The following is a 56731-nucleotide window of genomic DNA, read 5'->3' as shown; positions in this document are numbered from 1 at the left end:
GGCGAGCAGCCGTTCGATCTCCGCGACCACGGCGGCCCGGCCCGGGTGCACCAGGTCGATCAGCAGATCACCCCGCCGGTCCAGCGCACCCCACCGACCCGACTCGTCGCCCACCAGGAACGCCACCGGGTGCACCACCAGCGACGGGTACGCCGGCGACACCAGCACCCGCCCAGTCCGGTCCACCACACCCCGGCGACCGGCCAGCTCCACCACGGCCAGCCCGTCCTCGGTGAAGCCGTCCACGTGCCGGCCGTCGGCCAGCGCCGTGGTGAGACCGTGGTACCGGGTCGGCACCACCACCTGGCCGGTCCGGTCCACCGCGCCCCAGCCGCCGTTCTGCCGCACCGCCGCCAGGCCGCCCCGGAACGGCCGGACGTCCTCGTAGCCCGGCGGGATCTTCACGATGTTGGTCCGGTCCACCGCCATCCACCGGCCCTTGCCGTCCATCGACACCCAGGCCAGCCCCTCCGAGAACGAGCCCACCGCCCGGTAGCCGTTGTTCGCCTCGATCAGCGCCGCGCCGGCCGTGTCGATCAGCGCCCAGCGGGACGCCTCCGGGCGGCGTACCCACGCCAGGCCCTCGCGGAACGGCTGCACCTCGGCGTACCGGTGGCCGATCACCAGCTCACCCTCGGCGTCCGCGTACCCCCAGAGCTCCTGCTCCTCGTCGAAGGTGGGCACCGGGTGCCGCTCGCTGCCCAGCAGCGTCTCCCGGCTGCGCGGCTTCGGCCCGAAGCCGCCGGTCGCGGCCCGCTCGGCGACCGCGTCCAGCGCCAGCGTGGTCCGCGCGTTCAGCTCACCGTCGTCACCCTGGCGCAGGTCCAGCGCCCGCTCGAAGTGCAGGCACGCCTCGGTCAGCCGGCCCTGGTCGTAGCAGGAGCGACCGGCGTGCTCGTGCAGCACCGCGCGTAGCCGGTCCGGCAGCTCGGGCGAGTTGGCCTCCGCGAAGAGCCGGTCCGCCTCCGCGTGCTCGCCCCGCCAGCGCAACGCCTCGGCCAGCCGGGCGCGGGCCAGCGCGGTCCGCCGCAACTCACCGGTGGCCTCCGCGTACGTGAGGGCGAGTCGCGCGTCGGCCACGGCGTCGTCCAGCTCGCCGAGGATCCGGGACGCCACCGACCGCAGGCTGAGCAGCCGGGCGCGGCTGCGGTTGTCCAGCGCGCTGCCGAGCTTGGTGGTGAGGCCGTCCCGGATCTCCCGCAGCGCCGCCGGGTCGGGGGCCTCCTCGCGGAGGGTCTCCGGGTGCAGCCGCCAGCGGACGGCGGACAGCGCCTGCTCCGGGTCGGCCGGGCGGGCCTCCCGCCGTTCGATGTCGGCGGCCGCCTCCTCGTCGGGCGCCTCCTGGTCGGGCTCTTCCTCGGCGGGCCCTTCCTCGGCGGTCGAGCCGGCGGTCGGGGCGAGTGGAGCATCCTCGGCCGGGACGGGATCGGGGGACGCCCCGGCGGGGGTGGCCTGCGCCGGTACCTGCGCCTCCGGCGCGCCCGGGACGGGACCTGGCCGGTCGGTGGTGGGGCTCGGCTCCTGCGGTGTCGCGGCGGCCTCCCGCGGCGCGCCTGCCGGTGCGGCGGCGTCCTCCTCCGCCGGTTCCGCCTGTGCCGGCACCTCGGCCTGCTCCGGTGCGCGCGGCGCGGGTGTCCCCTGTGCCGGCACCTCGGTCTGCTCCGGTGCGCGCGGCGCGGGTGCCGCCTGTGCCGGCGCCCCGGTCTGCTCCGGAGTCCGCGGTGACGGAGCCGGGGTGACGCTGGAGGGCGTGGCCTCCTGGATGGTCTCCGCCGGCATGGCGGCCTCGATCGGCGGACGCGGTGCGGGGGCCGCCGGCGTGCCTTCGCTGGCCGTCCGTGCCGGTGTTTCGGCGCCGGTGGGCTGCCCGGACGGTACTGCCGGGGCGGACGGGCCGGCGGAGGGCGCGGCGTCGTGTGGCGTGGGCGTTGCCGAGACGGGTGCGGCGGTGGGTGGCGTGGGCGTTGCCGGGGCCGTGTCGGGGTTCGCCGCAGGCGTTGCCGAGACGGGCCTGGCCGGGGCCGGTGTGGGTCCGGCGGCGAGCCGTGCGTCGGCGCCGGACTGCTCGGCAACCGGTGGCGTCCACGGCGCCGGAGCGGGTCGGTCCGGGGCGGTGGCTGTGGACGGTGCTGCGGTGGTGGTGGACCCGGGCGCGCCGGGCCGAGGCCCGGCGGACGCCGGTTCCGGCTGCGCCGGGACGTCGGTCACCGGCTCGGGCGGGCCGGAGACGGGCTGGGCGTCGGATGTACGGCCGGCGGTGCCCGAGCCGGCCGGGGCGGGGGCGGGTTCCGTCGACCGCTCGACCGCCGGATCCGAATCGGCCCGGACGTCGAGAGCGGGGGCCGACCGCTCGCTAGGGGGTACGGCTGCCTCCGGTCGGAGCGCCACCCGAGCCTCGGGCGCGGCGCTGGCTGGCTGCCGACCCGCCGGATCGGCGGCGCGGCTGTGGTCGACGGGGGGACCGGCCGGTGGCGCGCTGACCGGCCCTACGACCGGCGGATCGACCGGACCGGCCGCGGGGGACGACGCCGGCGCATCCGTGTGGGCGGGATCGGACGCCCCCGCCGGAGCGGCCGGCGACCCCGGCTCGCTCCCCCGGAACCAGGCCTCCGCGTCGCCGTCCGCCGGTTCGGCCGGCCGCGTCGCCGCGCGATCGGCGACCTCGCTGAATTCAGCGTTCCCGTCGGCGGCGACCGGCGTGGACGCCGGGTCACCCGCGTGCGGCGAACCCGGGCCGGTCGGCATCGTCTCGGCGCGCTCGTCCGTCGGCCAGCCGGCCCGAGCGGGCGTGGTCGGACCGGCGGTGCTGCCCGGCCGGGTGCCCTCAGCGGGCAGGGTCGGGCTGACGGCCGTGCCCTCGGCGGGCACGGTCGGGCTGACGGGGTGCTCCGGCCGGCCGACTCCCGGCCCGGGGTAGGCGGGTGGGGCGGGCCGGGCCGCGGTGGCCGCTGCCGGCGCGCCGAGAGGCCGAGCCTGCGGTGGGGTGGCGGTCCCGGCGCCGTCCGCGGCCGGCTGCTTCGTGGGATAGCTGGGTGGGGCCGACACCGGCCGGTCGAACCGATCGCCCGGTCGCTCGCCCGGGCCGGTGGGCCGGCCCGAGCCGGGCGCGCCGGAGGTGGGCGCACCTGAGGTGGGCGCGCCGGACGTGGAAGCCCCTGAGGTGGGCGCGCCGGACGGCGAAGCCCCTGAGGCCGGTGCCCCGGAAACGGGTGGGCCCGACACGGGCGGCCCGGACACCGGCCGTCCAGACCCGGGCGCCCCGAAGGCCGGCGGCGCGGAGACGGGTACTCCCGGCGCGGGCATGCCGGAGACCGGTGCGCCGGCAACCGGTGTGCCCGAGACCGGCGTGGCCGGAAGGGGTGCGTCCGAGACCGGCGTGGCCGGCAGGGGTGTCTGAGAGACCGGCATGGCCGGCAGCGGCGCGTCCGAGATCGGCGTGGCGGGCAGCGGTGCGCCGGAGATCGGCGTGGCGGGTAGCGGCGCGTCCGAGATCGGCGTGGCGGGCAGCGGTGCGCCCGAGATCGGCGTGGCCGGCAGCGGTGCGCCCGAAATGGGCTCCGCCCGGCGTGGATCCGGTCGGGTCGCCGGCTCCACCGGCGGGCGCCGGACGTCGTCCGGCCGGGTCGGTGGGGCCGGCATGGCCGGCTGGCGCCGCTCGTCCGGCCGCGCCGGTGGCAGGGGCCGCTCGCGGGCATCGTCGGGGCGCGGCGGAGGCGGCGCCATCGGCCGGTCCGTCCGCTCCCCGGGGCGGGCCGGGGCGGCCGGCATGGCCGCCTCGCGTGGCTGGTCCGGTCGGGCACCGGGCTGGGGCTGCGGCCTGATCTCGTCGGGGCGCACCGGCCGGTCCCGCAGGTCCTCGGGACGGGCACGCGCGGCCGGCTCGACCGGCGGTCGCCAACCGTCGCCTGGGCGGGCCGGCCCGGGCTCGCCCGGCCGCCCCTGCCACCCGTCCGGCCGCGGCCGGAACTCCGGCCGGGGTCCGACCGAGTCAGGTCGGGGTCCGACCGAGTCAGGTCGGGGTCCGACCGAGTCAGGTCGGGGTCCGACCGAGTCAGGCCGGGGTCCGACCGAGTCAGGTCGAGGTCCGGCCGAGTCAGGTCGAGGTCCGGCCGAGTCCGGTCGAGGCCCGACCGCATCTGGCCGAGGACCGGTGGATTCCGCTCGCGGCCCGACCGACTCGGGCCGGGGCCCGACGGACTCGGGGCGGCGCGGACCCGTGAATTCCGGCCGGGGACGGACCGGCTCGGGCCGGCCGTCCACCGGTTCCGGGCGACGACGGGCCGGCTCCGGCCGGGGGCCGACGCCGTCGGGCAGCGGGCTGCCCGACTCGGGGCGGCGACCGTCGTAGCGGGCCGCCTCGTCCAGCGGGCGGCCGGGGCGGCTGTCCGGGCCGGGCCGGTCGACCGTCGGGCGGTGCCGCTCGTCGGGCCGGTACGCGGCCGGCTCGGTGCGCGGTCGCCGCTCGACGACCGGCCACTCCCCGTGGTGCGGGCGGGCGCGGTCGCCCGGAGGGCGCTGACCCTCCCGGCGCTCCTCCGGCCGGAATGCGGCGGGACGCGACTCGCCGTACCGGCCCGGCTCGGCGCGGTACGGGTCCGCCGGCCGGCGCCCGGCCTCGGGCGTCTCCCGGTACGTCTCAGCCCGCGCGGCCGCCTCCCGGCGCGGCGGTCCGTCATGACCCCGGTCCGGCTCCCGCCGCGGCGGTCCGTCGTAGCCCCGACCCGGCTCGCCACGCGACGGCCCGTCGAGGCGAGGACCGCCCGGCTGGCGGAAGTCCGGGCTCCGGTCCGGGCGGGCCGCACCGGCGTCGCGGCGGCCGGCGAATCCCTCGTCCCCCCGACCGCGCATGTCCTGGTCGCGCCGCTCCGGACGCCCGGGGTCGGCCTCCCGCCGGCCCGCCCGCCCGTCGAGCGCCGGATCCCGCCGCCCGTCGAGCGCCGGATCCCAGCGGCCGTCGAAGGCCGGATTCCGCCGGCCGTCCAAGGCCGCCTCACGGCGGTCGTCGTACCCCGCCTCACGGCGGTCGTCATACCCCGCCTCACGGCGGTCGTCATACCCCGCCTCACGGCGGTCGTCGAATCCCGGCTCGCGTCGGCCCTCGAACGCCCGGTCCCGCCGGCCGTCGAACGCCGGTTCGCGCCGGTCCACCGGGCCGGCCGCCGGTGCGCGACGCTGCTCCGGTCGGCCCGATCGCGGCGGCGCGTGGTGCGGGTGCTCCTCCGGCTCCGGCATCCAACCGGGCTCCGCGGCGGGGGAGACCGGCCGGTGCGGCGCCGTCCCGCGCGCCGACTCGGGCCGCACCCACCGCTGGTCGAACCGGTCGCCCGGCACGCCGAGCCGGGGACCGTCCTCCGGCCGCCGCCCGTCCCCGCCCGGCCGCCCGCCGCGCCGACCGTCGAGGTCGTCCGGTCCGGCCGGGCTGACGGGGTACGTGCCGCGTCGCCGGTCGAGGTCGTCCGGTCCGGCCGGGCTGACGGGGTACGTGCCGCGGCAGCGGTCGAGGTCGTCGGGTCCGGCGGGGCTGACGGGGTACGTGCCGCGTCGCCGGTCGAGGTCGTCGGGTCCGGCGGGGCTGACGGGGTACGTGCCGCGTCGGCGGTCGAGGTCGTCCGGTCCGGCGGGGCTGACCGGGTACACGCCGCGTCGGCGGTCGTCGTCGGGTCCCGCCGGGCTGACCGGGTACGCGTCCTCGCCCCCGGGTGCCGGGCTGACCGGGTGCACCTCGGCCCGGCCGACCGCCGAGGCCCGGCCACGCGGCGCGGGCGGGGTCAGGTATTCCAGCCCGATGTCGCCCGGGTAGCGCTGCCCGGGGAACTGCGGACGCCACTCGTGGGTGGGTTCGGCCGCCCAGGAGGGCTCGGCCAGCTCGCGCCAGCGGTCCCAGCCGCTCATCGGGGGACCCTGTCGCCGCCCGCGCGGCGCGGCCCCGGGGCCGGCTCGCGTCGCTCGCTCACGGCGATGTCACCTCGTTGGAAATTGTCGCGCTGGGCGCCCTTCGTGCCGGTAGAGTCGCCCGGTCCAGCACGTCGTGGCTGCGGAAGGAGGGTAGCGGCGTGGGCTCTGTCACCGCCACTGTGGCACCGCCCACGGATCCAAACGTTACCCGATGGTTTCGGACATTCGGCGCGATAGCCGCCGCCGGTTTCCGGCGTCACGCCACCTACCGGCAGGCTGCCGTGGCGGGGGTCGTGACCAACACGGTCTTCGGCTTCCTGCGCTGCTACATCTTCCTCGCGGTGGCCGGCGCGGCCGGCACGGTGGCCGGCTACGACCGCGCCCGGCTCGGCACCTTCGTCTGGGCCGGGCAGGGCCTGCTCGCGGTGATCGCGATCTGGGGCTGGACCGAGCTGGCCGACCGGATCCGGACCGGGGAGATCGCCGCCGACCTGCTCCGCCCGGTGCACCCGGTGACCAGCTACCTCGCCACCGACCTGGGCCGGGCCGGGTACGCCACGCTGGCCCGGCTGCTGCCGCCGGTGGTGATCGGCCCGTTCTTCTTCGAGGTCTACCTGCCCCGGCACTGGGCGACCCTGCCGCTGTTCGGGCTCTCCGTGCTGCTCGCCGTGGTGGCCTGCTTCGCCTGCCGCTACCTGGTCAACGCCACCGCGTACTGGTTGCAGGACGTCCGCGGGCCGCTGATCCTCTGGACGCTGGGCTCCGGCGTGCTCGCCGGCCTCTACTTCCCGCTCGGCTTCCTCCCGGGCTGGCTGGAGGCCACGCTCCGGTACGCCACCCCGTTCCCCAGCCTGTTGCAGATCCCGCTGGACGTGCTGGTCGAGCGGGAGCCGATGCCGACCGAGCTCGGCCTGGTCGGGCTCCAGCTCGGCTGGGCGGTGCTGCTGCTGGCGCTCTGCCGGCTGGCGCAGCGCCGGGCCGAGCACCGGCTGGTGGTCCAGGGTGGCTGAGCCGGGGAGGCTGCGGGCGTACCGGGCGCTGCTCGGGGCGCAGGCCCGGTCGCAGGCGGCGTACCGGACCTCGTTCGTGGTGGACCTGGTCGGCAACATGGGCGCCACCGTGTTCGACGTGATGACCGTGCTGGTGCTCTTCGGGGTCACCCGGGAGCTGGGCGGGTTCACGCTCCGGGAGACGCTGGTGGTCGTCGGCCTGTCGTCGTGCGCGTTCGCCACCGCCGACCTGCTGGTCGGCAACATCGAGCGGCTGCCCCGGTACGTCCGCACCGGGCTCTTCGACGCGGTGCTGGTCCGGCCGCTGGCCGCGCTGCCCCAGCTGCTGCTCATGGACCTGCCGCTGCGCAAGGTCTCCCGGGCGGTCTTCGGGCTGGCCGTGCTGGTGTTCGCGCTCGCCTCGGCCGGCATCGAGTGGACGCCGGGCCGGGTGGCGCTGGCCCTGGTCGCCCCGCCGGCCTCGGTGGTCTTCTTCGCCGCGGTCTTGGTCACCACCGCCACGGTGTCGTTCTACTGGATCGACTCGGGGGAGCTGGCCAACTCGGTCACCTACGGCGGGCGCGACTTCACCTCGTACCCGGTCACCGTCTACGGCGGCTGGTTCCGCGCGCTCTTCGCGTACGGGCTGGGTTTCGCCTTCGTCAGCTACCACCCGGCGCTGGCGCTGCTGGGCCGGGCCGACCCGTTGGGCCTGCCACCCTGGGTGGGCTGGGCCTCGCCCGGCGTCGCGCTTGTCGCCGCGGCGGTCGCCGCCGTGGCGTGGCGCGTCGGGATCCGTCACTACCGGAGTACGGGGTCATGAACGTCATCGAGATGGACGGGCTGCGCAAGGAGTTCACCGTCCGGGTGAAGGCCGGGCGGCTGCGCCGGGAGAAGCGGACGGTCGCCGCGGTCGACGGGGTGGACCTGCGGGTGGAGCGGGGCGAGATGCTCGGCTACATCGGCCCGAACGGCGCCGGCAAGTCCACGACGCTGAAGATGCTCACCGGGGTGCTGACGCCCTCGGCGGGGCGGGCCCAGGTCTGCGGGCTGCGGCCGGTGGCCGACCGGACCCGGCTGGCGCTGCGCATCGGTGTGGTCTTCGGGCAGCGTTCGCAGCTCTGGTGGGATCTGCCGCTGCGGGACTCGTTCGCGCTGCTGCGGCACGTCTACCGGGTGGCGCCCGGCGAGCACGCGGCCCGGCTGGCCCGCTGCCGGAGCCTGCTCGACCTGGACGAGTTCCTGGACACCCCGGTCCGGCAGCTCTCCCTGGGCCAGCGGATGCGCGGCGAGTTGACCGCCGCCCTGCTGCACGGCCCCGAGGTGCTCTTCCTGGACGAGCCGACCATCGGGCTGGACGTGGTGAGCAAGCAGGCGGTCCGCGGCTTCCTGGCGGAGCTGGGCCGGGCCGGCGACACCACGCTGGTGCTCACCACCCACGACCTGGCCGACATCGAGCGGCTCTGCCGGCGCCTGGTGGTGATCGACCACGGGCGGGTGGTGCACGACGGGTCGATCGCCGCCCTGCACAGCCGGTACGGCTCCCGCCGGATGGTGGTCGCCGAGCTGGACGCCGCGCTGCCCGCGCCGCCGGTGCTGCCGGGTGCGCCGGTGCAGCGGGTGGAGGCGGACGGGCGCCGGCTGGTCTTCGCGTTGGAGTCGGCCAGCGTCGCCGAGGTGGTGGCCGGGCTGGCCGGCCTCGCCACGCTGCGGGACATCTCGATCGTGGAGCCGGACATCGAGGAGGTCGTGGCGCGGCTCTACCGCGCGCCGGCCGAGGTGGGCTGAGCGCCCGCGCTCACGGGTGTTCCATGACGAGCACGGCGAAGGTGCCGGGGGTCAGTGCCTCGTACCGGTGCGGGGTGTCGCCGGGGAAGGTGGCGTAGTCGCCCGGACCCAGCTCGACCAGGTCGGTCTCGGGGCCGACGCGCATCCGCCCGGCGGCGACCACGACGTGCTCGACGCTGCGCGGGGTGTGCGCCTCGGCGAGCCGTACCGCCCCGGGTTCCAGCTCCATCACGTAGACGTCCCGCCGGGTGTGCGGCGCGCCGGCGGCGAGCAGGGTGGCCGAGAAGTCGGCGTGTTCGGAGCGGATCCGGGGCCCCTCGCCGGCCCGCACCACCCGGACGGCGGCGGTGGGCGGTTCGACAAGGCGGCTGAACGGCACGCCCAGCGCCACGCCGAGGGCCCAGAGCGTCTCCACGCTGGGATTGCCGGCCCCGGACTCCAGCTGCGACAGGGTGGACTTGGCGATGCCGGCGCGGCGGGCCAGCTCGGTCAGCGACAGGCCCGCCCGGTCGCGCTCGCGGCGCAGGGCGGCCGCGATCGTGGCGAGCGGGGGAGCGGGGTCGATCGCCATGTGTTCGCTCCAACGGTCGGTTTGTTCGGTTTGACGAACGCGGGTCCTTGCGTTCAGGATAATGGACCATGCGTACGGCATATCGAACGGGCGATGCCCGGGTGCTCCGCGACGTCGCCGCCATCGGCGCGGCGATGCTCGCCGTGGGCGCTTCCTTCGGTGCCGTGGCCGTGGCCGCCGGCCTGCCCGCCTGGGCCACCCTCGCCATGTCGGTGCTGGTCTACGCCGGCGGCGCCCAGTTCATGGCCGTGGGCCTGATCGCGGCCGGCAGCCCACTCGCGGCGGTCCTCGCCGGCCTGCTCCTCAACGCCCGGCACCTGCCGTTCGGCCTGGCCCTCGGCGTCGCCCTGGGCTCCCGGCGCCGGCAGCGGTTGCTCGGCAGCCACCTGATGACCGACGAGGCGACCGCGTTCGCGCTGGCCCGGCCGGCCGGGCCGGGGCGGCGGCGGGCGTTCTGGCTCGCCGGGGTGCTGCTCTTCCTGGCCTGGAACGCCGGCACCGGCCTCGGCGTGCTGGCCGGCGGCGCGGTCGGCGATCCGGCCGCCCTGGGGCTCGACGCCGCCTTCCCGGCCGGGCTGGCCGCCCTGCTGCTGCCCAGCCTGCGCGACCGGGAGACCCGCCGGGTGGCGCTCACCGGCGCCGGGCTGGCCGTGCTGGCCACCCCGCTGCTGCCGGCCGGGCTGCCGGTGCTCCTCGCACTCGCCGCGCTGGTCCTGCCCCTGCTGGGCCGCCGCCGGTCGACCGGCGGGCCGGGCGACCCGGGTGCCGCACCGGACGACCCCGGCGGCGGATCGGCGGACGGCGACGGGGCCGGACGGGTCGTGCGGGCCGGGGAGGTCCCGTGCTGATCGCCGTGATCCTCGCCCTGGCTGCCGGCACCTACGGCTTCCGCGTCGCCGGCGTGCTGCTGCGCGACCGGCTGGACCTGCCCGAATGGTCCCGCCAGCTGCTGCCGGTGGGCGCCGCCGCGCTGCTGGCCGCGCTCGCCGCCACCGCGGCGCTGACCGAGGCCGGCGGCTTCGCCGGCTACGCCCGACCCGCGGGCGTGCTGGTCGGCCTGCTGCTCGCCTGGCGCCGGGCGCCCTTCGTGCTGATCGTGGTCGCGGCGGCGGGCACCACCGCGCTGCTGCGCCTGCTCGGAGTGGCCTGACGACGACATCGACCCCTCCCCGCCGAGGTGGGAAGGGGCCGACTCCGGGCGGGCCCGGTCAGATCTTGTCGCCGACGTTCACCCGGGGCGCCGGGGCGCGCATCTTGCGGAACGTGATCGACCGCATGATCGCGTAGAAGTAGAGCGAGCCGAGCCGCTCGGTGCTCTTGGGGTAGCGCTCGCGGACCAGCTTCTTGATCTTCCGCGCGATCAGCACCGAGTCGACCACCACACCGAGCGCCAGCGCGCCCCACAGCACGTTCGACAGCAGCCGGACGATCGGCGGCATGGCCTGGTTGGAGCCGAGCAGCACGATCAGCGCGCCGCCGAAGAACCAGGTGCCCACCGTACGCCGGGAGTCGACCACGTTGCGGGCCAGCAGCCGCTCCGGGCCCCGGTCGCGCGGGCCGCCCTCGCGCCGGAACTCGGCCGCGGACTCGGCGCGCGCCGCGCGGCGCTGCTCCCGGGCCTCCTCCTTGGTCAGCGGCTTCGCGGGCCCGGCGGGGCGCCGGCCGGCGGCCGGGCGCTTCGGGGTCTCGCGCCCCTTGGCGGGCGTGTAGCCCCGCGACTGGGCGGCGGCGGACGCCTCGTCGGTCGTCACCGGGGTGACGGACTCCTCGACGAGGTCGGTGGGCTTGCGGCGAAACAGCGACGGCACGCCGGCAAGGGTAGCCAACCAGCCGCGCCCGGTGCACATCGCGGGTGCACCGGGCCGACGGCTCCAGGTCGCGGCGTGGCGTCAGACGCGCCGAGCTGGAGTTGTCGTAGCGGTAAATCGGGTGTGACCTCAGGGACGCTCGACGTGCGCGCCCAGGTCCGCCAGCTTGGCCTCGAAGTCCTCGTAGCCCCGGTTGATCAGGTCGACGCCGTAGACCCGGGAGGTGCCCTCGGCGGCCAGGGCCGCGATCAGGTGGCTGAAACCGGCCCGCAGGTCGGGGATCACCAGGTCGGCCGCGTGCAGCTTGCTCGGGCCGGCGATCACGGCGGAGTGCTTGAAGTTGCGGCGGCCGAAGCGGCACGGGGTGCCGCCCAGGCAGTCCCGGTAGACCTGGATGTTGGCGCCCATCGAGTTCAGCGCCTCGGTGTAGCCGAGCCGCTGCTCGTAGACCGTCTCGTGGACGATCGACAGGCCACGGGCCTGGGTCAGCGCCACGACGAGGGGCTGCTGCCAGTCGGTCATGAACCCGGGGTGCACGTCGGTCTCCAGCGCCACCGCGTTCAACTCGCCGCCCGGGTGCCAGAACCGGATGCCGCCCTCCTGGCCCGGCCCGCCGCCGCGCGGCGGGCGGAGGTCGGTCACCTCGTACTCGCCGCCGACCGAGCGGAAGATGTTCAGGAAGGTCATCATGTCGGCCTGCTGGGCGCCGAGCACCTCGACGTGCCCCCGGGTGGCCAGCGCGGCCGCCGCCCAGCTCGCCGCCTCGATCCGGTCCGGGATCGGCCGGTGCGTGTAGCCGCTGAGCCGCTTCACACCCTGGATCTCGATCACCCGGTCGGTGTGCACCTTGATGATCGCGCCCATCTTCTGCAGCACGCAGATCAGGTCGATGATCTCGGGCTCCACCGCCGCGTTGCGCAGCTCGGTGACGCCCTCGGCCATCACCGCGGTGAGCAGCACCTGCTCGGTGGCGCCCACGCTCGGGTAGGGCAGGGCGAACTTGGTGCCGTGCAGCCCGTTCGGCGCCGACAGGTGCAGCCCCTCCGGGGTCTTCTCCACGGTCGCGCCGAACTCGCGCAGCGCCTGGAGGTGGAAGTCGATCGGGCGCGGGCCGATGTGGCAGCCGCCCAGGTCGGGGATGAAGGCGTGACCGAGCCGGTGCAGCAGCGGGCCGCAGAACAGGATCGGGATCCGGCTGGAACCGGCGTGCACGTTGATCTGGTCGGTGCTGGCGCTCTCGACGTTGGACGGGTCGAAGACCAGCTCACCGTCCTCCTGGCCGTCGCTGACCTTGACGCCGTGCAGGCCGAGAAGCCCGCGGACGACCTCCACGTCGCGGATCCGGGGCACGTCGAACAGCCGGCTGGGGGTGTCGCCCAGCAGGGCGGCGACCATCGCCTTGGACACGAGGTTCTTCGCGCCGCGCACGCGGATCCGCCCTTCGAGCGGAGTGCCTCCGTGTACGACCAGGACGTCGTCGGTCAACGCAACCTCCAGCGCGTTGGTGCTGCCGTGTAGATGAGTCAGGTGCACGATCTGCATCGCTACCCGAAAGGCGGCCCGGTCAAAACGGTCCGCGTGCATCGTCGCCCCGGCAGCATAGCCCTCCGTGACGAGAATGGAATCGGTCACATCACCAGCGAGGGCACGAACCGGGGATTCCGGTGCGTTTCCGTACCAGTGATGTGACCGAGGGTGATCAGGAACCCGGAAGGGCGAGCATCTGGTCCAGCGCGGCCCGGGCGTGTCCGGCGGTGTCCGGGTCGACGGTGATCTGGTTGACCACCCGGCCGGCGACCAGCTCCTCCAGTGCCCAGACCAGGTGCGGCAGGTCGATCCGGTTCATCGTCGAGCAGTAGCAGACCGCCTTGTCGAGGAACATGATCTGCTTGTCCGGGTGGGCCAGCGCCAGCCGGCGGACCAGGTTCAGCTCGGTGCCGACCGCCCACGCCGAGCCGGCCGGGGCCGCCTCGATGGTCTTGATGATGTATTCGGTCGAGCCCACCTGGTCGGCGGCGTTGACGACCTCGTGCCGGCACTCCGGGTGGACCAGCACGTTGACCCCCGGCACCCGCTCGCGCACGTCGTTGACGCTGTCGAGGGTGAAGCGGCCGTGCACCGAGCAGTGCCCCCGCCACAGGATTATCTTGGCGTCGCGCAGCTGCTCCGGGGTGAGCCCGCCGTTCGGCTTGTGCGGGTCGTAGAGCACGCAGTCGTCCAGCGAGAAGCCCATCTCCAGGACGGCGGTGTTGCGGCCCAGGTGCTGGTCGGGGAGGAAGAGGACCTTCTGCCCCTGCGCGAACGCCCAGTCCAGCGCGCGCTTCGCGTTGGACGAGGTGCAGACCACGCCGCCGTTCCGGCCGACGAAGCCCTTGATGTCCGCCGAGGAGTTCATGTAGGTCACCGGGACGGTGTCCGCCGCGACGCCCAGCTCGGTCAGCACGTCCCAGGCGGTCTCGACCTGCGACAGCACCGCCATGTCGGCCATCGAGCAGCCGGCGGCGAGGTCGGGCAGGATCACCTTCTGGCGGTCCGAGGTGAGGATGTCGGCGCTCTCCGCCATGAAGTGGACACCGCAGAAGACGATGTACTCCGCGTCGGGGCGGGCCGCCGCCTCCCGCGCCAGCTTGAACGAGTCGCCGGTCACGTCGGCGAACTGGATCACCTCGTCGCGCTGGTAGTGGTGGCCCAGCACGAAGACCTTCGTGCCGAGCGCGGCCTTCGCCGCGGCCGCCCGGGCCACCAGGTCCGGGTCGCTCGGCGCGGGCAGGTCACCCGGACACTCCACGCCACGCTCGGTGGCGGGGTCGCTGCCGCGGCCGAGGAGCAGCAGCGCAGTGGCGGTGTTGGAGGGCTCAACCCAGGTCGAAGTCACGCCCCCATGGTCCCACAGCGGGGCGGCCGTGCGGCCGCCACGGATGTGGCCTGCCACACTGCTGGGCATGCGCGTGCTGCTCTGCCCGGACAAGTTCGCCGGCACGCTGCCGGCCCCGGAGGTGGCCGCCGCGGTGGCCGAGGGCTGGCGGGAGGTCGCCCCGACCGACGAGCTGCTGATCCGGCCGCTGGCAGACGGCGGCCCGGGGTTCGTGGCCGTGCTCGGCGAGGCGCTCGGCGGCCGGCGGCTGCCGGTGCCCACCGTCGACCCGCTCGGCCGGCCCGCCACCGGTGAGATCCTGCTCACCGACGACGGCGTGGCCTACCTGGAGAGCGCGCAGGCGTGCGGGCTGCACCTGCTCTCCGCCGCCGAGCGGGACCCCAAGGCGACCACCTCCTACGGGCTCGGCCTGCTGGTCGCGGCCGCCGTGGAGGCCGGGGCGGCGACCGTGGTGATCGGCCTGGGCGGTTCGGCCACCAACGACGGCGGCGCCGGCATGCTCACCCCGCTCGGCATTACCCCGCTGGACGGGGCCGGCCGGGCCCTGCCGTACGGCGGGGCGGCCCTCGCCGCGGTGGCCGCGCTCGACGGCGCGCCCCGGCTCCGCGGCGCGGCGCTGGTCGCCGCCACCGACGTCGACAACCCGCTGCTCGGGCTGCACGGCGCCAGCAACGTGTACGGCCCGCAGAAGGGCGCCACCCGCGAGGACGTGCTGCTGCTCGACGCCGCGCTGGAGCGCTGGGCGGCGGTGCTGGAGAAGGACCTGCCGGTCTGCCCGTCCGGGCTCGGCGCGCTGCCGGGCGGCGGCGCGGCCGGCGGCCTCGGCGCGGCGGTCCTCGCGCTCGGCGGCCGGTGCGAGTCCGGCATCGGCCTGGTCACCCGGGCCATCGGCCTGGACGCCGCGCTGGACGCCGCCGACCTGGTGATCACCGGCGAGGGCTCCTTCGACCACCAGTCGCTGCGCGGCAAGGTGGTCGCCGGGGTGGCCGGGGCGGCCCGCGACCGGGGGGTGCCCTGCGTGGTGCTGGCCGGCCGGGTGAGCACCGGGCGGCGGGAGGCCGCCGCGGCCGGCGTCACCGAGGCGCACAGCCTGGTCGAGCACTTCGGCGGGGAGGAGCGCGGGGGAGTGGAGGCGGCGATGGGCCGCCCGGCGGAGGGCCTGCGCGCGCTCGGGGCCCGCCTGGCCCGCCAGTGGAGCCGCTGAGTCCGCCCTGGCCTGCGGCGCGGCTCACGCGGCGCGGCTCGTGCCACCGGAGGTGCCGCCCGCCCGGGCGGCGTACGATCGGATCTGGACCACACCGGGAATCATTGGCGGACGCGCGGCGTTGGCCAGTGCGTCCGGACCCCATACCGCGCAGGGAGACTTCCACGTGACCACGCCAGCGCAGACCGAGTCGACCGAGGCCAAGGCCCCCAGCACCGTCGTCCTCACCGACGTCGCGGCGCAGAAGGTCAAGGCCCTGATCGAGCAGGAAGGCCGTGACGACCTGCGGCTCCGGGTCGCCGTGCAGCCGGGCGGCTGCTCCGGCCTGCGGTACCAGCTGTTCTTCGACGAGCGGTCGCTCGACGGTGACGTCGTCACCGACTTCGGCGGTGTCGAGGTCGTCGTCGACCGGATGAGCGCCCCCTACCTGGCCGGCGCCACCATCGACTTCGCCGACCGGATCGACGCCCAGGGCTTCACCATCGACAACCCGAACGCCGGCAGCTCCTGCGCCTGCGGCGACTCGTTCAGCTGAGTCGACGGGGCCGACGACGCCTGCCTGACGGCGGGACCATCCCTCCTGGGGTGGTCCCGCCGTTTTGTCGTGCCGTCCGGGTGTCCGGACGGTGACGTCGGGGCGTGCGGGGGACGACCGGTTGTCGACCGACCCCGTCCGGCCGGGCGGGGCGACCGGTAGGCTGACCCGCGCCGTGCTCCCGACCACGAGGGTTGACATGAAGATCGCCGTGACCGGCTCGATCGCGACCGACCACCTGATGAGCTTCCCCGGTCGCTTCGCCGACCAGCTCATCGCCGACCAGCTGGACAAGGTCTCGCTGTCCTTCCTCGTCGACGAGCTGGTGCTCCGGCGCGGCGGCACCGCCGCCAACATCGCCTTCGGCATGGCCCAGCTCGGGCTGCGCCCGGTGCTGCTCGGCGCGGTCGGCGCGGACTTCGCCGACTACCGGTCCTGGCTGGAGCGGCACGGCGTCGACTGCGACTCGGTGCACGTCAGCGAGATCGCGCACACGGCCCGCTTCGTCTGCACCACCGACACCGACATGTGCCAGATCGCGTCGTTCTACGCGGGCGCGATGAGCGAGGCCCGCAACATCGAGCTGGCCCCGGTGGCGCAGCGGCTCGGCGGCCTCGACCTGGTGCTGGTCAGCGCCAACGACCCGGCCGCGATGATCCGGCACTCGGCGGAGTGCCGGGAGCGCGGCTACTCCTTCGTGGCCGACCCGTCGCAGCAGCTCGCCCGGATGGACGGCGCTGACGTCCTCGGCCTGGTCGACGGCGCCGACTACCTCATGACCAACGAGTACGAGAAGTCGCTGCTGCAGAGCAAGGCCGGGCTGACCGACGCCCAGCTGCTGGACCGGGTGAAGGTGCGGGTCACCACGCTGGGCAAGCAGGGCGTGGAGATCGCCGGGCGCGATCTCGGCACCATCCACGTGCCGATCGCCCGGGAGATCCAGGCGGTCGACCCGACCGGCGTCGGCGACGGCTTCCGGGCCGGCTTCTTCGCCGCGCTCAACTGGGGGGTCAGCCTGGAGCGCGCCGCCCAGGTCGGCTGCCTGCTCGCCACGCTGGTGCTGGAGAACTTCGGCGGCCAGGAGTACGAGGTCCGCCGGGACCTGTTCGTCAAGCGGCTCGCCGAGTCGTACGGCGACGCGGCCGCCGAGGACGTCCGGCCGCACCTGCAGTGACCGCCCTGCCGGGGATCCTCGCCCACCTCCGCTGAGCCGTGGGTCAGTGGCTGCGGCGCACGTCGTAGCCGGGCCCGTCCGGGTGCGCGGCCACGAACTCCTGGCCGCGCATCCGGCACCAGGCCGGGATGTCCACGGCCGCGGCGGGGTCGTCGGCGAGCACCCGGATGACCGCGCCGACCGGCAGGTCGGGCAGTCGGCGGGCGAGATTGATCACGGGCAGGGGGCAACGCTGGCCCCGGCAGTCGAGCACCTCGTCCGGCTCGCTCACAGCCCGGTCACCCCCGCCTCGGCGCGCAGGCCGGCGACGATGCCGGGCAGCTCGGCCAGGAACCGGTCGACGTCGGCCTCGGTGGTGTCCCGGTGCAGCGACACCCGGACGTTGCCGTGCGACAGCACCCCCATGGCCTCCAGCACGTGCGACGGCCGCAACGTCGAGGACGTGCACGAGGAGCCGGACGACACGGCGAAGCCCCGCCGGTCCAGCGCGTGCAGCAGAGCCTCGCCGTCCACGTACAGGCAGGAGAAGGTGACCAGGTGGGGGAGGCGGTCCACCGGGTCGCCGACCACCTCCACGTCCGGCACCTCGGCCGCCACCCGGGCGCGGATCCGGTCGACCAGCGGCCCGAGCCGGGCCGCCTCGGTCGCCGCGTCGGCCGCCGCCGCGCGCAGGCTCGCCGCCGCGGCCACCACCGCCGGCAGGTTCACCACCCCCGGAGTACGCCCCGACTCCCGCTCGTCGGCCGGGAACGGCGACTCCCAGCGGGTGCCCTTGCGCACGACGAGCAGGCCCACCCCGGGCGGCCCGCCCCACTTGTGGGCGCTGGCGCTCAGCACCGACCAGCCGGCCGGCAGCGGCGCCCGGCCGGCCAGCTGCGCCGCGTCGACGTACAGCGGCACCCCCGCCTCGGCGCAGAGCTCCGCCGCCGCGGGCACCGGCTGCACCGTGCCCACCTCGTGACTCGCCCCGATCAGGGCGGCCAGGGCCACGCCGGGGGCGGCCACCGCCGCCGCCCAGGCGTCCAGGTCCACCCGGCCGAGCCGGTCCACGGGTACGCCCACCGCGTCGCCCCCGTCCGCCACGTGCCGCTCCGCGGCGTGCAGGACCGCCGAGTGCTCGATCGCCGAGTGCACCAGGGCCGCCCCGGCCCGGCGCCGCCCCGACAGCCCACCGAGCACGGCGGCGTGCGCGGCCGCCGTACCGCTGGGGGTGAAGGAGAGTTCGTCGGCGCGGACGCCGAGGGTCTGCGCGGCGGCCTCGCGGGCGGCGTCGAGGAGCTGGCGGGCCCGGCGGGCCTGGCCGTAGAGCTTGGCGGGGTCCGCCCACCCGTCGTCGAGCGCGGCCAGCAGCGCCTGCCGCGCGACCGGGTGCAGCGGGGCGGCGGTGGCCGCGTCCAGGTAGACCGGGGATGCGCTCACGAAGGTCCACGCTATCGCCCCGGTACGCCCAAGATCCCCCCGATGGGGGCGGACAGTGACCCCAAGACGGTCAGGCCCGCCATGGTCGAGTAATCTGCGACCGTCGGTGACGCCTTTGCCGTCGGTGTCGAGCGAAACAATCACCGCGGCGCGCTAGGGAGGCAGGACCAGGTGGTCGCAAGGAGTTCGGAGGTACGGCCGTCGGCCGTACGGCACAGCGCTTCCTCGGGGGCCGGCGGGGGCCGGCGGCGTGGTGCTGGTCGACTCGCCGGGCTCGGTCTCGGTGGAGCCGCGCTGCTGGTTCTGCTCACCGGCTGCGACGTCGGCAAGACGTTCGGCGGGTTCGGGTGGCCGCAGGGCGGCATCACGCCCGAGTCGCACCGGATGTACGACCTGTGGATCGCGTCCTGCATCGCGGCCCTCGCGGTCGGCGTGTTCGTGTGGGGCCTGATCTTCTGGTGCGTGATCCGCTACCGGAAGCGCGGCAACGAGCTGCCGGTGCAGACCCGCTACAACCTGCCGATGGAGTTCCTCTACACCATCGCGCCGATCCTCGTGGTGTCCGTGCTCTTCTACTACACCGCGGTGGTGCAGACCGACGTGGTGAAGGAGTCGAAGAACCCCGACGTCACCGTCGAGGTCGTCGCCTTCAAGTGGAACTGGCAGTTCAACTACCGCGACGGCCAGGGCCGCGACGCCAACACCGTCGCCTCGGTGCTGGGCACCAGCGAGGTCATCCCGGTGCTGGTCCTGCCGAGCGGCAAGTCGATCCGGTTCGAGGAGCAGTCCCGTGACGTCGTCCACTCCTTCTGGGTGCCGGAGCTGCTGTTCAAGCGTGACGTCATGCCGGGCAACGTGCGCAACACCTTCGAGGTCTCCAGCCTGGACCAGGAGGGCCACTTCGTCGGCCGCTGCGCCGAGCTGTGCGGCAGCTACCACGCCTTCATGAACTTCGAGCTGCGGGTCGTCTCGCCGGAGAAGTACGAGCAGTTCCTGGCGGCCAAGAAGGCCGGCAAGTCGACCCAGGAGGCGCTCCAGGCGATCGGTGAAGACCCGTACGCCACCGAAACCAAGCCGTTCAAGACGCGGCGCAACACGGCCAACTTCAACCCGTCCGACGCGACGGCCGGCGCGGGAAGCTGAGGGGTCCGGCATGAAGACCGAGTGGAAGATCTTCCTCATCATCGCGACGTTCCTCCTCGGCGCGGCGATTCTCTACGGCGCCTGGACGTACGGCGAGGGTGGCCGGGTCGAGTGGGTCGGCACCGTGGCGCTGCTGCTGTCCTTCCTGCTCTGCTCGATGTGCGGCGGCTTCTTCTGGTTCGTCTCGCGCCGCATCGACCTGCGTCCCGAGGACCGGGCGGACGGCGAGATCGCCGACGGCGCGGGCGAGATCGGCTTCTTCAGCCCGGGCAGCTACTGGCCGTTCGGCCTGGCCCTGGCCGCCGCGATCGCCGGTCTCGGGCTCGTCTTCTGGCAGTTCTGGCTGATCGGCCTGGGCCTCGTGACGGTCGTCTTCGCGGCCTGCGGCCTGCTCTTCGAGTACTACTCCGGCACCCGCCGCACCGCCGAGCACTGACCCGAACATCAGCGGAAGGCCCGCGCCCCCTTCGGGGGCCGCGGGCCTTCCGCTTTTCCGCCCGTCACTCGTCCGCTCGCCCGCCACGTCTCTTGTCGCCCGCGCCAAACCTCATGATCGCCCGGTGGCCAGCCCCGCCGAGCCGTTGGTCGAGCCGTTGGTGACGTCAGCTCGAAAGGCGCGTGAGCGCCACAGGCGGTCGACCGCCTCCCACTCAGTGCCTACGAACTTGATGTCGTTGGTGAATCACCATCGCGCCGCTGTGGGCGGGCCGGGTGAGTCGTTCACGTCATCAAGTTCGTAGCGGCTCCTGAGCCATGACGGGGCAGGCCCCGACGCCGCTAGCAACTTGATGTCGTTGGTGAATCACCACCGCGCCGCTGTGGGCGGGCCGGGTGAGTCGTTCACGTCATCAAGTTCGTAGTGGCTCCTAAGCCATGACCGGGCAGGCCCGAACGCCGCGAATCGCACGCCCGGGGCCTGCCGGATCGGCGGGATGCTGTTCGCGGGCCGCCGCGCGAGCGGTCAGTGACGAAGATCGGGCAACATGTTGTCGTCGACCAGACCGTGCGCGGGACTGGTGGAGCCTCAGTGTCACCGGACGGTGAGCTGACGGCCCGTCCGGTGTGGCGGTTGCGCCCGGCGCTGTTCGGTGCGGGGCCGGCCCGGGAGGCGGCAGAGCGGCCAGGTGGCGCGGCGTCAGGCGGCGCCGTGGCAGTCAGCGGTCGGGCGGCGCGGCGGTCGGGCGGGGCGGTGGTCAGGCGGCGCGGTGGTCAGGCGGCGCGGCGGTCAGGCGGCCTGGCGGTCGGGCCGGCGCCGCGGTCAGGCGGCCTGGCGGTCGGGCCGGCGGGTGGTGCCGCGGCGGTTGCCCAGGCGCGGGGCGCGGAAGGCGAAGGTGGCGATGAGCACGGCCGCTCCGCAGCCGGTGCAGACCAGTTCGGGGCAGTCGGCGCCGTGCCCGTCGACGCAGGGGGGCGCCTCGAACGGCACGACGCCCTCGCAGGTGTCGCAGTAGAGCTCGCGGTCCGACACGGGCGTCTCCTCTCGTTCCGGTGCCCGCCGGGAACCGGCGGCGCCATCGGCGGAAAACGGAAAATTACTCCCGTGTAGTTTGGCACGCCGGTCCGACAGAACCCGGACAGCACCCGGGCTCAGAGCGTGCCGGCCACCTCGAGCCAGCGCTCCAGGGCGCCGGCCGCCGCGCCCGAGTCGACCGACTCGGTCGCCCGGACCAGGCCGGCGCGCAGCGCCTCGTGCAGGTCCCCGTCCAGCGGGCCCTGCGTGGCGAGGGCGACCGCGGCGTTCACCAGAACGGCGTCGCGGACCGGGCCGGTCTCGCCGGCCAGCAGCCGCCGGACGACACCCGCGTTGTACGCGGCGTCACCGCCGCGCAGGTCGGCCAGGGTGGCCCGGGGTACCCCGAGCTCCGTCGCGTCGAGCAGCGCCTCCCTGACAACCCCCTGCTGCGCCACCCAGACGCGGGTCGGCGCGCCGGTGCTGAACTCGTCCAGCCCGTCCTCGCCGCGCATGACGATCACCGAGTCGCCCCGGGCGGCGAAGACGGCCGCCATCACCGGGGCCATCCGCGGGTCGAAGCAGCCCACCGCGCCGGCCCGGGGGCGGGCCGGGTTGGTCAGCGGGCCGAGGAAGTTGAACGCGGTGGGCACGCCGATCTCGCGGCGGACCGGGCCGGTGTGCCGCATGCCGGGGTGGAACCGGGCGGCGAAGCAGAAGCCGATGCCGGCCTCGGTCACGCAGCGCGCCACCTGTTCCGGGTCGAGATCCAGCGGGACGCCCAGGTATTCCAGCACGTCGGCCGTGCCGCACGAGGAGGAGGCGGCCCGGTTGCCGTGCTTGACCACGCGGACACCGGCCCCGGCGACCACCAGCGCGGCCATCGTGGAGATGTTCACCGTGTGGGCGAGGTCGCCGCCGGTGCCCACCACGTCCAGCGCGGCGGCCCGGATCTCCTCGGGCAGCGCCACCGGGACCGCCCGGGTCAGCATCGCCTCGACCAGGCCGCCCAGCTCGGCGGGCGTCTCGCCCTTGGTGCGCAGGGCCACGGCGAAGCCGGCGATCTGGGCCGGCGTGGCCGAGCCGGCCATGATCTCGCCCATCGCCCAGGCCGTGTCGGCGGTGGAGAGCTCCTCGCCGCGCAGCAGCGCGTTGAGCAGAAGCGGCCAGGTCCGTTCGCCCATGGCGGGCCTCCCGAGCGGGCGTGAGAGCGGGTGTGGCGTTCCGGGGCGCCGGTGCCACGGCCGCGTCGCCGTGGCGCCGGGACGACGGCTCGGAGCCGCGGCGTCAGGCGCGCCGGGGCGGGAGCCGTCGCGGGTGGCTCAGGCCGCGGCGTGGGTGCGCCGCAGCAGCTCGGCGACGGTGGTGCCGGCGGTCACCGGGTCGAGCGGGTGGGTCAGCGTGGCGTCGACCTCGGCGTACGCGGCGAGCCAGCGGTCGGCGGCGCGGGCCAGCACCACGCAGGTCGGCGGGGCGTCGTCGCGGTCGTCCTTGATCTGGCGGGCGATGCCGAGGCCGCCGCCGGGGCTCGCCTCGCCGTCGAGCAGCAGCAGGTCGATCTCGTAGTCGTCGACCAGCCGGACGCAACCGTCGTAGTCGGCGGCCTCGACGAACTCGATCTCGATTCCGGGGGCGGGCCGGGTGCCGACGGCGAGTCGCATCCGGTCCCGGACCTTCGGGTCGTCGCTGTAGAGCAGGACGGTGCAAAGACGATCGCTCATCGTGACGTGACTCCCACCTCGTAGCTGCCCGCTGATCGTAGCGGGCGTCACATCCGTACCGGATGGGTGGTCAGGCGCTCGCTTCCGCGGCGCGCTGGCGGGCCTCCTGGCGGTCCAGCTCGCGGTCCAGCCGGCGGGCCTCCCGCTCGGACTGCTTGATCCACTGGACGACCAGCACGGCCAGCATGGTGACGCTGACGAACTCACCGCCGGCCCACAGCACGCCACCGGCGACGACCTGGTCGTTGAACGGGTCCGACCAGCTCAGGTGCAGCGACGGGTACCAGTCGCCGCCGAGCAGCGTGGTGCTCTGCATGATCGTGAGCCCGAGCACGGTGTGGAACGGCACGGAGAGCAGCATGAGCAGCGCCCGCGCCGGGTACGGCCAGCGCCCGGGCAGCGGGTCCAGGCCGAGCAGCGGCCAGAAGAACACGCAGCCGGTCATGATGAAGTGCGCGTGCACGAGTTCGTGCGCCCACTCGTGCCGGAGGGTGATCTCGTAGAGGCCGGTGAAGTAGAGGGCGAACGGGTTCACCACGAAGATGGCGAACGCCACCAGCGGGAAGCTGTAGACCCGGGCAACCCGGCTGTGCACGATCGCCAGGAGCCGCTTGCGCGGGCGCACCGGCAGGGTGCGCAGGGCGAGCGTCACCGGGGCGCCGAGCGCCAGGAAGATCGGTGCGATCATGGACAGCACCATGTGCTGGATCATGTGCACCGACAGCAGGGCGGTGTCGTAGGCGCCCAGCCCGCTGACGGTGACCGCGGCGATGCCGCCGAGGCCCGGGAAGAGGAAGCTGACGGTACGCACCACCGGCCAGCGGTCGCCCCGCAGCCGCAGCCGGTACACCCCGTAGAGGTAGAGACCGGCGGCGAGCACGAGGCCGAGGGTGAGCCAGCTGTCCAGCCGGGTCTCGGTCAGGACGCGGGCCACGGTGAACGGCGGCGGGACGGCCTCGCCCCCCGCCGCGAGTGTCGCCGGAGCCACCGAGGTGGCGGCGAAGATCGGATCGACATGCAGCACGCTTTTCAGCGTAGGTCAGGCGAAGCGGGCGACCCCGATCGGGCCACTGATGGCACAGGTTTGCCACCCCGCTGATCGTCGGTCCCGGTCAAGGGCAATAATGACCGCGTGACTGCGGCCCCAGCCATTGACAAGAGCCGGATCCACTCCCTGACGCGGCCGAACATGGTCAGCGTCGGGACGATCGTGTGGCTCTCCAGCGAACTCATGTTCTTCGCGGCGCTGTTCGCGATGTACTTCTCGATCCGCGCGGCGGCGCCGGAGCAGTGGGAGAAGCACACCGAGATCCTCAACATCCCCTACGCGACCACCTTCACGGTGATCCTGGTGTTGTCCTCGGTGACCTGCCAGCTCGGTGTCTTCGCGGCCGAGAAGGGTGACGTCCACGCCCTCCGCCGGTGGTTCACGATCACCTTCGTGATGGGCCTGATCTTCGTGCTCGGCCAGGCGAACGAGTACCGCAACCTGGTGCACGAGGGCGTCAAGATCAACGAAGACGGTTACGGGTCGATGTTCTACCTGACGACCGGCTTCCACGGCCTGCACGTGACCGGCGGTCTCGTCGCGTTCATCATCTTCATGATCCGTACCACCATGGGCCGGTTCACCCCGGCGCAGGCGACCTCGGCGATCGTCGTGTCCTACTACTGGCACTTCGTCGACGTCGTGTGGATCGGGCTCTACGCCATGATCTACTGGCTTCAGTGATCTTGGCGCGTCACGTATCGCGCCGCTGCTCCGTCCCCTGAGACAAGGTCCAACCGGTTAAGGACACAGGTCATGACTTCTGACAACGACCGCCGACGCGGTCTGCTCGCGCGCCTGCGCGGGCGGCCCGTAGCGCGCAGCAGGGGCCGCCGCCGGCTGGGTGCCGCGGTCCGGCTGGCCGCCGCGCTGATGCTGGCCGGCGGCGCCTACACCGCCTTCGCCCCCGGTGTGCAGGCGCAGGACAACCCGCCCCTGAGCGCCGCCGCCAACGAGGGCAAGGCGCTGTTCGACGTGAGCTGTGTGACCTGTCACGGTCGCAACGCCCAGGGCGTCGAGGGACGCGGGCCGAGCCTGATCGGCGTCGGGTCGGCCTCGGTCGAGTTCCAGGTCAGCAGCGGTCGGATGCCGATGGCCCGGCAGGAAGCCCAGGCCATGCGCAAGCCCCCGCAGTTCACCGACGAGCAGGTGCGCCAGCTCGGCCAGTACATCCAGGAGCTCGGCGGCGGCCCGCAGGTGCCGCAGGGCAACAACCTGCACCAGAACGCCGACATGGCCGCCGGTGGCGAGCTGTTCCGGATCAACTGCTCGCAGTGCCACGCGTTCGGTGGCGGCGGCGGCGCCCTCTCCTCGGGCAAGTACGCGCCGAGCCTGCGCCCCGCCAGCGACCGGCAGATCTACGCCGCCATGCTGAGCGGCCCGCAGAACATGCCGGTGTTCGGCGACAACCAGATCACTCCGGAGCAGAAGGCGGACATCATCGCCTACATCCAGGAGACCCTGAAGCACGACCAGGACCAGGGCGGCTTCAACCTGGGCCGGTACGGCCCGTCGACCGAGGGTCTCGCGATCTTCCTGGTCGGCATCGTCGCGCTGGTCTTCACGAGCCTGTGGATTGCGGGCAAGTCGTGACCGAGCGGATCATTCGTTTCAGTGCTGTGGCACCGACCCCCGGCGCCACCCGTAGCGAGGTGACGGCATGAGCACCCACACCGAGCACCAGGCCCAGCAGGGCCCGGAGCCGCTCGACGTGAACGACCCCCGGCTCTCCCGGTTCGACATCGTCGAGGAGGGCGCGCGGCGGGACGACATCGAGATCGTCCACTACGAGCAGCAGGTGGTCCCCGGCAGCAAGGCGGAGCGCCGGCTGACCCGTACGGTCGCGTCGATGTTCTGGCTCACGTTCCTGGCCGGCCTGGCATTCCTGGTCATCTACATCTGGTGGCCGTGGAAGTGGGAGGCCGGCCGCGGCGGTGACAAGTACTACACCCCGCTGCTCGGCGTGACCCTCGGCGTCGCCCTGCTCGGCATCGGCTTCGGCATCCTCACCTGGGGCAAGAAGCTGCTGCCGAAGGAGGTCTCGATCCAGGACCGGCACGACCAGCCCGGTTCCCCGGAGGATCGGAAGATCACCGGCGAGACCATGCTGTACATGGCCGACGAGCTCGGGGTGAAGCGCCGTCCGCTGCTCGGCGTCTCGCTGATGGCCGGTCTGCTGCCGGTCGGCGCGGTCGTCGCGGCGCCGCTGGTCGGTGGCCTGATCTCGCAGCCGCACAAGAACAACCAGATGTTCACCACCGGGTTCAGGCCGGCCTCGGACGGCAAGAAGATCCGGCTGATCCGGGAGGACGGTCGGCCGATCCGCCCGGCGGACGTCAGCGTCGGCGGTCAGCTCACCGTGTTCCCGGGCATCGAGGGCGGCGTCAGCAACAAGCACGCCGACTCGCCGACCCTGCTCATCCACCTGCGCGAGGACGACGCGCAGAAGTCACGCGCCGCCAACGCGCGCAAGGGTCACGGCGACTACATGTGGGGCAACTTCGTCGCGTTCTCCAAGATCTGCACGCACGCCGGCTGCCCGGCCAGCCTCTACGAGCAGCAGACCAACCGCCTGCTCTGCCCCTGCCACCAGTCGCAGTTCCTCATCACCGACAACGCCATGCCGGTCTTCGGCCCGGCGAACCGGCCGCTGCCGCAGCTGCCGATCGAGGTGGACGAGGAGGGCTTCTTCGTGGCGAGGTCCGACTACACCGAGACCATCGGTCCCGACTTCTGGGAGCGGCCATGAAGCGCCGAAAGTTCGATGCGGCCGCGCTGCCGGCCAAGACCGCCGGGGCGGTGGACGACCGCTTCCAGGTGGCCACCCCGCTGCGCAAGCTGCTGAACAAGGTCTTCCCGGACCACTGGTCCTTCCTGCTGGGCGAGATCGCGCTCTTCTCGTTCATCGTCCTGCTGCTGACCGGTGTCTTCCTGACCTTCTTCTTCGAGCCGGCGATGACCGAGGTGGTCTACGACGGCAGCTACGCCCCGCTGCGGGGCACCCCGATGTCCGCCGCGTACGCCTCCAGCCTGGACCTGTCGTTCGACGTCCGCGGCGGTCTGATCATGCGGCAGATGCACCACTGGGCGGCGCTGCTGTTCATGGCCTCGATCGTGGTGCACATGCTCCGGATCTTCTTCACCGGCGCGTTCCGCAAGCCGCGTGAGACGAACTGGATCATCGGCTCGCTGCTGTTCTGGGTCGGCTTCCTGGCCGGCTTCACCGGCTACTCGCTGCCGGACGACGGCCTCTCCGGCACCGGTCTGCGGATCGCCTCGGGCATCATCCTGTCGATCCCGGTGATCGGCTCCTGGGTGAGCTCGTCGATCTTCGGCGGGGAGTTCCCGGGCACCATCATCATCAGCCGCTTCTTCATCGCCCACGTGCTGCTCATCCCGGGTCTGCTGGTGGCGCTGATCAGCGTCCACCTGGGCCTGGTCTTCAAGCAGAAGCACACCCAGTGGCCCGGCCCGGGCCGGACCAACGAGAACGTGGTCGGCGAGCGGATGTTCCCGCGCTACGCGCTCAAGCAGGGCGGCTTCTTCATGGTCGTCTTCGGCGTGATCGCGCTGATGGGTGGCCTCTTCCAGATCAACCCGATCTGGTACTTCGGCCCGTACGAGGCGTGGGTGGTCTCGGCCGCCAGCCAGCCCGACTGGTACGTCATGTTCCTCGACGGCTCGACCCGCCTCATGCCGGCCTGGGAGATCTCCATCCCGATCGGCGACGGATACGTCATCCCGCCGCTGTTCTGGCCGACGGTCGTGCTCCCCGGCATCCTGGTGGGCCTGTCGACGATGTACCCGTTCCTGGAGGCGCGCCGCCTCAAGGACTACCGGCACCACAACCTGCTCCAGCGGCCCCGGGACGTACCGGCCCGGACCGCGGTGGGCGCCATGGCGGTCGCCTTCTACGTCGTGCTGACCCTCTCCGGCGCCAACGACGTCATCGCCGACAAGTTCCACATCAGCTTGAACGCGATGACCTGGGCCGGCCGGATCGGCCTGCTGGTCGTCCCGCCGCTGGCCTACTACGTCACCTACCGGCTGTGCCTGGGTCTCCAGCAGCACGACCGGGAGGTGCTGGCCCACGGCGTGGAGACCGGCATCATCAAGCGGCTGCCCGACGGCCGGTTCGTCGAGGTCCACCAGCCGCTGACCCCGACCGACGGGCACGACGGCCACGGCCCGGCGCTGGACTACGTCGGCTGGGTGGTGCCGAAGAAGATGAACCGGCTCGGCGCTCTCGGCCCGGCCATCCGGGGCTTCTTCTACCCGATCGAGAGGCCGGCCGAGGCGCCGGTCTCGCCGGGACACCCGCCGGTCGAGCCCCGACCGGAGCGGGAGGAGATCGGCAGCGGCGAGAGCCGCCGCTGACCCGCCCGGATACGACCGACCGTGGCGCCCGCCGGATCACCGGCGGGCGCCACGGCCGTTTTCCGGCCCCACCGTCCCGTTCCGCCCGAGGGACGCCGGTCGGCCCCGCTCCGGTGTCCCGCCACCCCCTGACACGGACGGGTGGAATCGCAGGAATAACCCCGGTCAGCCGGGTATCCGTGCGGTCCGACGTCTCAAGGGGGGGAAAGCATGTTGGGAATCAAACGCCTGGGCCTGCTGGCCGCGCTGGTGCTCGTGGGACTGGCGCCAGCCGCCGCGGCCCAGGCCGCGGCGCAGCCGTCGACGCAGGACACGCAGTACCTGCAGGCGGTGCACCAGGTGAACCTGTTCGAGATCACCGCGGGTAACCTGGCGCAGCAGAAGGGCCAGAACCAGCAGGTCAAGGACCTGGGCAAGATGTTCGTGACGGACCACACCCAGCTGGACCAGACGGTGCAGTCCACCGCCCAGCAGCTCAACGTCCAGCTGCCGGCCGACCCGACCGCCGATCAGCAGAAGGTCCTCGACCGGCTGAACAACCTCAGCGGCGCCGAGTTCGACAAGGCGTGGGTGACCGCCCAGTTGGCCGGCCACGTCCAGGCCATCCAGGCCACCCAGACCGAGATCTCGCAGGGTTCCGAGCAGTCGGTGATCCAGCTCGCCCAGGACGCCCTGCCGATCCTCCAGGCGCACTACGACGAACTGGTGGCCCTCGCGCAGACCCTGGGCGTCCCGGTCCCGCAGACCAGCGCCAGCGGTACGCCCAGCCCGGGCGGCACCACGTCGACGGCGCCGGGTGGCACCGAGTCGCCGGCTCCGGGCGGCACCGGCACCGAGGAGCCCGCTCCGGGCACCACGGAGACCCCGGCGCCCGGCCAGAGCTGACGCGTACGACCGACGGTGGCCGGTCCGCCCTGCGGGGGCGGGCCGGCCATCCGCGTGCGGGTCAGTCGGCGCTGGCCAGCCCGATCGCGAACGCCTCCTCCAGGTCGTGCTGGGAGTAGGCGCGGAACGCGATGTGTGACTCGGTGTTGATCACGCCCGGCACCTTGGAGATGCTGCCGGCAATGACCTGGGCGATCTGCTCGAACTCGCGGACCCGGACCATGGCGATCAGGTCGACGTGCCCGGCCACCGAGTAGACCTCGCTGACGCCGGGCAGGTTGGCCAGCGTCTCGGCGACCTCGGGGATGGAGTCGGTGGCGCAGTCGATCAGCACGATCGCGGTGATCACGGGACATTTCTCCGTTCGTCGGCGTCGAGGCCCATGCTAAGGGCTGGGTGGGTCACCGGGCCGCCGGGACGGTCAGGTCGGCGCCCGCCCGGATCACCCGGCTGAGGCGTTCCCCCGCGGCGACCGTCGCGCCGGGCCAGACGACCGAGCGGTCCACCGTGCCGCGGACCACCGCGCCCGCGCCGACCACCGAGCGCGTCACCTGCCCGTCGACGGTGGCGGACGGGTCGACCAGGCCGCCGGGGCCGGCCGCGTGCAGGTTGGCCGCCAGGTAGTCGGCCGGGGTGCCGGTGTCGTAGAAGGTCCCCGGGTAGGGGACCACGGTGAGCGCGCCGGCCGCCTCCGCCGGCCGCCAGACCGCCCGGACCAGGTCGCCGAAGGTCGGCGGCAGCTCCCGGACCAGCCGCCACGGCAGCAGCGAGAACCCCACGAACCGGTGGCCGTCGAAGGTGCCGGGGGCGGCCGGGTCGTCCGCCGGCTGGCCGAGCAGGCGTACGCTCCGCCCGTCCCAGCCGTCCAGCAGCGCCGCCACGTCCGGCCCCGGCGGGGCGTCCGGGTCGGTCAGGTACGCGTCGGCGTTGCCGACCAGCACCCCCCGCCCGGCGATCCAGTCCCGCAGGTTGCCGAGCCCGCCGGCGGTGCCGAGCGGGTCGCCCGGCTCGACCGACAGGTGCGCCCGGGCGTCCACGTGCGTCACCACCTGCCCGCCCAGGTAGCAGGCGTTCACCGCGACCCGGTCCAGCCCGGTGAGGCCCAGCCCGGCGAGCCGGTCCAGCGCCCGGTCGAGCAGCGGCACGTTGCCGACCGGGCAGAGCGCCTTGGGCCGGTGCGCGGTGAGCGGGCGCAGCCGGGTCCCCTCCCCGGCGGCGAGCACCACCGCGCAGACGTCCACGGCGGCCCGCCAGCCGGGTCCGGCCGCGCCGGGGGCGGTCACGCGGCGGGTGGCGCCGCCGGCGGGACCTCGCCCGCGCGCGGGCCGATCCCGTAGTACCGGAGCAGGTTGGCGGTGGCCCGGCTCAGCCGGGGCAGGTCGTCCAGCGGGTGCCAGGCGGCCTCGAAGACCTCGGCGCCGTCCACCGTCAGCTCGGTGCTGGAGGCCGGCACCTCCGCCTCGAAGACCACGTCCACCCAGCCCTTGGCGTGCACCACGGCGTTCGGCACGGCCGGGCGGAGCCGCTCGGGGGCCAGCCGGATGCCGGACTCCTCGTACAGTTCGCGGGCCGCGCCGACCACCGGCGCCTCGGCGCGCTGCAGCAGCCCGGCCGGGAGGGTCCAGCTGTGGCCGGGCGGCTGGCGCAGCAGCAGGATCCGCCCCGCCCCGCCGGCCTCGGAGTCCCGGACCAGGGTGACCGCGCCGACGATGTACTTCGGCACGGCGAGCCGGACCAGCCGGCGCCGCAGCGGGACCGGGAGCCGGTAGAAGATCTGGTAGCCGAGGGCCCGTCCGGTGGCACGCGCGCGGGGGATCATGCCTGTAAGGCTAGTGGCCGGGCGGCGCCGGCGGATGAGCGGAGCTCGCTACTGCCGGTGGTCGACCAGATCGATCAGCTGCCGGACCACCGTGTCGGGCTCCACGGTGCGGTCGAAGACCGCCACCAGCAGGGTTTCCAGGTCGGGGTAGCCCAGTTCCTCGGAGAGCCGCAGCAGCGGCAGGTCGCTGGCCAGGCCCCGGTCGTGCTTGCGCAGCGCCAGGCCGATGGTGGCGCGGCCGAGGCGGACCTTGTCGGCGATCGAGATGCCCGGCTCGGTGTGCTCGGCGAACCAGCGGTTGATCTGCATCTGCGCGTGCGGGGACTTGACGAAGCCCAGCCACTCCCGGCGCGGCCCGCGCGGCGCCACGTCGACCTCGAAGCCGCTCTCCGCGTCGCTCTCGGTGAAGATCTCCACCACGTCGCCCTCCTCCAGTTCGGAGGAGAGCGGGGCGAGCCGGCCGTTGATCCGCGCGGCGAGGCAGTGGTCGCCGCGTTCGGTGCCCAGCTCGTAGGCGAGGTCGACGGGGGTGGCCCCGGCCGGCAGCACCACCTGCCGGCCGTCGGCGACCACCTGGATCTGCGCCTCGGCCAGGTCGCAGCGCAGCGACTCCATGAACTGGGTCGGGTCGACCGTCTCCTGCTCCCAGTCGAGCACCCGGCGCAGCCAGGCCAGCTCGTCCACCCGGTCGTCGGCGCGGCCGGTGGCGCGGGGGAAGCGGTAGTGGGCGGCCACGCCGTATTCGGCGGAGCTGTGCATCTCCTCGGTGCGGATCAGCACCTCGACGGTCCGGTCCTGCGGGCCGCAGACGCTGGTGTGCAGGGACCGGTAGAGGTTGTTCTTCGGGGAGGCGATGAAGTCCTTGAAGCGCCCCGGCACCGGCCGCCAGAGCCCGTGCACCGCGCCGAGCGCGGCGTAGCAGTCGGTGGCCGGACCGTCCACCACGATGGCGATGCGGGGCAGGTCGTAGGGCGCGGTGTGCTCGCCGGCCACCGTGTCCTTCCAGATCGAGTAGAGGTGCCGGGGGCGGGGGCCGACCTCGGCGTCCACCCGGCTGCGGCGCAGGGCCACCCGCGTCTTCGTCACCACGTCGTCGAGGTAGGCGTCCCAGCCCGGCCGGTCGTGCACGAACCGGGCGATCCGCGCGTGCTCCTCCGGTTGCAGGTGCAGCAGCACCACGTCGTCGAGCTCGCGTTTGAGGGTCTGGATGCCCAGCCGGTCGCAGAGCGGGACGAGCACCTCCTGGGTCTTGCGGGCGATCCGCTCCCGGGAGGCGGCCGAGCGGACCCCGAGGGTGCGCATGTTGTGCAGCCGGTCGGCCAGCTTGATGATCAGCACCCGGACGTCCTTGCCGGCCGCCACGATCATCTTGCGGACGGTCTCCGCCTCGGCGGCCTTGCCGTAGAACGCCTTGTCGAACTTGGTCACCCCGTCGACCAGGTGGGCCACCTGGCCCCCGAAGTCCTCCTGCAGCGCCTGGAGGGTGTAGCGGGTGTCCTCCACGGTGTCGTGCAGCAGCGCGGCGACCAGGGTGGTGGTGTCCATGCCGAGGTCCGCGCAGATCTGGGCGACCGCGAGCGGGTGGGTGATGTACGGCTCGCCGCTCTTGCGGAACTGGCCGCGGTGCATGTTCTCGGCGATCGTGTAGGCCCGCCGCAGCACCGACGCGTCGGCGCTGGGATGGATGCCGCGATGGGCGCGGACCAGCGCGGTGACGGGATCGTTGTCGGTGGTGGGCCAGGTGAGCAGGGAGCGCAGGCGCCGGGAGAGCGGCAGGTCGCCGGGCTGGGTCGGGAGGGCGCCGCCCAGGGCGGCGCCGTGTCCGGCGTCGACGTCCACCTGGGACACCTCCTCACCCCGGCCCCCGGGGGTGCCGGGGCCGGCGACCGGGAGCAGACCCGCGAATCGGGCAGGACTGCACTTCTCTAACAGCCTAAGGGAGTTGACGTAGTCCGATCGGACACTTGGTCATGAGCGTTCGGTCGAGAGTTGGTGGGACGCGCCGTTTTCCGCCTTGGTCAGCAGGTCGCGGAACCGGCCCGCGCCGGCGACCGGCGAGGCCCATCCGGCCGACGTCTCGACCAGCCGGGTCTCCGGTCGCTCCAACCAGGACAGGATCCGCTCGGTCTCCTCGGCGGTGGCCGCCGGCACCGGACCGTGCCCGGGCAGGACCGTCTCGGCGGTGGCCCGGATCGCGGTGATGGTCGGTCGCGGGTGGACACCCGGCGGGGACACCCCGGCGCCGGCCAGCCGGCCGTGGCGCACCAGGGCCAGCTCCCAGCCGCCCCGGGCGGCCGGGCGGGCGGCGGCCAGCTCGGCGATGCCGGTCAGCGCGGCCAGGCGCTGCATCCGGACCGCCGCGCGCAGCACCGCGGCCAGCCGGCTGCGCACCACGGCGGCCTCCTCGTAGCGCTGGGCGGCGGAGAGCGCCTCGATCCGGGCCAGCAGGGCGTCCACCACCACCTGCGGGTCGTCGCGGGTGGCGGTGCGGAACGGGACGGCGGCGCGGTGGTCGTACTCCTCGGGGGTGATCAGGTGCTCGCAGGGCGCCGGGCAGCGACCCAGCTCGGCCAGCGCGCAGGCCGGCATGGTGGTGCGCCGGGACAGCCGGTGGGTGCACTGGCGCAGCGGCACCGCGTCGTGGAACCCGGCAGCGGCCAGCTCGGCGGCCTGCTTGGACCGGAACGGGCCGAGGTAGGCCGAGTCGGTGGGGGCGAGGTCGCGGACGATCGACAACCGCGGGTAGGCCTCGTCGGTCAGCTTCAGCCAGACCTGGCGCTCCGGGTACTTCGACCGCCGGTTGTACGGCGGCCCGTGCGCGGCGATCAGCCGCAGCTCGCGCACCTCGGCCTCCAGCGAGTGGGCGCACTCGACCGCCTCCACCCGCTCGGCGGCGGCCAGCATCTCCGAGATCCGGGCCCGTTTCTCGGCGGCCGTGAAGTAGCTGCGCACCCGGGTGGCGATGTCGCCGGAGGTGCCGACGTAGAGCGGCCGGTCGTCGGCGGCCCGGAAGATGTAGACGCCGGGCACCTTCGGCAGCCCCTCGGCGAGGTGCCGCTTCCGGCGCTGCGTCGGGGTGACCGCCCGGGCGAACTCGATGGCCTCGCCGATGGTGTCCACCCGGTGCCCGCCGAGCCGGCCGATCAGCCCGTGCAGCACGTCGACGGTGGCCTTGGCGTCGTCCAGCGCCCGGTGGGTGGGCTGGGTGGCGGTGCGGAAGTAGGCCGCCAGGGTGCCCAGCTTGCGGTTGGGCACCTCGTCGCGGGTGAGCACCCGGCGGGCCAGCGCGGCGGTGTCCAGCACCCGGGGGTTGGGCCAGCGGTAGCCGTGCTTCGCGCAGGCGGCCTTGAGGAAGCCCACGTCGTAGGGGGCGTTGTGGGCGACCAGGACGGCGTCGGTGACGAACTCCAGGAAGCTCGGGAGCACCTGCTCGATCGGCGGCGCGGGAAGCAGCATGGCCTGGGTGATCCCGGTCAGCACGGTGATGAACGGCGGGATCGGCACCCCCGGGTTGACGAGGGTGGCCAGCACGCCCAGCTCCTCGCCACCGCGCACCTTCACGGCGCCGATCTCGGTGATCCCGCCGCCGTCCGGCGCGCCGCCGGTGGTCTCCAGGTCGACCACCACGAAGGTGGTCGCGTAGAGCGGCAGCGCGGGGTCGACCCCCGTGCCCGCCACCCGGTCCAGGCCGGCCAGGGCCTCCTGGACGTAGTCCGCTCGCGTCACGCCGGCACGCTAGCGGCGGGGTCCGACACTCCCGTCCCGGCAGCCCCACGGGTCACGCCGGCGGTAGGATGAGAGATCGGCTCACTCACCGGGCGGTGGGCCCGTTCGGGGTGGGAGACTTGCCACATGCCCCTCACCGAGCCGCACGACGACCACTCCTCGGCGGAGGAGTCGCTGGTCGGCGCGCACGACGCCGGTGAGACCCCCGCCGCGCCACCCGAGCCGGAGCCCACCCTGCCCGAGCCGGTCCGGCAGCGGATCGTGACGCTCACGGCCGCGGTGCTGCCCGGGCTGGCCGCCGACGAGGTGCCGGTGCCGCTGCGCCGGGTGGCCAAGTTCGCCCCCAACCGGCGCGCCCGGCTCGGCGCCCCGGCCATCGCCGCCCAGCTCACCGCCGACCCGCTGTTCCGGCAGCGGGTCACCGCCCGGGTGCTCGCCGACGCCGGCGACCTGGGCGCGGCCGTGGTGGAGGGGACCGCCCCGGCGGCGGCCGACCCGGTCGAGGTGGCCGCCCTGGCCTACCTGGCCCGGCCCCGGGGCTGGCGCGAGCTGATCGAGGCCAGCGGCGCCGCGGTGCGTGCCGAGGCGGACAGCGCGGTGGTCGCCGAGCTGGTCCGCGAGGCCGAGCAGCGGGCCACCCGCGCCGAGCACGACCGGGCCGTGGCCCGGGTCGAGGCGGAGAAGCTCCGCGACGAGCTCGCCCGGGTCCGCGAGGAGCTGGGCCAGCTCCGCGAGGAGGCCCGGCAGATCACCCGTACCCTGCGGGAGACCCAGGCCCGGGAGCGCAAAGCCACCGAGATGCTGGCCACCGAGCGCGGCCGGGCCGCCCGCGCGGCCGCCGACGCGGACGCCGAGCTGCGCCGGGCCCGGGCCCGGCTGGCCGAGGCGGAGGCCGCGGCCGGGGTGGCCCGGGTCAGCGCCAAGGAGGCCCGGTCGGTCGACGAGGCCAGGCTGTGGCTGCTGCTGGAGACGATCGGGCAGGCCGCCGTCGGGCTCCGCCGCGAGCTGGCCCTGGACCCGGTGGACAAGCTGCCCGCCGACTTCGTCGCCGACGCGTTCGCCGACCAGCCCGGTGCCACCCCCGCCGGGGCCGCGACCCGGGCCCGGGACACCGACGACCCCGCCCGCCTCGACCAGCTGCTCGCCCTGCCCAGGGCACACCTCGTGGTGGACGGCTACAACGTCACCAAGCGCGGTTTCGGCGAGATGTCGCTGGAGCAGCAGCGCAAGCGGCTGATCACCGGGCTGGGCGGGATCGCCGCGCAGACCGGGGACGAGGTCACCGTGGTCTTCGACGGCGCCGAACGGATCCACGGGCTGCCGCCCGCGCCGCGCGGGGTGCGGGTCCTCTTCTCCCGCAAGGGCGAGACGGCGGACGAGCTGATCCGCCGTCTGGTCCGCGCCGAGCCGGCCGGGCGGCCGGTGGTGGTGGTCTCCTCCGACCGCGAGGTCGCCGACGGGGTACGCCGGCACGGCGCCTACCCGCTCGGCGCCGACTCGCTGCTGCGGCGGCTCGCCCGGTCCTGACGGCGATGATCGGGTTCGGGGTGGGTGCTGCCTCGTTGTCCGGTTCTGTCACACCCCCGGCCTAGCCTTCTGGTGACCGACGGTGGTGGGCACCTCTCCTGTCCGCCACCGGCGACCTGTCAGGAGGCGTTGGATGCTCATCGACTGCGACACGTGCGGGATCCGGGGCGCCGGGTGTTCCGGCTGCCTGGTGACCGCGTTGCTCGACACCGGCGCCGCGGCGGCCGACCTGGGCCCCGCCGAGCACCGGGCGATCGAGGTGTTCGCCCGGGCCGGCTTCGAGGTGCAGGTGCTGTCGGCCCCGCCCGCTCCCCGGCGTCGGTCCCGCCGCCGGGTCGCCTGATCCCGCCCGGCCACCACGGCCACCCTGCCGCCCACGGGCCTTAGGATGAGCCCTCACGGCGGGAGGGGAGCGGCATGGACCGGGTAGGGCGCGACGGGGTGGGTCGGTGACCCCGCGCGGCTGGGCGGTGCTGACCCTGGCCGGGCTGGCCGTCGCGCTGCTCGTCGCCGGGGCGCTGCTGGTGCCGTGGACCCGGCCGCCGGCGCCCCGCGCCGACCAGCTCGCGGCGCTGCGCGCGCTTCCCGTCGACCAGGTGGCCCGGGGCCGGGCCTTCCACGGGGCGCTGCGCCCGGCCGGCTGGTCGGCGCTCGCCGTCGGCCTCGTGGTGGCCCTGCTGCTCGGGCTCACCCCGCTCGGCAGCCGCCTGGTCGAGCTGGCCGGCCGGCCCCTCGGCGGGCATTGGACCGCCCAGGCGGTGCTCGGCGGGCTGGCCGTGATGTTCCTCGCCGACCTGCTCACCCTGCCCTTCGCCGCCTGGCGGCAGACCGTGCTGACCCGCTACGGGCTGAGCACCCAGGGCTGGGGTGGCTGGGCCGTCGACCTGCTCAAGTCGTACGCGGTCAGCGCGGTCATCGGCGCGCTCGTCCTGCTCGGCTTCTACACCGTGGTCCGGCTCTCCCCGCGCTGGTGGTGGGCGTTCGGCGCGGCCGGGGCCGCCGCGCTCGTGGTGCTGCTGTCGTTCGTGCTGCCGGTGCTGGTCGAGCCGGTGTTCAACCGGTTCACCCCCATGGAGCCCGGCCCGCTGCGCACCGAGCTGACCAGCCTGGCGGCCCGCGACGGGGTCCCCGTACGCGACGTGCTGGTCGCCGACGCCTCGCGGCGGACCCGGGCGGTCAACGCGTACGTCTCGGGGCTGGGGCCGACGCGGCGGGTGGTGGTCTACGACACCCTGCTGCGCGAGGCGGACCCGGCGGAGGTGACCAGCGTGGTCGCCCACGAGCTGGGGCACGCCAAGGACCGGGACGTCTGGACCGGCACCCTGACCGGTGCGCTGGGTGCCGCCGCCGCGGTGGTGGCCCTCTATCTCATCGGGTCCTGGGCGCCGCTGCTGCGGCTGGCCGGCGTCGACTCGATCGCCCAACCGCGGGCGTTCCCGCTGCTGCTCGCGCTGGTCACGGTGGCCGGCCTGCTGGCCACGCCGGCGCAGGCGCTGGTCTCCCGGCGGGTGGAGGCCCGGGCCGACGCGCACGCGCTGGCGCTCACCGGTGACCCGGCGACCTTCGAGGCGATGCAGCGCCGCCTGGCCGGGGTGAACCTGGCCGACCCCGACCCGCCCCGCTGGGAATACCTCTGGTCGGCGTCCCACCCGTCCACCGTGGAGCGGATGGCCGCCGCCCGCGCCTACGCCAGGGAGTCGGGCCGATGAGCCGCACCTTGCTGATCACCAACGACTTCCCGCCCCGCCCCGGCGGCATCCAGTCGTTCGTGCACCACCTGGCGGTGCGGCAGCCCCCGGGCTCCGTGGTGGTCTACGCGTCGAGCTGGCGGGGCGCGGCGAAGTTCGACGCCGACCAGCCGTTCGAGGTGGTCCGGGAGCGCACCAAGGTGCTGCTGCCCACCCCGCTGGTGGCCCGCCGGGCGGCGCGGCTGGCGCGGGCGTACGACTGCGACACGGTGTGGTTCGGCGCGGCGGCCCCGCTGGGGCTGCTCGCGGCGGGCCTGCGCCGGCGGGCCGGGATCCGTCGGGCCGTGGCGCTCACCCACGGCCACGAGGCCGGCTGGGCCACGCTGCCCGGCGCCCGGACGGCGCTGCGCCGGATCGGCCGGGGCGTGGACGTCACCACCTACCTCGGCGAATACACCCGGGTCCGGCTGGCCCGGGTGCTCGACGGGGTGACCGAGCTGCGCCGGCTCGCGCCGGGCGTCGACGTGGACACCTACCACCCGGCCGTCGACGGCGAGCGGGTGCGGCTGCGGCTGGGGCTGGCCGACCGGCCGGTGGTGGTGTGCGTCTCGCGGCTGGTCCCGCGCAAGGGGCAGGACATGCTCATCCGGGCGATGCCGGAGATCCGCCGCCGGGTGCCGGACGCCGCGTTGCTGGTCGTCGGCGGCGGGCCCTACCGGGCGACGCTGGCGAAGCTGGCCCGGCAGACCGGGGTGGAACGCGACGTCGTGTTCACCGGCTCGGTGCCGTCGGCCGAGCTGCCCGCCCACTACGCCGCCGGTGACGTCTACGCCATGCCCTGCCGGACCCGCAACCGGGGGCTGGACGTCGAGGGCCTGGGGATCGTCTACCTGGAGGCCAGCGCGACCGGGCTGCCGGTGGTGGCCGGCGACTCGGGTGGCGCGCCGGACGCCGTCCGGGAGGGCGAGACCGGCTACGTGGTCCGCGGCCGGGACGTGGCCCAGCTCGCCGACCGGGTGGCGACCCTGCTGGCCGACCGGGACCTGGCCCGCCAGCTCGGCGCGGCCGGCCGGGCCTGGGTGGAGCGGGAGTGGCGCTGGGAGACCCAGGCCGAGCGGATGGCGGCCCTGCTCGCCGGCTGACCCCGGGGCGGACCCGCCGGGCCGGAGCGGCGGCTCAGGTCCGAACCCGGCGGCCCCGGCGTCGTGCCGGGGCCGCCGGTGAGAAGCGGGTGGGTCAGGTGCGGGCCAGGGCGGGCTCCGCCGGTGCCGGTTGCGGCGACCGCCGGGCGAGCCGGCCCGGCCACCAGGTGCGCGCCCCGAGGTCCAGGGTCAGCGCCGGGATCAGCAGGCTGCGCACCAGCAGGGTGTCGAGCAGGATGCCGAGCGCCACGATGACGCCCATCTGCACCGACGGCACCAGCGGCAGCACCAGCAGCGCGCCGAAGGTGGCGGCCAGCACCACGCCCGCGCTGGTGATCACCCCGCCGGTGACGGTGAGCGCGCGCAGGACGCCCGGCCGGTGCCCGATCCGCGCGACCTCCTCGCGGGCCCGGGTCATCAGGAAGATCGTGTAGTCGACACCGAGCGCCACGAGGAACAGGAACGCCTGCAACGGGACCCCGACGAAGAGCCGCCGGTGGCCCAGGGCGTCGAGCACCAGCCCGGCCGCCCCCATGGCGGCCGCGTAGGACAGCACCACGCTGGCCATCAGCAGCAGCGGCGCGACCAGCGACCGGAGCAGCAGCACCAGGATGACCAGGACGACCGCGAGCACCAGCGGGATGACCACCCGGTTGTCCCGGTTCACCGTGCGCTCCTCGTCGAGCACCGTGGCGGTCCGCCCGCCGACCAGGGCCCGCGCGTCGGGCACCGCGTGCACGGCGGTCCGCAGCCGGGTCACCGTGTCCCGGGCGTCGTCGCTGTCCGGCGCGCCGGCGAGCACGGCCGGCACCCGGACCCACCGGCCGTCCGCCGAGCGCTCCGGCGCGCCCACCTCGGCGACGCCCGGCACCGCGCGGGCGGCGGCCACCACCCGGTCGGCCGTACCGGCGGCGGCCAGGATCTCGGCGGGCGCGGCCGAGCCGCCCGGGAAGTGGGCGGCGATCAGCCGCTGCCCGGCGACCGAACCGACCTCGGTGGTGAACGACTCGTCGTCGGGCAGGCCCAGGCCGAGGTTGCCGATGCCCAGGGTCAGCGCGGCCAGCGCGGCGGCGGTGCCGAGCCAGACCGCCCGGGGCCGGCCGGCGACCAGGCCGGCGATCCGCCGCCACACCCCGTGGTCGGCGGCGCGGTCCCGGGTGTCGGCGCCGGGGGTGTACCGGGGCACGAACGGCCAGAACAGCCACCGGCCGCACAGCACCAGCACGGCCGGCAGCAGGGTGGTCATGGCCAGCAGCGCCGCCGCGATGCCGACCGCGCCGACCGGGCCCAGGCCGCGGGTGGACGGCAGGTCGGCCGCGAGCAGGCAGAGCAGTCCGATCGCGACGGTCGCCGCCGAGGCGCAGACCGCGCCGGCGGAGCGGCGTAGCGCGACCGCCATGGCGGCGTGCCGGTCGGCGTGCCGGCGCAGCTCCTCCCGGTAGCGGGCGATGAGCAGCAGGGCGTAGTCCACGCCGACGCCGAAGACCAGCACGGTGAGGATGGTCTGGCTCTGGAAGTCGACGGCCAGCCCGGCGTGTTTGGCCAGCAGGTAGACCACCGCCCCGGCGAGCTGGTTGGCCACGGCCACCGCGACGAGCGGGATCAGCCACAGCACCGGGCTGCGGTAGGTGATCAGCAGGAGCAGGGCGACGGTGAGCGCGGTGGCCAGCAGCAGCGCGCCGTCCATTCCGGAGAACGCGTCGAAGACGTCGTGCTCGGCGGCCGCATCCCCGGTGAGCGCGGTCCGCAGGCCAGGTGGCGCGCGGTCGGCCAGCCGGTCCTTGAGCGCGTCGACGGCCTCGGCGCGCCGCTCGTCGTCGAGGCTGACCGGCAGGGACAGCAGCAGCGCCCGGCCGTCGGCGGCGGCCACCGGCGGGGACACCGCGCCGCCGTCGGCGTACGCGGCGAAGGCGGCCCGGTCGGCCTCGACCCGGGCCCGGTCGGCCGGGGTGAGGCCGCTGTCGCGGACGTAGACGGCGATCGCGAGGGGGTGGCGCGAGTCGGGGAAGGCCGCCTCGGCCCGTTGCGCCGCCCGGCTGCTCTCGGCGCCGGCCGGCAGCGCGCCGAGTGTCGAGTTGTCCTGGACCTCGCCGAGCTTCACGGCGAGCGGGCCGGCCGCCACGAGCAGCGCCAGCCAGAACAGGAGGACCGCGTACTTGCCGCGGCGGCCGGCGGGCAGGCCGGCCAGGCGTTGTGGGGACATCCGAGTTCCCTTTCGTCGTCACGGTTGCGGGGTCGGTGACCCCGCCTTCGATCCTTCGGTCCGGTCGCGCGCGGGTCAGGGGTGTCAGCGCGCCGGCCGGGGTGGTGCCAGCACCACCGATCGGTGGCGGCCGGTGCCGCAGAATGAGTCCGTGGACGGCGTACGCGGACTGCTCCGCACCTGGATCCGGCCCGGCGCGGTCACCGCCGCCCAGGGGCTGCTGATCGCCCTGCTGTCGTTGAGCACGCACGTCGCGCTCTTCGTGCTGTCGCTGGTGTCGCTGTTGCTGATCCCGGTGTTCGGCGTGGGGTTCGCGCTGTTCCCGGTGGCCACCGCGCTGGTCCGGCTGTGCGCCGGCCTGCACCGCCGGCTGGCCCGTTGGGGCGGGGTCGAGATGGTCACCCCCTACCTGCCGGCGCCGGCGGGGGCGCAGTTCGGCACGTGGCGGCGGTTCCGCTGGGTGGTGAGTGACCCGGCCACCTGGCGCGACCTGTCCTGGCTGCTGCCCGGCGCGGTCACCGGTGCGGTGTGCCTGGCCGCCTTCGCCCTGCCGCTGTACGGCCTGGAGGGGATGCTCGGGCTCCCGCTGGTGCTGCACCTGACCGTCGGCTTCGGCTACGGCCCGTTCTGGCCGATCGACAACCTGGCCGAGGCGCTGCTCTGCATCCCGCTGGGGGCGCTGTTCCTGGTCGGCGGGCTGGCCGCCGGGCGCTGGCTGGTCTGGCTGCACCTGGCCTTCGCCCGGTTCTTCCTGCCGCCGACCCGCACGGCCGAGCTGGCGCTGCGGGTCCGCCAGCTCACCGTCACCCGGGCCGACACGGTGGACGCGCAGGCCGCCGAGCTGCGGCGGATCGAGCGGGACCTGCACGACGGCGCCCAGGCCCGGATCGTCGCGCTGAGCATGAGCATCGGCCTGGCCGAGCAGCTCGTGGGGGACGACCCGGAGGCGGTGCGGCGGCTGCTCGCCGAGGCGCGGGAGACCAGCGGGCAGGCGCTGGCCGAGCTGCGCGGGCTGGTCCGCGGCATCCACCCGCCGGTGCTCGCCGAGCGCGGCCTGGCGGGCGCGGTACGCGCGCTGGCGCTGGCCGTGCCCATGCCGGTGGCGGTGACCGTCGACCTGCCGGGCCGCCCGGCCGCACCGGTGGAGTCCGCCGCGTACTTCGCGGTGGCCGAGGGACTGGCGAACGTGAGCAAGCACAGCGGGGCGTCCCGGGCCTGGGTGGAGCTGGGTCACACCGACGGGCGGCTGACCATCGTGGTCGGTGACGACGGTCGGGGCGGGGCCGACGCGGCGGCGGGCAGCGGCCTGGCGGGGATGGGGCGCCGGCTGGCCGCGTTCGATGGGACGATGGTGGTGACCAGTCCGGCCGGTGGGCCCACCGTCATCAGCATGGAGCTGCCGTGCGAGTTGTCATCGCCGAGGATCTCGCCCTCCTCCGGGACGGGCTGATCCGCATCCTGGAGGCGTTCGGCTGCCAGGTGGTCGCGGCCGTCGACAACGGGCCGTCGGTGCTGCCGGCGCTGACCGTGCACCGCCCGGACGTCGCCGTGCTCGACGTCCGGTTGCCACCCACCTTCACCGACGAGGGGTTGCAGGCCGCCATCCGCGCTCGCGCCGAGATCCCCGGGCTGCCGATCCTCGTGCTGTCCCAGCACGTCGAGCAGCTCTACGCCCGGGAGCTGCTCTCCGACCGGCTCGGCGGGGTGGGCTACCTGCTCAAGGACCGGGTGTCCCACGTGGACCAGTTCATCGACGCGGTGCGCCGGGTGGCCGGTGGCGGCACGGTCATGGACCCGGAGGTGATCGCCCAGCTGCTGGCGAGTCGGTCCGGGGCGGGGCCGCTGGACGAGCTGACCGCCCGGGAGCGGGAGGTGCTCGGCCTGATGGCCGAGGGCCGGTCCAACGCGGCGGTGGCGGCCCGGCTCTTCGTCACCGAGAAGGCGGTCAACAAGCACATCAACAACATCTTCAGCAAGCTGCGGATGCCGCCGTCCGGCGACGACAACCGGCGGGTGCTGGCCGTGCTGGCCTACCTGCACGGTGAGGACGGCCGCCGGCCGCGCACCCCGGCCTGACCGGGCTCAGGAGGCGGTGTCGGTCAGGACGGGGGAGCGGTCCAGGTGCGGCCCGGCCGGTCCCGGACGGCCGAAGTGCCAGCCCTGCCCGGCGTCGCAGCCGATCGCGCGCAGCCGGTCCGCCTGGTCGGCCGTCTCCACCCCCTCGGCGGTGACGGTCAGGCCGAGGGCGTGCGCCAGGGAGACCAGCGAGGCGAGGATGCGCTCGTCGGTGCGGCTGCCCGGGTCGCCGGCCGGGGCGCGCAGCCCGGCCACGAACTCGCCGGCCACCTTCAGCTCGCTCACCGGCAGGTCCCGCAGGTACGCCAGGTTGCAGTAGCCGGTGCCGAAGTCGTCGATGGCCACCCGGACGCCGAGGTCGGCCAGCACCCGCAGGGCGCGGACCGGCTCGGCCACGGTGCTCATCATGGTGCTTTCGGTGATCTCCAGCTGCAGCCGTTCGGCGGGCAGGCCGGTGCGCCCCAGCACCCCCTGCACCTCCTGGACCAGGCCGGGCCGGTGCAGCTGGCGGACGGCGAGGTTGACGCTGACGAACGGCGCGCCGGCCGGCCCGGCCGCCCAGGTGCCCGCCTCGCGGCACGCCTCGGCCAGCACCCAGCTGCCGAGCTGGACGATCAGGCCGGTCTCCTCGGCCAGCGGGATGAAGCTGTCCGGGCGGAGCACGCCCAGCTCCGGGTGGCGCCAGCGGACCAGCGCCTCCATGCCCACCACCCGGCCGTCGCGCAGCCCGGTCAGCGGCTGGTAGTCGAGGTAGAACTCGCCCCGGTCCAGCGCGGCGGGGATCGCCGCGGAGAGGGCGTACCGGGCCAGGTCCCGGCGGTTGCGGTCGGCGTCGAACAGCGACCAGCGGGCCCCGCCGGCCGCCTTGGCCCAGTGCAGGGTGCTGTCGGCGGCGCGCATGAGCTCCAGCGGGGAGGTGCCGGCCACCGGCCGTTCCACGATGCCGACGCTGGCCGACACGGTCAGCTCGTGCCCGTCGACCAGCGCCGGCTCGCTCACCGCGGCCAGGGCCGCCTCGGCCACCTTCACCACGTCCTCGGTGCAGCCGGTGCGCTCGACCAGGATGACGAACTCGTCGCCGCCCAGCCGGGCCACCAGGTGCTCGCCGAGCGCCCGGCGCAGCCGCCGCGCCACCGACACCAGCAGCGAGTCGCCGACCTGGTGGCCGAGGGAGTCGTTGACCACTTTGAACCGGTCCAGGTCGAGGAAGCAGACCCCGATCCGGTCGGCGCCCCGCCCGGGCGCGGTGATGGCGGCGGTGAGCCGCTCGGTGAACAGCGTGCGGTTGGGCAGGTCGGTCAGCGGGTCGTGGGTGGCCTGGTGCCGGAACCGGGCCTCGCTGTCGCGCAGCGCGCGTTCGGCCGTCGCCCGGGCCATCATGGCGGCCCGCCGGATGGCCTCCTGCTCATCCAGCGTGCGGTCGCGCAGGGCGCGGGCGTATCCGGTGGCGACGGTGGCCAGCAGCCGGGCCATCCGGTCCTCGACGTCGTCGACGGCCAGGTCGAGATCGCGGACGAGGCGGAGCTGGATCACCTCGATGGTGCGGCCGAGCCCCTCCGCGGAGGCGATGTGCGACTGCACCAGCTCGGCGCCGACCTGCTGGCCGATCCGCAGGTCGAACGGGTCGGCGCGCAGCGCCAGCGCCAGCCGCTCGGTGAGCCGCTGGAGCAGCGCCTCGAGCTGGGCCTGGGTCATCGGCAGGTAACTGGTCCCGGAGACCGCCTTGGCCCAGGCCCGGGCGAAGGCGCCGGGCCGGGAGCGGGTGGTGGCGGTGGCCCCGTCGTCACCCACCGAGCCGCCCGACGCCACCCATGAAGACCGCCTGCGCGGCGTTCTCCGCGTGCTCCGGGGCGTCCGGCCGCCACTGCGGCACCCAGACCACGCCCGGGTCCACCAGCTCGAAGCCGGCGAACAGCGCGGTCAGCTCGGCCCGGCTGCGGATGAACAGCTGGTTGTCGGTGCGCCGGTAGACCCGCTCGGCCTCGGCCCGCTCGCCGGTGCCGGCCCGGCCGTCGTCGCTGGCCTGCGACATGACCAGGTAGCTGCCGGGGGCCAGGTCCGCGCGCAGTGTCCGCAGGAACTCCTCCGGGCGGTCCGCGTCGGGGATGAAGTGCAGCACCGCCACGATCATCACGGCGACCGGCTGGGAGAAGTCCAGCAGCCGGAGGACGTCCGGGTGGCGGAGGATCGCCTCCGGCCGGCGCAGGTCCTCCTGGACGACCGCGGCCCGGTCGTTGCCGGCCAGGATCTCCTGGCTGTGCGCCACCGCGACCGGGTCGACGTCGACGTAGACCACCCGGGACCCCGGGTCGATCCGCTGGGCGATCTCGTGCACGTTGCCCACGGTCGGGATGCCGGAGCCGATGTCGAGGAACTGGCGTACGCCGGCGTCGGCCAGGAACTGCACCGCGCGGCGGAGGAAGGCCCGGTTGGCCTGGGCCATCAGCGGGGCCTCCGGCACCGCCTCGACCATGGCCCGGGCGGCGGCCCGGTCGGCCGCGAAGTTGTGCGAGCCGCCGAGGTAGTAGTCGTACATGCGGGCCACGCTGGGGCGCTCGATGTCGATGGTCTCGGGTGCCCAGTCCGGCCGCTGCATGCGCTTACCCCTTTGTGTCGGCGACGCGCGGGGGTCACCGCCGCGCGGATCACCCGGGTATTCTGCCCGCCCGCCGTCGCGGTGCAAAGACCACCGTCGCTCCGTTTCCGGCCCCTCACCGTACGCGGTCGCTGGGTGTCCGGAATGCCGGAGAGGCCCGCGTCCGGGGTGCGGACGGGGCCTCTCCGGCGTCGAGCTGGCGGGACGCGTCAGAACTTCGGCGCGTCCGGGGCCTCCAGCAGCCCCAGGCGCAGCGCGGTCATCAGCGCCTGGGCGCGGTTGGCGGCGCCGAGCTTCTCGTAGAGCTTCGAGATGTGCGTCTTGGCGGTCGACTCGCTGACGAACAGCTGCTTGGCGATGCCGGCGACGCTCATGCCGTCGGCCAGCAGCCGCAGCACCTGGCCCTCGCGCGGCGAGAGCTGCGGGCCGGACGGGGCCAGCCGCCGCTTCATCGCCTCGGCCAGGTCGGCCGCCGTGAACGCGCTGGGGGAGGAGGCGGCGTGCCGGGCGGCGGCCACCACCTCGTCGGCCGGGGCGGTCTTCGGCACGAACGCGCTCGCCCCCGCCTCCAGGGCGCCGAAGAGCTGGTCGTCGCCGGCGTACATGGTGAGCACCACGATCCCCATGGACGCGCTGGACTTGCGCAGGGCGCGGGTGGCCTCCAGGCCGCTGCCGTCGGGCAGCCGCAGGTCCATGATCACGACGTCCGGCTGGAGCGCGCCGGCCTGGCGCACACCCTCCGCGGCCGTGGCGGCCTCGCCCACGACCTCGAACTGCCGGTCCCGCTCGAAGGCGTGCCGCAGACCCTTGCGGATCAGGTCGTGATCGTCGACAAGGAGAACCTTGGTCCGGGTGGCCGGTGTCGGGCTAGTGGTCATCCTCGGGTTACTCCCCTTCTCCTGCTTCGCTGCCGCGCACCCTACCGCGCCGGGGCGAGGAGCCGAGTACCACCGCCACGGTCGTGCCGCTGGGTTGCCGCGGCCTGATCTCCAACCGGCCCCGGATACGTTCCGCCCTCTCGGCCATGATCGCAAGACCATAGTGCCCGTCGGGGCGCTGGTCACCGATGCCGTGACCGTCATCCGACACTTCGATCTGCGCGTACGGGGGGTCCACCTCGCAGGTGACCCACAGGTTCGCCGCCCCGGCGTGCTTGCGCGCGTTGGTGACCGCCTCCTGCGCGATGCGCAGCAACTCGGCCTCGGTGGCGGCGGGCAGCCGGGCGGTGGACTCGTCCAGGGACAGGTGCACCCGCAGGCCGCCGGAGGCGCCGACGGTCCGGGCGTACTCGGCGATGGCGGCGGCCAGGCCGCCGTGCCGGTCCACCTCGCTGCGCAGCTCGAACAGGCTCAACCGCAGCTCGGTGATCACCCGGGTGACCTCCTGGCGCAGCGTGCGCAGCGAGTCGGCGGTCTCCTCGGCGTCGTCGTGCACGGTGGCGAGGGCGTTGTCGATGCCGTACCCGACCATCACCAGCTCCTGGGCGACCCCGTCGTGGATCTCCCGGGCCAGCCGTTGCCGCTCCTCGTTGGTGGCCAGCGAGCGCACCTCGTCGAAGAGCAGCGCGGCCTCCAGGCGCAGCGCGGCCGGGCCGGTCAGCGCGGTCACCCGGGACACCACCGGCGGCGGGTACGCGTGCGCGGCGTCCGCCTCGACGACCACGAGGCCGACCGTGCGCACCCCGGCGACCAGCGGCACGATCAGCGCCGAGACCTCGCCGGAGGCCCGGGAGCGGGCCTGCGAGCGGGCCGAGGTGGTCGGCTGCTGGCTGGCCCAGGCGTCGGCGATGGCCGAGTCCGCGTCGAGCGTGGTCTCCCAGTCCACCCGGTCCGCGCCGATCTGGGCGAGCACCACGAGCCGGCCGCCGCCGCTGGCCGACAGCACCGCGCCCCGGTCGGTCTTCGCGACCACCCGCAGCTCCTCCAGCAGGTGCTCGGAGATGCCGCCCGGGTCGAGGGTGGCGCCGGGAAGCTGGCGGGCGACCGTGCGCAGCTGGGTGAGCAGCCGGGTGGCCTCCGCGTACGGCTGGGGCTTGCCCTCGCCGCGGACCCGCAGCACCCGCTGGAGCATGCCGGCGGTGTAGAGGCCGAGGCCGGCCAGGATCAGCCACTGCGCGCAGACCGCCAGGTAGCCGGGCTGGCCGAGCTGCGGCTCCCCGCCCACCTCGGTGAAGGCCGCGCTGACCACCAGCGTGGCCGCCGCGACCACGAGCAGCGCCGCGCCCTCGCGGAACCGGCGGCGCAGGGCGGTCACGGTGACCGGCACGGCGAGGTACGGCAGCACGGCCGAGGCGCCCAGCCCGCCGGTGACCCCGGTGAGGTGGGTGTCGGCGGCGACCTGGCTGGCCGCCAGCCCGAGGACCACCACCTCGGCGAAGCGGCTGATCGGGGCGAGCAGGCCGTGCTGGGGGGCCAGCACGGCGGGCAGCCCGGCGACGCCGAGCAGGGCGATCCACCACAGCTGGGCGGCGTCGCCGGTGGCGAACAGGGTCAGGGCGGCGACCAGCGCGAGGAGGACCACGCGCGCCGCCGCCGCGAGGGGCTGCGTCTGCGGCTGGCTGGGTGTCGAGGCGGGCACGTGACGGATGGTAGTCAGCCCCGGTAGATGTCCGCGATCTCCGCCGCGTACGTCTTGTGGACGACCTGCCGCTTGACCTTGAGCGAGGGGGTCAGCTCGCCGGTCGCCTCGGTGAAGTCCTGCGGCAGGATCCGGAACACCTTGATGGCCTCGGCCTTGGAAACCGACTGGTTGGCCTGGTCGATCGCGGTCTGCACCTCGGCCCGCAGCGCCTCGTTCCCGCGCAGGTCGACCACGCTGGTGTCCTCCGGGAGGCCGTGCGCGGCCAGCCACTTCGGCAGCGCCTCCTCGTCGACGGTGACCAGCGCCGCGATGAACGGCTGCCGGTCGCCGACCACCAGGCACTGGCTGACGAGCGGGTGCGCCCGCACCTGGTCCTCCAGCACCGCCGGGGCGACGTTCTTGCCGCCCGCGGTCACGATGATCTCCTTCTTGCGGCCGGTGATGCTGAGGAAGCCGTCCTCGTCGAGCTGCCCCAGGTCGCCGGTGCGGAACCAGCCGTCGGCGCTCAGCGCCTCGGCGGTGGCCGCCTCGTTGTGCCAGTAACCCCGGAAGACGATCTCCCCGGAGATCAGGACCTCGCCGTCGTCGTCGATCCGGATGGTGACGCCGGGCAGCGGCCGGCCGACCGTGCCCATCCGGGTGTGCCCGGGCAGGTTCGCGGCGGCGGCCGGCGCGGTCTCGGTGAGGCCGTAGCCCTCGCAGATGGTGACCCCGATGCCGCGGAAGAAGTGCCCGAGCCGGGTGCCGAGCGGGGCGCCGCCGGAGATCGCGTCGCGGCAGCGACCGCCCATCGCGGCCCGCAGCTTGCGGTAGACCAGCTTGTCGAAGACCGCCTGCTGGGCGCGCAGGCCCAGGCTCGGCCCGTCGGGGGTCTCCAGGGCCTCGCTGTAGGCGATGGCGACCTTCTCGGCCCGGTCGAAGATCTTGCCCTTCCCGTCGGCCTCGGCCTTCTGCCGCGCGCCGTTGTAGACCTTCTCGAAGACCCGGGGTACGGAGAGCACGAACGTCGGCTTGAACTCCTGCAGCTCGCCGACCAGGTTCTTGGTGTCCGAGCAGTGCGCCATGGTGGCCCGGGCCTGCACGACGCCGACCTGGATGAGCCGGGCGAAGGCGTGCGCCAGCGGGAGGAAGAGCAGGGTGGAGGCGCCCTGGCGGAACAGGTTCGGCAGCACCGGCACGGCGTTGGCGATGTCGGCGTAGATGTTGCGGTGGGTCAGCACGCAGCCCTTGGGGCGGCCGGTGGTGCCGCTGGTGTAGATGATGGTGGCGACGTCGTCGGCCTTGAGCGTCGAGCGGCGTACCTCGACGTCGGCCGGGTCGACCGCCGCGCCGGCGGCGACCAGCTCGTCCACCGCGCCCAGGTCGATCTGCCAGACCTCGCGCAGCTCGGGCAGCCGGTCGCGGACCCCGGCGACCAGGGTGGCGTGCCCGGTGCTCTCCACCACCACGGCGACCGCGCCGGAGTCGGAGAGGATCCAGGCGGCCTGTTCGGCGCTGGAGGTCTCGTAGATCGGCACGGTGACCGCGCCCGCGGCCCAGATCGCGTAGTCGAACAGGGTCCACTCGTAGCGGGTGCGGCTCATCAGCCCGACCCGGTCACCGGGCGCCACGCCGGCCGCGACCAGGCCGCGGGCGACCGCGACGACCTCGTCGCGGAACTGCCGGCAGGTCACGTCGATCCAGGCGCCGCCGGTGCCCTCGGCGCGCCGGACGAACTGCACGGCGTCGGGGGCGACCTCGGCGTTGTCCCAGACCGGGTCGGTCAGGTTGGCCGCGTCGCCGACGGTGACGATCGGCGGAACGGAGAACTCGCGCACCTGCACTCCCTCGTGCTCGCACTGGCCGGGCCGGCCGTGGTCGGCTTTGTCGCAACCTACCCGCCCGCTCCCGCCGAGCGGGCAGGGAGGTTCCCCGCCCGGCTGGTGGGACACGACCCCGCCGGGCACGCCGCGACGGGCGGGGGTCAAGCGGCGCGGGCCGGTCCGCCGCCGGGTAGCCTCCCCCCATGGCGGACTCCTCCACCCAGTCGATCGTCGTCGGCGCGTCACCGGACCGGGTGGCGGCGGTCATCTGCGACTTCCCCCGCTACCCGGAGTGGGCCGAGGCGGTGCGGCGGGCCGAGGTGATCGAGGAGTACGAGGACGGTTACGCCAGCCAGGTCCGGTTCACCATCGACGCGGGCGTGATGGCCGACGAGTACGTGCTGGCCTACGAGTACGCCGAGGACATCTCCCGGATCGAGTGGCACCTGGTGGCGCCCTCGAAGATGCAGAAGTCCCAGCGCGGGTCGTACGACCTCGTCGACAACCCGGACGGAACGACCACGGTGACCTACACCCTTGAGGTGGAGCTGTCCGTGGGGATGCTCGGCATGTTTCGCCGCAAGGCCGAGAAAATGATCATGGATGCGGCGTTGAAGCAGCTCAAGCGCCGGGTAGAAGCACTCGGTGCGGCTGACTGACCCGACCGTCGTCCCGGTTGTCACGGTGAAGGAGCCGAACCATGGGCACCACTGATCCGGGTTCGGCCCGGGAAGAGGCCGAGCGCCTCGTCGCCATGCTGCTGGCCAGCGCGAAGCTGGCCGCCGCCACGCCCGGCTCCGGTCCCTGGGGCCCGCTGGGTGGGATCCTCTCGGGTGTCCTCGGTCACACCCCGGGCGGGGAATCGTCCACCGCGCCCGGCGCCGGCCCGCGGTTCGCCACCGGCTCACCCGAGTGCTGTGTCTGCCCGGTCTGCCGGGGTATCGCGGCGTTGCGCGACCCGAGTCCGGAATTCGCCGAGCGGCTCGCGACCGGCGCCGGCGACCTGGCCGCCGGGGTGGCCAGCCTGCTGCGCGCGTTCACCCCGGCCGAGCCGGCCGGGCCGGGTGGTCCCACGGCGGCCGGCGGCTCCGACGGGGCGGCCACCGGAACCGCGACGGGGGACCGCGTGTGGCGCGAGGCGACCCGCACCGGGCATGATTCTCAGCCGGCACCCGAGCAGGACGTGTGGTCCGCCGCCACCCGGGGGGAGGGCGCGGCCGATCCCGACGGGCCGGACGTGCCGGCGTCGAGCCGGCCGCCGGCCGGCCGTCCCGTGGTGCCCGCCTCGCGGACGTCCGGCGAGGTGGGCGAGGACGCACCAGGCGACGGGGCCTGAGCACCGGACATCCCGGATCGCACGGCCGGTTCGGCCGCGCCGGGCAGCACAGCAGAGGGGAGTGGCAGCGGTGACGCTGACCATCGGAGTCGACGTCGGTGGCACGAAGGTGGCCGGCGGTGTCGTGGACGACACCGGCAAGGTTCTCGTGCAGGCCCGACGGGACACCCCCGCCGACGACGTGGCCAAGACCCGCGACGTCATCACCGAGCTGGTCACCGAGCTGGCCGTCGGCCGGACCGTCGACGCGGTCGGCATCGGCGCGGCCGGCTGGATCGACGCCTCCCGCTCCACCGTGCTCTTCGCCCCCAACCTCGCCTGGCGGGACGAGCCGCTGCGCGACTACGTCAGCAACGCCACCGGCCTGCCGGTGGTCGTGGAGAACGACGGCAACGTCGCGGCCTGGGCCGAGTTCCGCTACGGCGCGGCCCGGGACGCCGATGACTCGATGGTCATGTTCACCATCGGCACCGGGGTGGGCGGCGGGATCGTGCTCGGCGGCGAGCTGGTCCGCGGCGCCCACGGCATCGCGGCCGAGCTGGGGCACATGCTCACCGTGCCGGACGGCCACCAGTGCGGCTGCGGCCGGCTCGGCTGCATCGAGCAGTACGCCAGCGGCAGCGCCCTGGTCCGCTTCGCCCGCGCCGCCGCCCGCCAGGAGCCGCACCGGGCCACCGCCCTGCTGGAGCTGGCCGGCGGCGAGGCCGAGGGGATCACCGGGCCGATGGTGACCGCCGCCGCGAAGGGCGGCGACCCGGTCTCCACCGAGGCGTTCGCCCAGGTCGGCCGCTGGCTCGGCACCAGCCTCGCCGACATGGCGCAGATCCTCGACCCGCAGGTGCTGGTGGTCGGCGGCGGCGTGATCGACGCCGGCGACCTGCTGCTCGGCCCGACCCGCCGGTCGTTCACCGACGCCCTGGCCCAGCGCAGCCGCCTGCCCGTCGCCGAGGTGCGCCCGGCCGAGCTGGGCAACACCGCGGGCGTCATCGGCGCCGCCGACCTGGCCCGGCGGATCTGACGTGGCCGCGGCAGGCGTGCCGCTGCGGGTGCTCTCCTACAACATCCACAGCCAGCGGGACGACACCGCGGCGTTGGCCGAGGTGGTGCGGGAGGCCGAGCCGGACGTGGTGATCGTCCAGGAGGGGCCGCGGCGGTTCCGGTGGCGGCAGAAGTGCGCGACGCTGGCCGACTCGTTCGGGCTGGTCGTCGCGGCCGGCGGCCTGCCGTCGCTGGGCAACGTGCTGCTCACCAGCCTGCGTGTCCGGGTGACGGCCACCCGCTGCCAGCGCTACCCGCTGACCCCGGGGCGGCACCTGCGCGGCGCCGCGTACGCCGAGTGCCTCGTGGGTGGCGCCCGGTTCCTGCTGGCCGGCTCCCACCTCTCCACGGACCCGGCGGAGCGTCCCGCCCAGGCGGCCGCGTTCAAGCGGGAACTGGCCGCCGCGACGCTGCCCGTGGTGGCCGGCGCCGACCTGAACGAGGGGCCGGACGGGGCGGCGTGGCGGACCGTCGCGGAGGGACTGACCGACGCGGCCGTGGCCGCCGACCGGGCCGACCGGCACACCTTCTCCTGCGCCGACCCGCGGCGGCGCATCGACGCCCTCTTCGTCGACCCCCGGATCACGGTGGTCGACTACGACGTCGTGGACACCCCGCGTACCCGCCGGGCCAGCGACCACTTCCCGGTCCTGGTCGACCTGCTGCTGCCCGCCGGCGACTGAGCCCCCGCCCGCCACGGCCGGCCCGTGGGGGCTGGACAACGGCGGGCATTGTCGGCAGGATTTCGCACCGACCCGGCACTCGTGCCGCACAAAAGGAGATTCCCCGGTGTCCTCCTCCACCGACCTCGGCCGTCCCGATCCGGACCCGGCGGTCGCCCCGACCCGGGACGGCCGTCCGGTCTCCGACCGGGGCGACACCGTCTGCGTCATCGGCGCCGGGGCCAGCGGCCTCACCGCCGTGAAGAACCTCCGCGAGGCCGGCTTCGGCGTGGACTGCTACGAGCGGGAGACCGGCGTCGGCGGGGCGTGGAACTGGCGGCACGACCGCAGCCCGGTCTACGCCAGCACGCACCTCATCTCGTCCCGGCCGTTCACCCAGTTCCCGGACTTCCCGATGCCGGACGACTGGCCGGACTACCCGCACCACGCCCAGCTGCTGTCCTACTTCGAGCGCTACGCCGACCACTTCGACCTGCGCCAGCACGTCTGGTTCGGCACCGAGGTGGTGCGGGTGGAGCCGGTCGAGGGGGACCGGTGGGACGTCACCACCCGCAGCACCGGCGGCTACGGCCCGGAGCGCACCTCCCGCTACGCCGCCGTGGTGCTGGCCAACGGGCACAACTGGTCGCCGAAGCTGCCCCGCTACGAGGGGTTGGAGCAGTTCCGCGGCGAGGTCATGCACGCCTCGTCCTACAAGGACCCGGCGCAGCTGCGCGGCAAGCGGGTGCTGGTGGTCGGCGCCGGCAACACCGGCTGCGACATCGCGGTCGAGGCGGCCCAGCAGGCGTCCCGCTGCTGGCACTCCACCCGCCGCGGCTACTGGTACGCCCCGAAGTACGTCTTCGGCCGCCCCGCCGACCAGGTCAACGACACCCTGCTCGCGCTGCGGGTGCCGCTGCGGGTGCGGCAGTGGCTCTACCACTGGACGCTGCGGCTCACCGTCGGCGACCTGACCCGGTTCGGCCTGCCCCGGCCCGACCACCGGGTCTACGAGACCCACCCGATCGCCAACAGCCAGCTCGTCTACTACGTGGGCCACGGCGAGGTCACCCCGGTGCCGGACATCGCGCGGTTCGGCGACCGCACGGTCGAGCTGGCCGACGGCCGCGAGATCGACCCCGAGCTGGTCGTCTTCGCCACCGGCTACCTGCCGCGCTTCGAGTTCCTGGAGGGCCGGGTGCTCGGCGACGCCGACGGCTCGGGGCGGCCCCGGCTCTGGCTGAACGCGTTCGCCGCCGGCCACCCCACCCTGGCCGTGGTGGGCCTGGTGCAGCCCGACTCCGGCATCTTCCCCATCTCGCACTGGCAGAGCGTGCTCTTCGCCCGGCTGCTCACCCTGCGCGCCACCCGCCCCGACCGGGCCGCCGCGTTCGGCCGCAAGGTCACCGCCGGCCTCGGCGAGCGGTACTCGGGGAAGGTCAAGGACAGCACCCGGCACTGGTTCGAGGTCGGGCACGCCGACTACCTGCGCGCGCTCCAGCGGGCGCTCCACGACCTGGAGGGCAAGTGACTGCCGATCGCATGCGGGTCGTCCGGGGCTGGGAGTGGGCCCGTCCGGAGCGGCCGGCCCGCCGCGAGGTCGTCGCCGCGGTGCCCGAGCAGGACCAGGCGAAGCCTCCGCTGCTGTTCGTGCCCGGGTTCGGGCACGGGGCGTGGGCGTTCGCCGAGCACTGGCTGGGGCACGCCGCCGGCCGCGGCTTCCCGGCGTACGCGCTGAGCCTGCGCGGGCACGGCGGCAGCGAGCCGGCGCCGGGGGCGACGCTGCGGGCGTACACCCATGACGTGGTCCAGGTGGCGGCGAGCCTGCCGCGGCAGGCGGTGCTGGTGGGGCACGGCGCCGGTGCCCGGGTGGTCGCGCACGCGCTCGCCCGCTACCCGGCCCGGGCGGCGGTGCTGGTGGCGCCGGTGCTCGGCGGCTGGGGCACCCTCGGCACGGCGCTGCGCCGCAACCCCGCCGGCACCGTGCCCGCGGTGTTCGGCGCCGGGCTGCGCCTGAACCGCCGGCAGCTGTTCAGCCGGGAACTGCCCGACGCCGACGCGCGCCGGCACCTCGCCCGGCTGGGCCGGGCCGGCCGCCGGGCGCAGTGGCAGCTGCTCACCGGGCGGCAGCCGGAGCCGGCGGTGGGCCGCCCACCGGTGCTGGTGCTGGGCAGCCCCGACGACCGGGTGGTGCCGCCGGCCGCGCTGACCCGGGCGGCCCGCCGCTACGCCTCGGCCCCGCTGCTGTTTCCCGGCATGGGGCACGACCTGATGCTCGACGCCCGCTGGCGGGAGCCGGTCGACGCGATCCTCGACTGGCTGGAGAAGGACCCGGCGCCCGCCCACGCGTGAGCGCGGGCGCGGGTCACTCGGTGCCGGTGAGCCGGGTGACCAGCGACCCGCTCTCGTCCAGGGCGCGCAGGTAGGACCTGGCCCAGGCGTGGATGTCGTTGCGGCCCAGGTGCTCCCGCATGGCCCGCATCCGGGCCGCGACGTCCTCGGGCGCCGCCCGTAGGGCGGCCAGCAGCGCGGCCTTGAGCCCGTCCAGGTCGTGCGGGTTGACCAGGTACGCCTCCTCCAGCTCGGCGGCCGCCCCGGCGAACTCGCTGAGCAGCAGCGCCCCGGTGCCGTCGACCCGGGCGGCCACGTACTCCTTGGCCACCAGGTTCATCCCGTCCCGCAGCGGGGTCACCGCCATCACGTCGGCGATCCGGTAGAGGGCGACCAGCTCGGTGCGGTCGAAGGGCTGGCTGAGGTAGTGGATCGCCGGTTCGCCGACCCGGCCGAACTCGCCGTTGATCCGGCCGACCTGGTGCTCCACCCGGTCGCGGAGGATCTGGTACTGGGCCACCCGGTCCCGGCTGGGCACCACCACCTGCACGAGCACGGTGTCCCGGACCTTGACGTCCCCGCTGGTCAGCAGCTCGTGGTAGGCCTTGAGCCGCTGCTCGATGCCCTTGGTGTAGTCCATCCGGTCGACGCTGAGGATGACCCGCTCCGGGTCGCCGAGATCCTGACGCAGCCGCCGCGCCCGGTCGGCGATGTCGGGCCGGGCGGCGAGCGCACCCATCTCGGCGGCGTCGATGGAGACCGGGAACGCGCCGATCCGGACCACCCGCTCGCCGACGCCGATCCGCCGGTCGGTGGCGGGCAGGTCGAGCACCTTCGTCGCGAGCTGGGCGAAGTTGTGCGCGGCCTGGGCCCGCTGGAAGCCGATCAGGTCGGCGCCGAGCATCCCGCGCAGCAGCTCGGCCCGGCGGGGGAGCTGCATGAACAGCTCCGGCGGCGGGAACGGCACGTGCAGGAAGAAGCCGATCCGCAGGTCGGGACGGAGGTCGCGGAGCAGCCCCGGCACGAGCTGGAGGTGGTAGTCCTGCACCCAGACCAGGCCGCCGGGCTCCGCCACCTCGGCGGCGGCCTCGGCGAACCGCTGGTTGACCCGCTGGTACGCCTCCCACCAGCGCCGGTGGTACTCGGGCTGCTCGACGGCGTCGTGGTAGAGCGGCCAGAGGGTGGCGTTGGCGAAGCCCTCGTAGTGGTCGCGGAAGTCGTCGCCGTTGAGCGCGACGGCGCGCATCCGGACCCCGTCCACGTCGGGCAGGTGCGGGGCGGGGCCGGTGCCGCCGGCCCAGCCCACCCAGGTCGCCGGGGTGT

50 protein-coding genes (2 of these 50 running past the window's edge) are annotated in these 56731 nt (G+C 74.6%); 27 read left to right on the top strand and 23 right to left on the bottom strand.

All coding sequences use genetic code 11. The annotated features are described in order from the left end of the window. Nucleotides 1-1779 carry the 5' portion of a WG repeat-containing protein gene (locus ACQP12_RS25055; protein WP_433282473.1) on the bottom strand. 21 nt of this gene lie to the left of the window's left edge, so 1779 of the gene's 1800 nt are visible here — the first part of the coding sequence; the start codon lies at nt 1777-1779; its stop codon lies beyond the left edge, outside the window. 4274 nt (nt 1780-6053) lie between these two features. Here ACQP12_RS25055 and ACQP12_RS25050 point away from each other — a divergent pair. Genes ACQP12_RS25050 through ACQP12_RS25040 form a run of 3 tightly spaced genes read left to right on the top strand, consistent with a single transcriptional unit; the run spans nt 6054 to nt 8672 of the window. Then, the gene (locus ACQP12_RS25050; RefSeq protein ID WP_433282471.1) at nt 6054-6905 is read left to right on the top strand and encodes an ABC transporter permease; all 852 of its coding nucleotides are present in this window, start codon (nt 6054-6056) and stop codon (nt 6903-6905) included. Next, a complete protein-coding gene (locus ACQP12_RS25045) occupies nt 6898-7707 on the top strand; it encodes an ABC transporter permease (protein WP_433282469.1) in 810 nt (269 codons plus the stop codon). Before ACQP12_RS25050 ends, ACQP12_RS25045 begins: the two co-directional genes overlap by 8 nt. Further along, on the top strand, nt 7704-8672 hold the full coding sequence (locus tag ACQP12_RS25040) for an ABC transporter ATP-binding protein (protein ID WP_433282467.1): 969 nt from the start codon (nt 7704-7706) through the stop codon (nt 8670-8672). Before ACQP12_RS25045 ends, ACQP12_RS25040 begins: the two co-directional genes overlap by 4 nt. A gap of 10 nt (nt 8673-8682) precedes the next feature. Here ACQP12_RS25040 and ACQP12_RS25035 read toward each other — a convergent pair whose 3' ends face one another. After that, entirely contained in the window at nt 8683-9243 is a 561-nt protein-coding gene (locus ACQP12_RS25035; protein WP_433282465.1) for a helix-turn-helix domain-containing protein, read from the bottom strand. Between the two features lie 68 nt (nt 9244-9311). Here ACQP12_RS25035 and ACQP12_RS25030 point away from each other — a divergent pair, with 68 nt between their 5' ends. Together ACQP12_RS25030 and ACQP12_RS25025 are read left to right on the top strand one after the other, a co-directional pair. After that, nucleotides 9312-10091, top strand: a complete 780-nt coding sequence (locus ACQP12_RS25030) for an AzlC family ABC transporter permease (RefSeq protein ID WP_433282463.1) — start codon at nt 9312-9314, stop codon at nt 10089-10091. Beyond that, entirely contained in the window at nt 10085-10393 is a 309-nt protein-coding gene (locus tag ACQP12_RS25025; protein ID WP_433282461.1) for an AzlD domain-containing protein, read from the top strand. The genes ACQP12_RS25030 and ACQP12_RS25025 overlap by 7 nt, the downstream gene beginning before the upstream one ends. Nucleotides 10394-10451: 58 nt before the next feature. Here ACQP12_RS25025 and ACQP12_RS25020 read toward each other — a convergent pair whose 3' ends face one another. From ACQP12_RS25020 to nadA, 3 genes are all read right to left on the bottom strand, one after another. Continuing rightward, nucleotides 10452-11090, bottom strand: coding sequence for a DUF3043 domain-containing protein (locus ACQP12_RS25020; protein ID WP_433282459.1), 639 nt, complete (start codon nt 11088-11090; stop codon nt 10452-10454). Between the two features lie 90 nt (nt 11091-11180). After that, on the bottom strand, nt 11181-12536 hold the full coding sequence (gene murA, locus ACQP12_RS25015) for a UDP-N-acetylglucosamine 1-carboxyvinyltransferase (RefSeq protein ID WP_433289437.1): 1356 nt from the start codon (nt 12534-12536) through the stop codon (nt 11181-11183). 214 nt (nt 12537-12750) lie between these two features. Next, on the bottom strand, nt 12751-13926 hold the full coding sequence (gene nadA / locus ACQP12_RS25010; RefSeq protein ID WP_433282457.1) for a quinolinate synthase NadA: 1176 nt from the start codon (nt 13924-13926) through the stop codon (nt 12751-12753). Between the two features lie 43 nt (nt 13927-13969). Here nadA and ACQP12_RS25005 point away from each other — a divergent pair, with 43 nt between their 5' ends. The 3 genes from ACQP12_RS25005 (at nt 13970) to ACQP12_RS24995 (ending at nt 16839) form a co-directional block, all read left to right on the top strand. Further along, on the top strand, nt 13970-15130 hold the full coding sequence (locus tag ACQP12_RS25005; protein ID WP_433282455.1) for a glycerate kinase family protein: 1161 nt from the start codon (nt 13970-13972) through the stop codon (nt 15128-15130). A 166-nt stretch (nt 15131-15296) separates the two neighbouring features. Then, nucleotides 15297-15665 carry an iron-sulfur cluster insertion protein ErpA gene (gene erpA / locus ACQP12_RS25000; protein ID WP_107079767.1) on the top strand — a complete coding sequence of 123 codons (369 nt, stop codon included), beginning with the start codon at nt 15297-15299 and terminating at the stop codon, nt 15663-15665. A 199-nt stretch (nt 15666-15864) separates the two neighbouring features. Beyond that, nucleotides 15865-16839: a carbohydrate kinase family protein gene (locus ACQP12_RS24995; RefSeq protein ID WP_357939738.1), complete on the top strand. Its 975-nt coding sequence runs from the start codon at nt 15865-15867 to the stop codon at nt 16837-16839. Between the two features lie 43 nt (nt 16840-16882). Here the strand turns inward: ACQP12_RS24995 and ACQP12_RS24990 are convergent, their stop codons facing one another. Both ACQP12_RS24990 and ACQP12_RS24985 read right to left on the bottom strand, forming a co-directional pair. Further along, a complete protein-coding gene (locus ACQP12_RS24990; RefSeq protein ID WP_357939740.1) occupies nt 16883-17110 on the bottom strand; it encodes a sulfurtransferase TusA family protein in 228 nt (75 codons plus the stop codon). Next, nucleotides 17107-18258, bottom strand: coding sequence for a cysteine desulfurase family protein (locus ACQP12_RS24985; RefSeq protein ID WP_357939742.1), 1152 nt, complete (start codon nt 18256-18258; stop codon nt 17107-17109). Before ACQP12_RS24985 ends, ACQP12_RS24990 begins: the two co-directional genes overlap by 4 nt. A 171-nt stretch (nt 18259-18429) precedes the next feature. Here ACQP12_RS24985 and ctaC point away from each other — a divergent pair, with 171 nt between their 5' ends. Further along, entirely contained in the window at nt 18430-19401 is a 972-nt protein-coding gene (gene ctaC / locus ACQP12_RS24980; protein ID WP_357939744.1) for an aa3-type cytochrome oxidase subunit II, read from the top strand. A 10-nt stretch (nt 19402-19411) separates the two neighbouring features. After that, entirely contained in the window at nt 19412-19837 is a 426-nt protein-coding gene (locus ACQP12_RS24975) for a cytochrome c oxidase subunit 4 (protein ID WP_357939746.1), read from the top strand. A gap of 822 nt (nt 19838-20659) precedes the next feature. On the opposite strand, the gene ACQP12_RS24970 is transcribed toward ACQP12_RS24975, so the two are convergent. The 4 genes from ACQP12_RS24970 to ACQP12_RS24955 all read right to left on the bottom strand — a co-directional run bounded on the left by ACQP12_RS24970 (nt 20660) and on the right by ACQP12_RS24955 (nt 23596). Next, nucleotides 20660-20869 (bottom strand): hypothetical protein, encoded by a 210-nt coding sequence (locus tag ACQP12_RS24970; RefSeq protein ID WP_433282452.1) that lies wholly within the window; start codon nt 20867-20869, stop codon nt 20660-20662. Nucleotides 20870-20988: 119 nt separating this feature from the next. Further along, nucleotides 20989-22035 carry an anthranilate phosphoribosyltransferase gene (gene trpD, locus ACQP12_RS24965; RefSeq protein ID WP_433282449.1) on the bottom strand — a complete coding sequence of 349 codons (1047 nt, stop codon included), beginning with the start codon at nt 22033-22035 and terminating at the stop codon, nt 20989-20991. 138 nt (nt 22036-22173) lie between these two features. Then, nucleotides 22174-22572: a hypothetical protein gene (locus ACQP12_RS24960; RefSeq protein ID WP_357939753.1), complete on the bottom strand. Its 399-nt coding sequence runs from the start codon at nt 22570-22572 to the stop codon at nt 22174-22176. A gap of 70 nt (nt 22573-22642) precedes the next feature. Continuing rightward, the gene (locus tag ACQP12_RS24955) at nt 22643-23596 is read right to left on the bottom strand and encodes a cytochrome c oxidase assembly protein (protein ID WP_357939755.1); all 954 of its coding nucleotides are present in this window, start codon (nt 23594-23596) and stop codon (nt 22643-22645) included. Nucleotides 23597-23704: 108 nt separating this feature from the next. Between ACQP12_RS24955 and ctaE the strand changes: the two genes are divergently transcribed. The 5 genes from ctaE (at nt 23705) to ACQP12_RS24930 (ending at nt 28882) form a co-directional block, all read left to right on the top strand. Beyond that, nucleotides 23705-24304, top strand: coding sequence for an aa3-type cytochrome oxidase subunit III (ctaE, locus tag ACQP12_RS24950; protein WP_151463215.1), 600 nt, complete (start codon nt 23705-23707; stop codon nt 24302-24304). Between the two features lie 72 nt (nt 24305-24376). Continuing rightward, nucleotides 24377-25213 carry a cytochrome bc1 complex diheme cytochrome c subunit gene (gene qcrC, locus ACQP12_RS24945; RefSeq protein WP_357939758.1) on the top strand — a complete coding sequence of 279 codons (837 nt, stop codon included), beginning with the start codon at nt 24377-24379 and terminating at the stop codon, nt 25211-25213. Nucleotides 25214-25280: 67 nt separating this feature from the next. Next, on the top strand, nt 25281-26369 hold the full coding sequence (qcrA, locus tag ACQP12_RS24940; protein ID WP_433282445.1) for a cytochrome bc1 complex Rieske iron-sulfur subunit: 1089 nt from the start codon (nt 25281-25283) through the stop codon (nt 26367-26369). Then, complete coding sequence (gene qcrB, locus ACQP12_RS24935) at nt 26366-27997, top strand: cytochrome bc1 complex cytochrome b subunit (protein ID WP_433282443.1); 1632 nt, start codon at nt 26366-26368, stop codon at nt 27995-27997. The genes qcrA and qcrB overlap by 4 nt, the downstream gene beginning before the upstream one ends. Before the next feature lie 210 nt (nt 27998-28207). After that, nucleotides 28208-28882, top strand: a complete 675-nt coding sequence (locus ACQP12_RS24930; protein WP_433282442.1) for a DUF4142 domain-containing protein — start codon at nt 28208-28210, stop codon at nt 28880-28882. 61 nt (nt 28883-28943) lie between these two features. On the opposite strand, the gene ACQP12_RS24925 is transcribed toward ACQP12_RS24930, so the two are convergent. The 5 genes from ACQP12_RS24925 to ACQP12_RS24905 all read right to left on the bottom strand — a co-directional run bounded on the left by ACQP12_RS24925 (nt 28944) and on the right by ACQP12_RS24905 (nt 34427). Beyond that, complete coding sequence (locus tag ACQP12_RS24925; protein WP_355339608.1) at nt 28944-29231, bottom strand: Lrp/AsnC family transcriptional regulator; 288 nt, start codon at nt 29229-29231, stop codon at nt 28944-28946. Between the two features lie 52 nt (nt 29232-29283). Beyond that, nucleotides 29284-30165 (bottom strand): sugar phosphate nucleotidyltransferase, encoded by an 882-nt coding sequence (locus ACQP12_RS24920; RefSeq protein ID WP_433282440.1) that lies wholly within the window; start codon nt 30163-30165, stop codon nt 29284-29286. After that, on the bottom strand, nt 30162-30701 hold the full coding sequence (locus tag ACQP12_RS24915; RefSeq protein ID WP_433282438.1) for an NUDIX hydrolase: 540 nt from the start codon (nt 30699-30701) through the stop codon (nt 30162-30164). The genes ACQP12_RS24920 and ACQP12_RS24915 overlap by 4 nt, the downstream gene beginning before the upstream one ends. Nucleotides 30702-30749: 48 nt before the next feature. Further along, the gene (locus ACQP12_RS24910) at nt 30750-32540 is read right to left on the bottom strand and encodes a RelA/SpoT family protein (RefSeq protein WP_433289435.1); all 1791 of its coding nucleotides are present in this window, start codon (nt 32538-32540) and stop codon (nt 30750-30752) included. Between the two features lie 129 nt (nt 32541-32669). Then, nucleotides 32670-34427: a DEDD exonuclease domain-containing protein gene (locus ACQP12_RS24905; protein ID WP_433282435.1), complete on the bottom strand. Its 1758-nt coding sequence runs from the start codon at nt 34425-34427 to the stop codon at nt 32670-32672. A 126-nt stretch (nt 34428-34553) separates the two neighbouring features. Between ACQP12_RS24905 and ACQP12_RS24900 the strand changes: the two genes are divergently transcribed. From ACQP12_RS24900 to ACQP12_RS24885, 4 genes are all read left to right on the top strand, one after another. Next, on the top strand, nt 34554-35954 hold the full coding sequence (locus ACQP12_RS24900; RefSeq protein ID WP_433282433.1) for an NYN domain-containing protein: 1401 nt from the start codon (nt 34554-34556) through the stop codon (nt 35952-35954). 133 nt (nt 35955-36087) lie between these two features. Next, entirely contained in the window at nt 36088-36297 is a 210-nt protein-coding gene (locus ACQP12_RS24895; RefSeq protein WP_357939771.1) for a hypothetical protein, read from the top strand. A 106-nt stretch (nt 36298-36403) separates the two neighbouring features. Further along, on the top strand, nt 36404-37663 hold the full coding sequence (locus ACQP12_RS24890) for a M48 family metallopeptidase (protein ID WP_357939772.1): 1260 nt from the start codon (nt 36404-36406) through the stop codon (nt 37661-37663). Then, nucleotides 37660-38784 (top strand): glycosyltransferase family 4 protein, encoded by a 1125-nt coding sequence (locus ACQP12_RS24885; protein ID WP_357939773.1) that lies wholly within the window; start codon nt 37660-37662, stop codon nt 38782-38784. Before ACQP12_RS24890 ends, ACQP12_RS24885 begins: the two co-directional genes overlap by 4 nt. A gap of 94 nt (nt 38785-38878) precedes the next feature. On the opposite strand, the gene ACQP12_RS24880 is transcribed toward ACQP12_RS24885, so the two are convergent. Continuing rightward, nucleotides 38879-40987, bottom strand: a complete 2109-nt coding sequence (locus ACQP12_RS24880; RefSeq protein ID WP_433282430.1) for an MMPL family transporter — start codon at nt 40985-40987, stop codon at nt 38879-38881. A gap of 151 nt (nt 40988-41138) precedes the next feature. Here ACQP12_RS24880 and ACQP12_RS24875 point away from each other — a divergent pair, with 151 nt between their 5' ends. Both ACQP12_RS24875 and ACQP12_RS24870 read left to right on the top strand, forming a co-directional pair. After that, on the top strand, nt 41139-42437 hold the full coding sequence (locus tag ACQP12_RS24875) for a sensor histidine kinase (protein WP_433282428.1): 1299 nt from the start codon (nt 41139-41141) through the stop codon (nt 42435-42437). Next, nucleotides 42389-43063 (top strand): LuxR C-terminal-related transcriptional regulator, encoded by a 675-nt coding sequence (locus tag ACQP12_RS24870; protein WP_433282426.1) that lies wholly within the window; start codon nt 42389-42391, stop codon nt 43061-43063. The genes ACQP12_RS24875 and ACQP12_RS24870 overlap by 49 nt, the downstream gene beginning before the upstream one ends. 6 nt (nt 43064-43069) lie before the next feature. Here ACQP12_RS24870 and ACQP12_RS24865 read toward each other — a convergent pair whose 3' ends face one another. The 5 genes from ACQP12_RS24865 to ACQP12_RS24845 all read right to left on the bottom strand — a co-directional run bounded on the left by ACQP12_RS24865 (nt 43070) and on the right by ACQP12_RS24845 (nt 50056). Then, a complete protein-coding gene (locus ACQP12_RS24865; RefSeq protein WP_433289433.1) occupies nt 43070-44758 on the bottom strand; it encodes a putative bifunctional diguanylate cyclase/phosphodiesterase in 1689 nt (562 codons plus the stop codon). Nucleotides 44759-44846: 88 nt separating this feature from the next. Further along, complete coding sequence (locus tag ACQP12_RS24860) at nt 44847-45659, bottom strand: SAM-dependent methyltransferase (protein ID WP_433282424.1); 813 nt, start codon at nt 45657-45659, stop codon at nt 44847-44849. A 209-nt stretch (nt 45660-45868) separates the two neighbouring features. Further along, the gene (locus ACQP12_RS24855; RefSeq protein WP_007072219.1) at nt 45869-46537 is read right to left on the bottom strand and encodes a response regulator transcription factor; all 669 of its coding nucleotides are present in this window, start codon (nt 46535-46537) and stop codon (nt 45869-45871) included. A 7-nt stretch (nt 46538-46544) separates the two neighbouring features. After that, nucleotides 46545-48236: a sensor histidine kinase gene (locus ACQP12_RS24850; protein ID WP_433282422.1), complete on the bottom strand. Its 1692-nt coding sequence runs from the start codon at nt 48234-48236 to the stop codon at nt 46545-46547. A 14-nt stretch (nt 48237-48250) separates the two neighbouring features. Beyond that, nucleotides 48251-50056, bottom strand: coding sequence for an AMP-dependent synthetase/ligase (locus ACQP12_RS24845; RefSeq protein ID WP_433282420.1), 1806 nt, complete (start codon nt 50054-50056; stop codon nt 48251-48253). Between the two features lie 188 nt (nt 50057-50244). On the opposite strand from ACQP12_RS24845, the gene ACQP12_RS24840 reads away from it, so the two are divergent. From ACQP12_RS24840 to ACQP12_RS24815, 6 genes are all read left to right on the top strand, one after another. After that, nucleotides 50245-50700, top strand: coding sequence for an SRPBCC family protein (locus ACQP12_RS24840; protein WP_357939787.1), 456 nt, complete (start codon nt 50245-50247; stop codon nt 50698-50700). A 41-nt stretch (nt 50701-50741) separates the two neighbouring features. Beyond that, the gene (locus ACQP12_RS24835; RefSeq protein ID WP_433282418.1) at nt 50742-51377 is read left to right on the top strand and encodes a hypothetical protein; all 636 of its coding nucleotides are present in this window, start codon (nt 50742-50744) and stop codon (nt 51375-51377) included. Nucleotides 51378-51447: 70 nt separating this feature from the next. Continuing rightward, nucleotides 51448-52395, top strand: a complete 948-nt coding sequence (locus tag ACQP12_RS24830) for an ROK family glucokinase (RefSeq protein WP_433282416.1) — start codon at nt 51448-51450, stop codon at nt 52393-52395. A 1-nt stretch (nt 52396) separates the two neighbouring features. Next, nucleotides 52397-53098 carry an endonuclease/exonuclease/phosphatase family protein gene (locus ACQP12_RS24825; protein ID WP_433282414.1) on the top strand — a complete coding sequence of 234 codons (702 nt, stop codon included), beginning with the start codon at nt 52397-52399 and terminating at the stop codon, nt 53096-53098. A gap of 106 nt (nt 53099-53204) precedes the next feature. Beyond that, the gene (locus ACQP12_RS24820; RefSeq protein ID WP_357939796.1) at nt 53205-54608 is read left to right on the top strand and encodes a flavin-containing monooxygenase; all 1404 of its coding nucleotides are present in this window, start codon (nt 53205-53207) and stop codon (nt 54606-54608) included. A gap of 11 nt (nt 54609-54619) precedes the next feature. Then, nucleotides 54620-55429: an alpha/beta hydrolase gene (locus ACQP12_RS24815; RefSeq protein ID WP_433289431.1), complete on the top strand. Its 810-nt coding sequence runs from the start codon at nt 54620-54622 to the stop codon at nt 55427-55429. Between the two features lie 13 nt (nt 55430-55442). Here the strand turns inward: ACQP12_RS24815 and ACQP12_RS24810 are convergent, their stop codons facing one another. Beyond that, a protein-coding gene (locus ACQP12_RS24810) for an alpha,alpha-trehalose-phosphate synthase (UDP-forming) (RefSeq protein ID WP_433282412.1) crosses the window boundary here: on the bottom strand, nt 55443-56731 show its 3' portion. 130 nt of this gene lie beyond the right edge of the window; 1289 of the gene's 1419 nt are visible here — the last part of the coding sequence; the start codon falls outside the window, past its right edge; it ends in the stop codon at nt 55443-55445.

Origin of the sequence: Micromonospora sp. CA-244673 (assembly GCF_050948395.1) — a bacterium.
In the GTDB taxonomy this organism is placed as follows: Bacteria; Actinomycetota; Actinomycetes; order Mycobacteriales; family Micromonosporaceae; genus Micromonospora.
The sequence above is the reverse complement of the archived record's forward strand: the minus strand, read 5'-3'. Positions and strand labels throughout refer to the sequence as shown.

What these genes read in the sequence shown, in the direction of transcription:
- ACQP12_RS25040 (WP_433282467.1), top strand. Translation starts at nt 7,704, where the DNA reads ATGAACGTCATCGAGATGGACGGGCTGCGCAAGGAGTTCACCGTCCGG.
- ACQP12_RS25035 (WP_433282465.1), bottom strand. Translation starts at nt 9,243, where the DNA reads ATGGCGATCGACCCCGCTCCCCCGCTCGCCACGATCGCGGCCGCCCTG.
- ACQP12_RS25030 (WP_433282463.1), top strand. Translation starts at nt 9,312, where the DNA reads ATGCGTACGGCATATCGAACGGGCGATGCCCGGGTGCTCCGCGACGTC.
- ACQP12_RS25020 (WP_433282459.1), bottom strand. Translation starts at nt 11,090, where the DNA reads ATGTGCACCGGGCGCGGCTGGTTGGCTACCCTTGCCGGCGTGCCGTCG.
- ACQP12_RS25005 (WP_433282455.1), top strand. Translation starts at nt 13,970, where the DNA reads ATGTGGCCTGCCACACTGCTGGGCATGCGCGTGCTGCTCTGCCCGGAC.
- ACQP12_RS24995 (WP_357939738.1), top strand. Translation starts at nt 15,865, where the DNA reads ATGAAGATCGCCGTGACCGGCTCGATCGCGACCGACCACCTGATGAGC.
- ACQP12_RS24975 (WP_357939746.1), top strand. Translation starts at nt 19,412, where the DNA reads ATGAAGACCGAGTGGAAGATCTTCCTCATCATCGCGACGTTCCTCCTC.
- trpD (WP_433282449.1), bottom strand. Translation starts at nt 22,035, where the DNA reads ATGGGCGAACGGACCTGGCCGCTTCTGCTCAACGCGCTGCTGCGCGGC.
- ACQP12_RS24960 (WP_357939753.1), bottom strand. Translation starts at nt 22,572, where the DNA reads ATGAGCGATCGTCTTTGCACCGTCCTGCTCTACAGCGACGACCCGAAG.
- qcrC (WP_357939758.1), top strand. Translation starts at nt 24,377, where the DNA reads ATGACTTCTGACAACGACCGCCGACGCGGTCTGCTCGCGCGCCTGCGC.
- qcrA (WP_433282445.1), top strand. Translation starts at nt 25,281, where the DNA reads ATGAGCACCCACACCGAGCACCAGGCCCAGCAGGGCCCGGAGCCGCTC.
- qcrB (WP_433282443.1), top strand. Translation starts at nt 26,366, where the DNA reads ATGAAGCGCCGAAAGTTCGATGCGGCCGCGCTGCCGGCCAAGACCGCC.
- ACQP12_RS24930 (WP_433282442.1), top strand. Translation starts at nt 28,208, where the DNA reads ATGTTGGGAATCAAACGCCTGGGCCTGCTGGCCGCGCTGGTGCTCGTG.
- ACQP12_RS24915 (WP_433282438.1), bottom strand. Translation starts at nt 30,701, where the DNA reads ATGATCCCCCGCGCGCGTGCCACCGGACGGGCCCTCGGCTACCAGATC.
- ACQP12_RS24900 (WP_433282433.1), top strand. Translation starts at nt 34,554, where the DNA reads ATGCCCCTCACCGAGCCGCACGACGACCACTCCTCGGCGGAGGAGTCG.
- ACQP12_RS24895 (WP_357939771.1), top strand. Translation starts at nt 36,088, where the DNA reads ATGCTCATCGACTGCGACACGTGCGGGATCCGGGGCGCCGGGTGTTCC.
- ACQP12_RS24885 (WP_357939773.1), top strand. Translation starts at nt 37,660, where the DNA reads ATGAGCCGCACCTTGCTGATCACCAACGACTTCCCGCCCCGCCCCGGC.
- ACQP12_RS24880 (WP_433282430.1), bottom strand. Translation starts at nt 40,987, where the DNA reads ATGTCCCCACAACGCCTGGCCGGCCTGCCCGCCGGCCGCCGCGGCAAG.
- ACQP12_RS24865 (WP_433289433.1), bottom strand. Translation starts at nt 44,758, where the DNA reads ATGACCCAGGCCCAGCTCGAGGCGCTGCTCCAGCGGCTCACCGAGCGG.
- ACQP12_RS24860 (WP_433282424.1), bottom strand. Translation starts at nt 45,659, where the DNA reads ATGCAGCGGCCGGACTGGGCACCCGAGACCATCGACATCGAGCGCCCC.
- ACQP12_RS24855 (WP_007072219.1), bottom strand. Translation starts at nt 46,537, where the DNA reads ATGACCACTAGCCCGACACCGGCCACCCGGACCAAGGTTCTCCTTGTC.
- ACQP12_RS24840 (WP_357939787.1), top strand. Translation starts at nt 50,245, where the DNA reads ATGGCGGACTCCTCCACCCAGTCGATCGTCGTCGGCGCGTCACCGGAC.
- ACQP12_RS24835 (WP_433282418.1), top strand. Translation starts at nt 50,742, where the DNA reads ATGGGCACCACTGATCCGGGTTCGGCCCGGGAAGAGGCCGAGCGCCTC.
- ACQP12_RS24815 (WP_433289431.1), top strand. Translation starts at nt 54,620, where the DNA reads ATGCGGGTCGTCCGGGGCTGGGAGTGGGCCCGTCCGGAGCGGCCGGCC.